At 70.1% G+C, this 56,933-nt stretch carries 51 protein-coding genes (2 of these 51 running past the window's edge); 14 read left to right on the forward strand and 37 right to left on the reverse strand.

The features are described 5' to 3' along the window. Window positions 1-49, forward strand: partial view of a serine hydrolase gene (locus M1203_RS20035; protein ID WP_249951123.1) — the end only. The gene continues 632 nt to the left of window position 1, outside the view; only the last 49 of its 681 coding nucleotides appear in the window; its start codon lies off the left edge, out of view; the stop codon is at window positions 47-49. On the opposite strand, the gene mycP is transcribed toward M1203_RS20035, so the two are convergent. Further along, window positions 24-1,280, reverse strand: a complete 1,257-nt coding sequence (gene mycP, locus M1203_RS20040) for a type VII secretion-associated serine protease mycosin (RefSeq protein WP_249951124.1) — start codon at window positions 1,278-1,280, stop codon at window positions 24-26. The genes M1203_RS20035 and mycP overlap by 26 nt on opposite strands. 41 nt (window positions 1,281-1,321) lie before the next feature. Then, window positions 1,322-2,353, reverse strand: a complete 1,032-nt coding sequence (locus M1203_RS20045; RefSeq protein ID WP_374403464.1) for a hypothetical protein — start codon at window positions 2,351-2,353, stop codon at window positions 1,322-1,324. Between the two features lie 702 nt (window positions 2,354-3,055). On the opposite strand from M1203_RS20045, the gene M1203_RS20055 reads away from it, so the two are divergent. Next, window positions 3,056-4,258: an amino acid deaminase/aldolase gene (locus M1203_RS20055; RefSeq protein WP_249951125.1), complete on the forward strand. Its 1,203-nt coding sequence runs from the start codon at window positions 3,056-3,058 to the stop codon at window positions 4,256-4,258. 136 nt (window positions 4,259-4,394) lie between these two features. Here M1203_RS20055 and M1203_RS20060 read toward each other — a convergent pair whose 3' ends face one another. The 3 genes from M1203_RS20060 to M1203_RS20070 are packed head-to-tail and all read right to left on the reverse strand — an operon-like array spanning window position 4,395 to window position 7,942. Then, the gene (locus M1203_RS20060) at window positions 4,395-5,186 is read right to left on the reverse strand and encodes a 3-oxoacyl-ACP reductase (protein WP_249951126.1); all 792 of its coding nucleotides are present in this window, start codon (window positions 5,184-5,186) and stop codon (window positions 4,395-4,397) included. A 6-nt stretch (window positions 5,187-5,192) separates the two neighbouring features. After that, complete coding sequence (locus M1203_RS20065) at window positions 5,193-6,569, reverse strand: aldehyde dehydrogenase family protein (RefSeq protein ID WP_249951127.1); 1,377 nt, start codon at window positions 6,567-6,569, stop codon at window positions 5,193-5,195. A gap of 8 nt (window positions 6,570-6,577) precedes the next feature. Then, entirely contained in the window at window positions 6,578-7,942 is a 1,365-nt protein-coding gene (locus M1203_RS20070) for a glutamine synthetase family protein (protein WP_249951128.1), read from the reverse strand. 78 nt (window positions 7,943-8,020) lie between these two features. On the opposite strand from M1203_RS20070, the gene M1203_RS20075 reads away from it, so the two are divergent. The 3 genes from M1203_RS20075 to M1203_RS20085 all read left to right on the forward strand — a co-directional run bounded on the left by M1203_RS20075 (window position 8,021) and on the right by M1203_RS20085 (window position 11,227). After that, window positions 8,021-8,773: an FCD domain-containing protein gene (locus M1203_RS20075; RefSeq protein ID WP_249951129.1), complete on the forward strand. Its 753-nt coding sequence runs from the start codon at window positions 8,021-8,023 to the stop codon at window positions 8,771-8,773. 153 nt (window positions 8,774-8,926) lie between these two features. Further along, a complete protein-coding gene (eat, locus tag M1203_RS20080; RefSeq protein ID WP_249951130.1) occupies window positions 8,927-10,408 on the forward strand; it encodes an ethanolamine permease in 1,482 nt (493 codons plus the stop codon). A 102-nt stretch (window positions 10,409-10,510) separates the two neighbouring features. Then, window positions 10,511-11,227 carry a gamma-glutamyl-gamma-aminobutyrate hydrolase family protein gene (locus M1203_RS20085; RefSeq protein WP_249951131.1) on the forward strand — a complete coding sequence of 239 codons (717 nt, stop codon included), beginning with the start codon at window positions 10,511-10,513 and terminating at the stop codon, window positions 11,225-11,227. A gap of 67 nt (window positions 11,228-11,294) precedes the next feature. Here the strand turns inward: M1203_RS20085 and M1203_RS20090 are convergent, their stop codons facing one another. Then, complete coding sequence (locus M1203_RS20090) at window positions 11,295-12,320, reverse strand: LysR family transcriptional regulator (protein ID WP_249951132.1); 1,026 nt, start codon at window positions 12,318-12,320, stop codon at window positions 11,295-11,297. A gap of 71 nt (window positions 12,321-12,391) precedes the next feature. On the opposite strand from M1203_RS20090, the gene M1203_RS20095 reads away from it, so the two are divergent. Next, entirely contained in the window at window positions 12,392-13,543 is a 1,152-nt protein-coding gene (locus tag M1203_RS20095; RefSeq protein ID WP_249951133.1) for a TDT family transporter, read from the forward strand. On the opposite strand, the gene M1203_RS20100 is transcribed toward M1203_RS20095, so the two are convergent. The 4 genes from M1203_RS20100 to M1203_RS20115 all read right to left on the reverse strand — a co-directional run bounded on the left by M1203_RS20100 (window position 13,482) and on the right by M1203_RS20115 (window position 18,827). Further along, a complete protein-coding gene (locus M1203_RS20100) occupies window positions 13,482-14,216 on the reverse strand; it encodes a helical backbone metal receptor (RefSeq protein WP_249951134.1) in 735 nt (244 codons plus the stop codon). The genes M1203_RS20095 and M1203_RS20100 overlap by 62 nt on opposite strands. 11 nt (window positions 14,217-14,227) lie before the next feature. Further along, window positions 14,228-14,773 carry a helix-turn-helix domain-containing protein gene (locus M1203_RS20105; RefSeq protein WP_249951135.1) on the reverse strand — a complete coding sequence of 182 codons (546 nt, stop codon included), beginning with the start codon at window positions 14,771-14,773 and terminating at the stop codon, window positions 14,228-14,230. Between the two features lie 234 nt (window positions 14,774-15,007). Then, window positions 15,008-17,644 (reverse strand): ABC transporter permease/substrate binding protein, encoded by a 2,637-nt coding sequence (locus M1203_RS20110; protein WP_249951136.1) that lies wholly within the window; start codon window positions 17,642-17,644, stop codon window positions 15,008-15,010. Further along, entirely contained in the window at window positions 17,637-18,827 is a 1,191-nt protein-coding gene (locus tag M1203_RS20115) for a glycine betaine/L-proline ABC transporter ATP-binding protein (protein WP_249951137.1), read from the reverse strand. Before M1203_RS20115 ends, M1203_RS20110 begins: the two co-directional genes overlap by 8 nt. 330 nt (window positions 18,828-19,157) lie before the next feature. Here M1203_RS20115 and M1203_RS20120 point away from each other — a divergent pair, with 330 nt between their 5' ends. After that, window positions 19,158-20,063: a 5'-3' exonuclease gene (locus M1203_RS20120; protein WP_249951314.1), complete on the forward strand. Its 906-nt coding sequence runs from the start codon at window positions 19,158-19,160 to the stop codon at window positions 20,061-20,063. A gap of 48 nt (window positions 20,064-20,111) precedes the next feature. Further along, window positions 20,112-20,957 carry a siderophore-interacting protein gene (locus M1203_RS20125; RefSeq protein ID WP_249951138.1) on the forward strand — a complete coding sequence of 282 codons (846 nt, stop codon included), beginning with the start codon at window positions 20,112-20,114 and terminating at the stop codon, window positions 20,955-20,957. A 135-nt stretch (window positions 20,958-21,092) separates the two neighbouring features. Here the strand turns inward: M1203_RS20125 and M1203_RS20130 are convergent, their stop codons facing one another. From M1203_RS20130 to M1203_RS20140, 3 genes are all read right to left on the reverse strand, one after another. Further along, window positions 21,093-21,872, reverse strand: coding sequence for an ABC transporter permease (locus M1203_RS20130; RefSeq protein WP_249951139.1), 780 nt, complete (start codon window positions 21,870-21,872; stop codon window positions 21,093-21,095). Next, window positions 21,869-22,975, reverse strand: coding sequence for an ATP-binding cassette domain-containing protein (locus tag M1203_RS20135; protein WP_249951140.1), 1,107 nt, complete (start codon window positions 22,973-22,975; stop codon window positions 21,869-21,871). Before M1203_RS20135 ends, M1203_RS20130 begins: the two co-directional genes overlap by 4 nt. Window positions 22,976-23,202: 227 nt before the next feature. Then, entirely contained in the window at window positions 23,203-23,967 is a 765-nt protein-coding gene (locus M1203_RS20140) for a PadR family transcriptional regulator (RefSeq protein WP_308404883.1), read from the reverse strand. A gap of 167 nt (window positions 23,968-24,134) precedes the next feature. Between M1203_RS20140 and M1203_RS20145 the strand changes: the two genes are divergently transcribed. Next, window positions 24,135-25,496, forward strand: coding sequence for a deoxyribodipyrimidine photo-lyase (locus tag M1203_RS20145; protein ID WP_249951141.1), 1,362 nt, complete (start codon window positions 24,135-24,137; stop codon window positions 25,494-25,496). Window positions 25,497-25,509: 13 nt separating this feature from the next. Here M1203_RS20145 and M1203_RS20150 read toward each other — a convergent pair whose 3' ends face one another. Both M1203_RS20150 and M1203_RS20155 read right to left on the reverse strand, forming a co-directional pair. Further along, window positions 25,510-26,010 carry a DinB family protein gene (locus tag M1203_RS20150; RefSeq protein ID WP_249951142.1) on the reverse strand — a complete coding sequence of 167 codons (501 nt, stop codon included), beginning with the start codon at window positions 26,008-26,010 and terminating at the stop codon, window positions 25,510-25,512. Window positions 26,011-26,119: 109 nt separating this feature from the next. Further along, window positions 26,120-26,746 (reverse strand): bifunctional 2-polyprenyl-6-hydroxyphenol methylase/3-demethylubiquinol 3-O-methyltransferase UbiG, encoded by a 627-nt coding sequence (locus M1203_RS20155; RefSeq protein WP_249951143.1) that lies wholly within the window; start codon window positions 26,744-26,746, stop codon window positions 26,120-26,122. A 93-nt stretch (window positions 26,747-26,839) separates the two neighbouring features. Between M1203_RS20155 and M1203_RS20160 the strand changes: the two genes are divergently transcribed. Then, entirely contained in the window at window positions 26,840-27,421 is a 582-nt protein-coding gene (locus M1203_RS20160) for an XRE family transcriptional regulator (protein WP_249951144.1), read from the forward strand. 152 nt (window positions 27,422-27,573) lie between these two features. On the opposite strand, the gene M1203_RS20165 is transcribed toward M1203_RS20160, so the two are convergent. The 11 genes from M1203_RS20165 to M1203_RS20215 form a co-directional block, all read right to left on the reverse strand. Continuing rightward, a complete protein-coding gene (locus tag M1203_RS20165; protein WP_249951145.1) occupies window positions 27,574-30,402 on the reverse strand; it encodes an RNA helicase in 2,829 nt (942 codons plus the stop codon). A 138-nt stretch (window positions 30,403-30,540) separates the two neighbouring features. Further along, on the reverse strand, window positions 30,541-31,494 hold the full coding sequence (gene tatC, locus M1203_RS20170; protein ID WP_249951146.1) for a twin-arginine translocase subunit TatC: 954 nt from the start codon (window positions 31,492-31,494) through the stop codon (window positions 30,541-30,543). Window positions 31,495-31,556: 62 nt separating this feature from the next. Beyond that, a complete protein-coding gene (gene tatA, locus M1203_RS20175; protein WP_129772623.1) occupies window positions 31,557-31,850 on the reverse strand; it encodes a Sec-independent protein translocase subunit TatA in 294 nt (97 codons plus the stop codon). A gap of 209 nt (window positions 31,851-32,059) precedes the next feature. Beyond that, window positions 32,060-32,257, reverse strand: a complete 198-nt coding sequence (locus tag M1203_RS20180) for a hypothetical protein (protein WP_249951147.1) — start codon at window positions 32,255-32,257, stop codon at window positions 32,060-32,062. Between the two features lie 85 nt (window positions 32,258-32,342). Then, window positions 32,343-32,603, reverse strand: a complete 261-nt coding sequence (locus tag M1203_RS20185) for a hypothetical protein (protein WP_249951148.1) — start codon at window positions 32,601-32,603, stop codon at window positions 32,343-32,345. Between the two features lie 35 nt (window positions 32,604-32,638). Beyond that, window positions 32,639-33,595, reverse strand: coding sequence for a YafY family protein (locus tag M1203_RS20190; RefSeq protein ID WP_249951149.1), 957 nt, complete (start codon window positions 33,593-33,595; stop codon window positions 32,639-32,641). A 17-nt stretch (window positions 33,596-33,612) separates the two neighbouring features. Further along, the gene (locus M1203_RS20195) at window positions 33,613-34,569 is read right to left on the reverse strand and encodes a YafY family protein (RefSeq protein ID WP_249951150.1); all 957 of its coding nucleotides are present in this window, start codon (window positions 34,567-34,569) and stop codon (window positions 33,613-33,615) included. Between the two features lie 121 nt (window positions 34,570-34,690). Continuing rightward, window positions 34,691-35,065: an FKBP-type peptidyl-prolyl cis-trans isomerase gene (locus M1203_RS20200; RefSeq protein WP_249951151.1), complete on the reverse strand. Its 375-nt coding sequence runs from the start codon at window positions 35,063-35,065 to the stop codon at window positions 34,691-34,693. Between the two features lie 43 nt (window positions 35,066-35,108). Then, window positions 35,109-36,044 carry an FKBP-type peptidyl-prolyl cis-trans isomerase gene (locus M1203_RS20205; protein WP_249951152.1) on the reverse strand — a complete coding sequence of 312 codons (936 nt, stop codon included), beginning with the start codon at window positions 36,042-36,044 and terminating at the stop codon, window positions 35,109-35,111. 121 nt (window positions 36,045-36,165) lie between these two features. Next, on the reverse strand, window positions 36,166-37,527 hold the full coding sequence (pafA, locus tag M1203_RS20210; RefSeq protein WP_030354603.1) for a Pup--protein ligase: 1,362 nt from the start codon (window positions 37,525-37,527) through the stop codon (window positions 36,166-36,168). Window positions 37,528-37,536: 9 nt separating this feature from the next. Continuing rightward, window positions 37,537-38,796 carry an MFS transporter gene (locus M1203_RS20215; protein ID WP_249951153.1) on the reverse strand — a complete coding sequence of 420 codons (1,260 nt, stop codon included), beginning with the start codon at window positions 38,794-38,796 and terminating at the stop codon, window positions 37,537-37,539. A 149-nt stretch (window positions 38,797-38,945) separates the two neighbouring features. Between M1203_RS20215 and M1203_RS20220 the strand changes: the two genes are divergently transcribed. Beyond that, entirely contained in the window at window positions 38,946-39,983 is a 1,038-nt protein-coding gene (locus tag M1203_RS20220; protein WP_249951154.1) for a LacI family DNA-binding transcriptional regulator, read from the forward strand. 93 nt (window positions 39,984-40,076) lie between these two features. Here M1203_RS20220 and prcA read toward each other — a convergent pair whose 3' ends face one another. The 5 genes from prcA to arc form a co-directional block, all read right to left on the reverse strand. Further along, on the reverse strand, window positions 40,077-40,949 hold the full coding sequence (gene prcA / locus M1203_RS20225; protein WP_249951155.1) for a proteasome subunit alpha: 873 nt from the start codon (window positions 40,947-40,949) through the stop codon (window positions 40,077-40,079). Between the two features lie 52 nt (window positions 40,950-41,001). Further along, window positions 41,002-41,847, reverse strand: a complete 846-nt coding sequence (gene prcB, locus M1203_RS20230; RefSeq protein ID WP_374403479.1) for a proteasome subunit beta — start codon at window positions 41,845-41,847, stop codon at window positions 41,002-41,004. 143 nt (window positions 41,848-41,990) lie between these two features. Further along, window positions 41,991-42,209, reverse strand: a complete 219-nt coding sequence (locus M1203_RS20240) for a ubiquitin-like protein Pup (protein ID WP_030754525.1) — start codon at window positions 42,207-42,209, stop codon at window positions 41,991-41,993. A 134-nt stretch (window positions 42,210-42,343) separates the two neighbouring features. After that, window positions 42,344-43,855 (reverse strand): depupylase/deamidase Dop, encoded by a 1,512-nt coding sequence (gene dop / locus M1203_RS20245; RefSeq protein WP_365908887.1) that lies wholly within the window; start codon window positions 43,853-43,855, stop codon window positions 42,344-42,346. 242 nt (window positions 43,856-44,097) lie between these two features. Next, complete coding sequence (gene arc, locus M1203_RS20250; RefSeq protein ID WP_249951156.1) at window positions 44,098-45,864, reverse strand: proteasome ATPase; 1,767 nt, start codon at window positions 45,862-45,864, stop codon at window positions 44,098-44,100. Between the two features lie 253 nt (window positions 45,865-46,117). Here arc and M1203_RS20255 point away from each other — a divergent pair, with 253 nt between their 5' ends. Beyond that, a complete protein-coding gene (locus M1203_RS20255) occupies window positions 46,118-46,438 on the forward strand; it encodes a ferredoxin (RefSeq protein WP_249951157.1) in 321 nt (106 codons plus the stop codon). A 44-nt stretch (window positions 46,439-46,482) separates the two neighbouring features. Here the strand turns inward: M1203_RS20255 and M1203_RS20260 are convergent, their stop codons facing one another. The 3 genes from M1203_RS20260 to M1203_RS20270 form a co-directional block, all read right to left on the reverse strand. Beyond that, on the reverse strand, window positions 46,483-47,076 hold the full coding sequence (locus M1203_RS20260; protein ID WP_249951158.1) for a hypothetical protein: 594 nt from the start codon (window positions 47,074-47,076) through the stop codon (window positions 46,483-46,485). A 180-nt stretch (window positions 47,077-47,256) separates the two neighbouring features. Further along, window positions 47,257-48,165: a tRNA (adenine-N1)-methyltransferase gene (locus M1203_RS20265; protein ID WP_249951159.1), complete on the reverse strand. Its 909-nt coding sequence runs from the start codon at window positions 48,163-48,165 to the stop codon at window positions 47,257-47,259. Between the two features lie 62 nt (window positions 48,166-48,227). Then, the gene (locus M1203_RS20270) at window positions 48,228-49,475 is read right to left on the reverse strand and encodes a site-2 protease family protein (protein WP_249951160.1); all 1,248 of its coding nucleotides are present in this window, start codon (window positions 49,473-49,475) and stop codon (window positions 48,228-48,230) included. Window positions 49,476-49,581: 106 nt separating this feature from the next. Here M1203_RS20270 and M1203_RS20275 point away from each other — a divergent pair, with 106 nt between their 5' ends. Both M1203_RS20275 and M1203_RS20280 read left to right on the forward strand, forming a co-directional pair. Beyond that, window positions 49,582-50,457 (forward strand): PD-(D/E)XK nuclease family protein, encoded by an 876-nt coding sequence (locus tag M1203_RS20275; RefSeq protein ID WP_249951161.1) that lies wholly within the window; start codon window positions 49,582-49,584, stop codon window positions 50,455-50,457. Between the two features lie 62 nt (window positions 50,458-50,519). Then, the gene (locus tag M1203_RS20280; protein WP_046498782.1) at window positions 50,520-51,191 is read left to right on the forward strand and encodes a response regulator transcription factor; all 672 of its coding nucleotides are present in this window, start codon (window positions 50,520-50,522) and stop codon (window positions 51,189-51,191) included. A gap of 146 nt (window positions 51,192-51,337) precedes the next feature. Here M1203_RS20280 and M1203_RS20285 read toward each other — a convergent pair whose 3' ends face one another. From M1203_RS20285 to metH, 3 genes are all read right to left on the reverse strand, one after another. Then, window positions 51,338-52,942 (reverse strand): ABC transporter substrate-binding protein, encoded by a 1,605-nt coding sequence (locus M1203_RS20285; RefSeq protein WP_249951162.1) that lies wholly within the window; start codon window positions 52,940-52,942, stop codon window positions 51,338-51,340. A 507-nt stretch (window positions 52,943-53,449) separates the two neighbouring features. Next, a complete protein-coding gene (locus tag M1203_RS20290) occupies window positions 53,450-54,151 on the reverse strand; it encodes an HAD family phosphatase (RefSeq protein WP_249951163.1) in 702 nt (233 codons plus the stop codon). Between the two features lie 184 nt (window positions 54,152-54,335). Beyond that, window positions 54,336-56,933, reverse strand: the 3' portion of a protein-coding gene (gene metH / locus M1203_RS20295; RefSeq protein WP_249951164.1) for a methionine synthase. It continues 912 nt past the right edge of the window; the window shows 2,598 of its 3,510 coding nt (coding positions 913-3,510); its start codon lies off the right edge, out of view; its stop codon occupies window positions 54,336-54,338.

Genomic DNA, 56,933 nt, shown 5'->3' on the forward strand with positions numbered 1-56,933 from the left:
CGCGCGGGTCGAGGAGGCGGCCGTCAGCGCCGTACGCCGGTTCGTCTGAGACCGCCGCGCCAGAGCAGGACCGCGCAGGCCAGCAGCAGGGCGCCGGCGCCGCCCACCGCGGGGGCGAGCCAGGCGGCGGGTTCCGAGTCCGCGCGCGGGGCGTCGGGGCCGGGGCCGAAGTACTGCTTGTCGTATCCGCCGGCGCCCGCGGCCTCGCGCTTCAGATCCGTACGGGACAGTTTCGCCCCGGCCTTGATCGCGGCGGCGGGATCGACGAGGCCGTGCCCGCGGGCGTCGTCATGGCCGTCCTTCGGCGCGTTGCGCGCGGTGTCCGAGAGGAGCTTCTTGATCTGCGCCGGGGTGAGATCGGGGTAGGCGGAGCGTACGAGCGCGACGGCACCGGAGACGAACGCGGCGGCGGCGCTGGTGCCCCAGCCCTCGTAGTAGCGGCGGTCCGGGTCGGCGATGACCACATTGACGCCCGGCGCGCTGATGGTGGCGTACCAGCGGCGGGTGGAGAACGCGGCGCGCGTCCCGTACTCGTCGACGGCCGTCACCGCGATCACCCCCGGATAGGCCGCGGGGTACGAGACATGGTCGCCCTTCTCGCCGCCGTTGCCGGCCGAGGCGACCACGACGGAGCCCTTGGCCAGGGCGTACTGGACTGCCGCGTCCTCGCCCGGTTCCGGGTGGGCGGACTCGCTGTCGTCGCCGAGGGAGAGGTTGATGACGTCGGCGCCCTGGTCGGCGGCCCAGCGGATGCCCTCGGCGAGGGCGCCGCCCTTGGAGGAACGGGCCTTGGCGCGGGCGGGGTCGGTGCCTTCGAGGATGACGCGGACCGGGAGGATCTTCGCCTCGGGCGCGATCCCGAGGACCCCGTCCCCGCGGTTGGGGCCATGGCCGTGTCCGGCGATGATGCCGGCCATGGCGGTGCCGTGCCGGGCCCAGGCGCGATCGCCGTCGCGTGCCCCGAAGCCGATCAGATCCCGGCCGGGCAGCACCTGGCCCTCCAGGTCGGGGTGGCTGCCGTCGACGCCGGTGTCCAGGACGGCGACGGTGATGCCCCTGCCCTGAGCGGTGCGCCACGCCTCCTCGGTGTGCAGGGCGTCGAGGGCCCACTGCTGCGCCCGGATCGCGTCGGCGTGCGCCGGAGGGGCGGGGACGAGCAGCAGGACGGACGCGGCGGCGAGGACGGCGGCGAAACGGTGGCGGCGCGCCGGCCGACCGGAGGGCACGGGGGGCGTCGGTGTGCCCGGAGTCATGAGGGAGCCGGGAGGCGTGGAGCGCATGGGGGGCATGGGAGGCATCGGTGCGCCGGGAGGGTTCGGGGTCATTGAGGGGTCGCCGTTCGGGCGCTGACGGTCTTGCGCAGGCCTCGTTCTATCCGGTCCGCGATGCCCTTGGCCTCGTGGCCGAGACCGGACTGCGCGGGCGCGGTCGTGGCGCCCTTGGCCATGGCCTTGTCGACGGGCTGGGGAGCGGTGACCTTCCGTCCGTCGGCGAAGCCGGAGACGGCGAACACGACAACGGGTGTCTCGGTGAGCACATTCACCGTCCAGCTCGCGCGCTGGGCGTCACCGAACCCACCCGCGACCGTGCCCTTGACGGGGAAGGTGCGGGGCATCAGATCGGCGCGTTCAGCCAGGTTCTCGTCACGGAACCGGTTGCGCAGGGTCTCCATCGCGAGGGCGTCGGCCTGGGTGAAGACCAGCCCGACGGTGGTGACGCTGGTCGACGTGGCATCGACGTAGGTGGCGCGCAGCACGCGCACGCAGCCGACCGGGCGCAGCGTGCCGAGCAGCAGCGGATCGAGGGTGCCGGCACAGCCGCTGTCCGGTGCGACGCCGATCCTCGTCCACTCGCGGTCCGCTCCGCCGGGCCCGGCGCCGTCCCCGGAGAGGGTGCGGGGGAAGAGGGTGTCGACGGGCACGTTGTGCCAGAGGCCGCGCGCGGTGGCGAAGGTGTCACGGGCGGCGGGTTCCGCGGCCGAGTCCCCGGTCAGCCAACTGCCGGTGGCGGCGCCGCCGATGAGCCCGAGCCCGAGCACGACGCAGGCCAGGGCGGAGGCGACCCGGAGTGGCTGGTGCCGTGAGGCCACGGGACGCAGCCTGGTGGTGGTCTCCTGGGGTGTCTCGGGACGCTGCCAGGACCAGGGGTACGGCGACGGCGGCGCCGACGGGAACCCGGGCGGGCTCTGGGGCGGCCTGGGGGGCAGGGGCGGCGCCGCCGGTGGCGCGGCAGGCGGGCGCGGCACGCGCGGCACCGCTCCGGCGGGGGCCGGGGGCACCGGCCGCAGGCGGGTGGTGATCTCTGCGGACGCCGGGGCCGCGGGCACCGGCCGCAGGCGCGTGGTGATCTCCACGGGCGCCGGGGCCGGGCCGACGGGCGGAACCGGTTTCGTCGGCGCCGGGGCTGTCGCCGGTGATGAGGCTTTCGCCGGGGCCGGGGCCGGGGCCGGGGCCGTCGTCGGAGCCGGGACCTGGGCTGTCGCCGGTGATGAGGCTTTCGCCGGGGCCGGGGCTGTCGTGGACACCGGAGCTGTCGCCGCGGTCGGGGCCGGGGCCGTCGTCGGCACCGGGGCCGGGGCCGTCGTCGGGGCCGGCGGGACGGCCGTGCGCGGGGCCGGATTCGCTGCCGGGGGAAGGGACTTGGCAGCGGTCGCCGCCGGAGGTCCGGACGGCGGTGGTGGTATCCGTACCGGCTCGGGCGGGGGCAGCAGCGCGTCCGAGATGCGTGATCTCGGCGGGCGCGGAGTGTCGGCCGACGTGTCCTCCCCGGACTTGGACGCCTCGGACTCCGCGCCGGGTGGTGGCGCCGCCGGGCGGGGCGGTACAGGAGCGCGTCGCGCTTCGGTACTCATCCGTCCCCCTGTGCCACCTGTGCCACCTGTGCAGACCGGTCCCACCGCATACCGACTCGCCGTACGGAACAGGCCCGTTCGACGCGGCGTGTGCGTCACTCTACGGGGTGGAACGGGCCCGGCGGGAACGACCGCGAAGGCACGTGGTGATCTGCCCAGATCATCCCCCTACCGTGCGGTAATCCCGTCTGGCAAGCTCGCTCCATGACTCCGCGCGCCACTGACAGGGCACGGTACGACCGCGCCACCGCTCATCTCGACGCTCCGCTCGCCCTCGTCGATCTCGAAGCGTTCGACGCCAACGCGGACGATCTCGTGCGGCGGGCGGAAGGCAAGCCGATCCGGGTGGCGAGCAAGTCGGTTCGCTGTCGCGCGCTGCTGGAACGTGTGCTGGGGCGCGACGGTTTCGCGGGGGTCATGTCCTTCACGCTGGCCGAGTCCCTGTGGCTGGCGCGGGCCGGGTTCGAGGACGTACTGCTCGCCTATCCGTCGGCGGACCGCGCCGCCTACGGGGAGCTGGCCGCCGATCCCAAGCTCGCCGCCGCCGTCACCGTGATGATCGACGACCCGGCCCAGCTGGACCTCATCGACGCGGCGCGGGAGGGCGGACGTGAGGAGTTCCGGATCTGTCTTGAACTGGACACGGCCTTGCGGCTGTTCGGCGGGCGGGTCAGGATTGGTGCACTGCGCTCCCCGCTGCGCGAGCCGGCCCAACTGGCCGAGCTCGCCAGATCGATAGCCCGACGCCCCGGATTCCGGCTGGTCGGGCTCATGGCATACGAGGGACATGTGGCCGGGGTAGGGGACGCCCTGGCAGGACGGCCGCTGCGATCGCGTGCGATCCGGCTGATGCAGTCCGCCGCCCGCAAGGAACTGGCGGAGCGGCGCGCGGCGGCGGTGCGCGCGGTGCGGGCCGTCGCTCCGGAGCTGGAATTCGTCAATGGCGGCGGCACGGGAAGCGTCCAGCACACGGCGGCCGAGGAGGCGGTGACGGAGATCGCCGCGGGCTCGGGGCTCTATGTTCCACGGCTCTTTGACAACTACACATCGTTCACGGGACGTCCGGCGGCGTTCTTCGCCCAGCCCGTGGTGCGCAGGCCGGGTGTCGGAGTGGTGACCGTGCTCGGCGGCGGCTATCCGGCGTCGGGGGCGCCGGGGGCGGACCGGCTGCCCGTGCCGTATCTGCCCGAAGGGCTGCGCTACGACGGGCAGGAGGGGGCCGGCGAGGTGCAGACCCCGCTGCTCGGACCGGCCGCCGACGATCTGCTGATCGGCGACAAGGTGTGGTTCCGGCATGCCAAGGCGGGTGAACTGTGCGAGCGCTTCGACACCTTGCATCTGATCGAGGGTGACCGAGTGGTGGCGGCCGTGCCGACGTACCGGGGTGAGGGCCGCACGTTCCTCTGAGGGTGTCGCGGGCCCGGTCCACGCGGCCCCGTCCCACCGGCGTCCGGTGGTAGGAGCACGCCTGGACCGGGATACCGGCCCGGCGGGGTCGTCATGCTCAGGCGCCCGCCCTGGAGGTGACCCGCCCTGGGGGTGATTAGACGGGCGTCACATACGCCCCCGAGATACCACCGTCGACCAGGAAGTCCGTGGCGTTCACGAACGAGGAGTCGTCACTGGCGAGGAAGGCGACCGCCGCCGCGATCTCGTCGGCCTCGGCGAACCGGCCGACCGGAATGTGCACGAGCCGGCGCGCGGCGCGCTCGGGGTCCTTGGCGAACAGCTCCTGCAACAGAGGCGTGTTGACGGGCCCCGGGCACAGCGCGTTCACCCGGATCCCCTCGCGGGCGAACTGCACGCCCAGCTCACGGGACATCGCGAGCACCCCTCCCTTGGACGCGGTGTAGGAGATCTGGGAGGTCGCCGCGCCCATACGCGCCACGAAGGAAGCGGTGTTGATGATCGAGCCCCGGCCCTGCCGCCGCATATAGGGGATGGCCGCCTTGCAGCACAGATACACGGAGGTGAGGTTGACCTCCTGGACCTTGCGCCAGGCGTCCAGGCCGGTGGTGAGGATCGAGTCGTCCTCGGGGGGCGAGATGCCCGCGTTGTTGAAGGCGATGTCGACGCTGCCGTAGGTCTCGTGGGCGATCCTGAAGAGGGCGTCGACCTCGTCGGCGTTGGTGACATCGACACGTACGAAGGTGCCGTCGACCTGTTCGGCCGCGGCCTTGCCCGCGGTCTCGTCGATATCGCCGCAGACGACATGCGCGCCCTCGGCGGCGAGTCGGCGTGCGGTGGCCAGGCCGATGCCGCTGCCGGCTCCGGTGATCACGGCGGTACGGCCGACCAGTCGGCGGCAGATGGCGTCGTTGGTGGGGGCGGTCATGATGGGTCAGGCCTCCGTGCTGATGAAGACGTTCTTGGTTTCGGTGAAGGCGGCCAGGGCGTCGGGCCCCAGTTCTCGGCCGAGTCCGGACTGCTTGTAGCCGCCGAACGGTGTGCCGTATCGGACGGCGCTGTGCGAATTGACGGAGAGATTGCCCGCGGCGACGGCGCGCGAGACCCGCAGGGCGCGGCCCACGTCGCGGGTCCAGATCGACCCGGCGAGCCCGTAGTCGGTGGCGTTGGCGAGCCGGACGGCGTCTTCCTCGTCCTCGAAGGGCACGACGACCGCGACCGGGCCGAAGACCTCCTCGGTGGCGACCGGGGAGTCGGCGGCGGCATCGGTGAGGACGGTCGGCGGGAACCAGAACCCGGGGCCGTCCGGCGCGGTGCCGCGGATGCCCTTCGCGCCGTCGGGGACGTACGACCGTACGCGCTCCAGTTGGACCGCCGAGATCAGCGGGCCCATCTGGGTCTTCTCGTCGGACGGGTCGCCGACGACGACCGACTCGATCGCGGGGGCGAGCAGTTCCAGGAACCGGTCGTGGACCTCGCGCTGGACGAGGATGCGGGTGCGGGCGCAGCAGTCCTGTCCGGAGTTGTCGAGGAAGGCCATCGGGGCGGTCGCGGCGGCCCGCTCCAGATCGGAGTCGGCGAAGACGAGATTGGGGCTCTTGCCGCCGAGTTCGAGGGTCACGCGCTTCAGCAGCGCGCTGCCCTTCGCCATGATCTGTTTACCGACGCGGGTGGATCCGGTGAAGACGATCTTGGCGACGCCCGGGTGCTCGACCAGCGCGTTGCCCGCGACGTCACCCGCTCCGGGCAGGACCTGGAAGAGATGCTCGGGAAGCCCTGCTTCCAGGGCGAGTTCGGCCAGTCGCAGTGCGGTGAGCGGGGTGGTCTCGGCGGGTTTGAGGAGCACCGCGTTGCCCGCCGCGAGCGCGGGGGCGGTGCCCCAGGCGGCGATCGGCATGGGGAAGTTCCACGGGGCGATCACGCCGACGACGCCGAGCGGTTCCAGGAGGGTGATGTCGAGTCCGCCGGCGACCGGGATCTGCCGGCCGGCCAGCCGCTCCACTCCCCCGGCGCTGTAGTCCAGGAGATCGCGGACATTGGCCGCCTCCCAGCGTGCGTTGCCGAGGGTGTGCCCCGCCTCGCGGACCTCCAGCCGGGCCAGTTCCTCGTTGTGTTCGTCGACGACGACGGCGAAGCGGCGCAGCAGCCGTGCGCGGTCGGCGGGGGCGGTCGCCGCCCAGCCGCGTTGGGCCGCCGCGGCCCGGCGTACCGCCGTGTCGACCTCCGCCGCGGTCGTCGCGGCGACCGTGGCGATGGTCTCGCCGGTGGCGGGGTTGAGGATCTGATGTCCGGCGGCGTGGTGTTCGTGCACGTCGTTCCTCACAGACGTTCGAAGGAGCGGCGAAGCTCCCAGTCGGTCACCGCGGCGTCGAAGGCCTCGACCTCGACGCGCGCCATGTTGCGGTAGTGCGCCACGACCTCGTCGCCGAAGGCCGCACGGGCGATGGGGCTGTTCTCCCAGAGCTCGGCGGCTTCGCGCAGGGTGGTCGGGACCTGTTCGTAGGTGGATGTGTAGGCGTTGCCCGCGCAGGGTTCGGGGAGTTCGAGCTCGTTCTCGATGCCGTACAGACCGGCGGCGACCAGGCCCGCGACGGCGAGGTGCGGATTGACGTCGCCGCCGGGGAGCCGGTTCTCGAAGCGCAAGGACCGGCCGTGGCCGACCACCCGTAGCGAGCAAGTGCGGTTGTCATAGCCCCAGGCGACGGCGGTGGGGGCGAAGGAGCCCGGCTGGAAGCGCTTGTAGGCGTTGATGGTGGGCGCGTACAGCAGGGAGAAGTCACGGAGCGCGGCGAGCTGGCCCGCCAGGAAGTGACGCATCACGGGCGACATCCCGCCTGGTCCGTCCCCGGCCATGACATGGGTGCCGTGCTCGTCCTGGAGCGAGAGATGGATATGGCAGGAGTTGCCCTCGCGCTCGTTGTACTTGGCCATGAAGGTGAGCGAGACGCCCTCCTGGGAGGCGATCTCCTTGGCGCCGTTCTTGTAGATGGCGTGCTGGTCGCAGGTGACGAGGGCTTCGTCGTACTTGAAGGTGATCTCGTGCTGGCCGGGGTTGCACTCCCCCTTGGCGGATTCGACGGTGAGCCCGGCCTCGGCCATTTCCTTGCGGATCCGGCGCAGCAGCGGTTCGACACGGCCGGTGCCGAGGATGGAGTAGTCGACGTTGTACTGGTTGACAGGGGTCAGTCCGCGGTAGTGGCTGTCCCAGGCCTGCTCGTAGGTGTCCTTGAAGACGATGAACTCCAGCTCGGTACCGGCGTACGCGGTGTAGCCGTGTCCGGCGAGGCGCTCCAGCTGGCGGCGGAGGATCTGGCGGGGCGAGGCGACGACGGGTGTGCCGTCGTTCCACGTGAGGTCGGCGATGACCATGGCCGTGCCGTCGTTCCAGGGGACGCGGCGCAGGGTGGAGAGGTCGGGGCGCATCGCGAAGTCGCCGTAGCCGCGGTCCCAGGAGGACATCGCGTATCCGTCGACGGTGTTCATCTCCGTGTCGACGGCGAGGAGATAGTTGCAGCCCTCGGTGCCGTGTTCCAGGACGTCGTCAAGGAAGAACCGTGCGGCGAACCGCTTTCCCTGGAGTCTGCCCTGCATATCGGGGAAGGCCAGGACGACCGTGTCGATCTCGCCGCCCTCCACGAGGACGCGCAGCTCCTCGACGCGGAGCGGGGGTGTGCGGTCTGCCACGGGATTACTCCTCCTTCGGTCAGCCGGAAGCCATAAGGTATTCCTGAAGACCTTTGGTTGGGAAGGGGAAACGGCCACGTGGCGAAGACGAACGAGCCGGTGGACCCGCCGGACGCGGACCCGCTGACGCCGGTGCTGCGGCCCGTGCGGGCGGGAAACGGTTTCGAGGAGGCGTTGGAGCAGATCCTCCAGGTGGTGCGGCTCGGTCTGGTGGCGGGCGGTGAACGGCTGCCCGCCGAGCGGGAGCTGGCGGAGCGGCTGCGGATCAGCCGGGTCACGCTGCGCGACGTCCTCAAGGTCCTCCAGGACCAGGGGCTGCTGGAGAGCCGGCGCGGCAGATACGGCGGCACGTTCGTACGGCCACGGCCCGACACGCCCGCCCGGGGGGCGGAGGAGGAGCTGCGGCGCCGGGTGGCGGGCGTCGACATCGAGGACGTCCTGCGCTTCCGCGAGGTGCTTGAGGTCGGCGCGGCGGAGCTGTGCGCGGGACACCCGCTCACCGGCGAGCAGCGGGAGCGGCTGCGCTCGGCGCTGGCGGCCACACAGGACGCGCCGCTGACGGAGTACCGCAGGCTGGACACGATGCTGCATCTCACGCTCGCCGAGTTGTCCGGCTCGGCGACGCTGACCGCGCAGTACGCCGCCGTGCGGGCGACGGTGAACGATCTGCTGGACTGCATCCCGCTGCTGGTGCGGAATCTGGAGCACTCGCAGCGGCAGCACTCGGCGTTGGCCGAGGCGGTGCTCGACGGCGACGTGGACGGGGCGCGCGAGATCGCGCGCGAGCACTGCGGCGGCACGGCGGCGCTCCTGCGCGGCTTCCTGGCCTGAGCCGGGGGCCGGAGAGCCCGAACCGGCGGCCGGCCGGGCGGAGCCGGGAGCTTTCCCGATCCGTAACAGCCGATTAACGCATGGGGCTTGCGCCGGGCCGCTCATGCGGCAATGGTGTGGCCCCACACCATTACTCCGAGGCAGGAGCGGATCATGTCCGAAGGCACGGACTCGCGCGTCCCACCGGCCGCCACGGCCGACGGCGCCGAGCGGGACACGCCCCAGGGGGACGCCGAGTATCTGCGACGGCGCACACTGCGCCGGGGCAGCGCGGGCTGGCTGCTGCTCACCGGCCTCGGGGTCGCCTATGTCGTCTCCGGGGACTTCTCGGGATGGAACATCGGTCTCTCCGAGGGGGGCTTCGGCGGTCTCGCGATCGCCACGCTGCTGATGGGGGTGATGTACGCCTGTCTGGTCTTCTCCCTCGCCGAACTGTCCGCCATCCTGCCCACCGCGGGCGGCGGTTATGGCTTCGCCCGGCGCGCGCTCGGCACGTGGGGCGGCTTTCTGACCGGTACGGCCATCCTCATCGAGTACATCCTCGCGCCGGCCGCCATCTCCATCTTCATCGGCGAATATGTCGAGTCCCTCAATCTCTTCGGCCTGACGGCGGGCTGGCCCGTCTATCTCGCGTGCTTCGTGATCTTCATCGGGATCCATCTCTGGGGTGTGGGCGAGGCCCTGCGCTTCAGCCTGGTGGTGACCGCGATCGCGGTGGCCGCGCTGCTGATCTTCGCGGTCGGGGCCTTCACCGAGTTCGACGCCAGTGGTCTCAATGACATCCCCGTGGACCAGGATGCGTTCGGCTCCGGCTCCTGGCTGCCGTACGGAGTCCTGGGCATCTGGGCGGCCTTCCCCTTCGGTATGTGGTTCTTCCTGGGGGTGGAGGGCGTACCCCTGGCCGCCGAGGAGGCCAAGGACCCCGTCAGGTCGATGCCGAAGGCGCTGTCGATCGCCATGGGAGTGCTCGTACTGCTCGCGCTGATCACCTTCTTCGCGGCGACGGGGGCGCGCGGTTCGGCCGCTGTCCAGGACGCGGGCAATCCGCTGGTGGTCGCGCTCCAGGGGGACGGGGAGCCGACCGCGCTGAGCCGGTTCGTGAACTACGCGGGTCTCGCGGGTCTCATCGCCTCCTTCTTCTCCCTCATCTATGCCGGGTCCCGGCAGTTGTTCGCGCTCTCCCGCGCGGGCTATCTGCCCCGGTTCCTGTCCCTCACGAGCGGCCGCAAAGCCCCCTATCTGGGTCTGCTGATCCCGGGCGCGATCGGTTTCGCCCTCGCGGCGGGCACCGGCGACGGCGGCCGGATGCTCAATGTCGCGGTGTTCGGCGCGACGATCTCGTACGCGCTGATGGCGCTGTCGCATCTCGTGCTGCGCCGCCGCGAGCCGGAGCTGCCCCGCCCCTATCGCACGCCCGGCGGCATGCTCACCTCCGGCGTCGCGTTCGTACTCGCGCTGTCGGCGCTGGTCGCGACGTTCCTGGTGGACAAGGACGCGGCGTTCATCGCGCTGGGCGTCTATGTCGTCGCCCTCGCCTACTTCACCTTCTACAGTCGGCACCGGCTGGTCGCCGCGGCCCCGGAAGAGGAGTTCGCGGCGCTGGCCGCGGCCGAGGCCGAGCTCGAACGCGGCTGACGCGGGCACCTACGCGAACGCCACCGCGCAGGCGCACAGGCACACGCACACGCACGGGAACGACAAACGACATACGACGAACGAACGACGGAGGCCCGGTCCATGAAGCCGCTCATCGGCGTCAGCACCTATCTGGAGGAGTCCGCCGCGTGGGGCGTCTGGAACCTGCCCGCGGCGCTGCTGCCGGCCGGTTATCCCCGGCTCGTCCAGCGCGCGGGCGGGCTGGCCGCGATGCTGCCGCCGGACGATCCGTCGGCCGCTTCCCGGATGGTGGCGCGGCTCGACGGGGTGGTGATCGCGGGCGGTCCTGATGTGGAGCCCGTACGGTACGGGGCCGAGCGGGACCCCCGTACCGGACCGCCCGCACCGGAGCGGGATGTCTGGGAACTGGCACTGATCGAGGCGGCGCTGGACTCCGGCACCCCTCTGCTGGGCATCTGCCGGGGGATGCAGCTGCTCAATGTGGCGCTCGGCGGGACGCTCCGTCAGCACGTGGACGGCCATACCTCACCGGTCACCGGCACCTTCGGGGAGCATCCGGTGACACCGGTGGCGGGCACCCGCTACGGGTCTCTGGTACCGGAGGAGTTCGCCGTACCGACCCACCATCACCAGACGGTGGACCGGCTCGGAGAGGGGCTGACCGTCTCGGCGGTCGCGGCGGACGGCACGGTCGAGGCGGTCGAACTGCCCGGTCCCCGCTGGGTCCTGGGCGTTCAGTGGCATCCCGAGATGGCCGAGGACACCCGCGTCATGACCGCGCTGGTCAAGGCGGCGAGTGCCTTCAGGGCGGCCTCCAGAGCGGCCTCCAGGCCCTGACGGGACATCCGGACCCGGCCGGTCCACCCGGACCGACCGGCTGGTCGGCCCTGGACCGGCCGGCCGGTCAGTCCAGGGCTCCGCGCGTCAGGGACAGCAGGTCCCGGGCCGGGCCCGCGGGGCGGTTGCCGACCGGCCAGACCGCGCGCAGGTCGCGGCGGAGCCGGATGCCCTCGACCGGCACCCTGACGAGCCGGCGGGCCGCCAGTTCCTCGCCGACCGCGAGCTCACTCAGCACACAGGGACCCGCCCCGCTCACGGCGGCGGCCTTCAGCGCGGTGGTGGAGGCGAGTTCGAGCAGCGGCTCGGCGAGGCCGCCGTACGCGCTGAGCCCGGCATCCAGCACCTGACGGGTGCCGGAGCCGGGTTCGCGCAGGATCAGCGGGGTCGCGGCCAGCTCCCCCGGGTCGAGCGGGGTACGGCGCCGGGCCCAGGGATGGCCGGGGGCCGCGACCACCAGCAGCCGGTCATGGCCGATGACGGCGGAGTCGAGCCCCTCCGGCGCGGCCACGCCCTCGACGAAACCGAGGTCCGCCTCATGGCTGAGCAGCCGCTCGGCGACCGCGGCGGAGTTGCCCGCGTGCAGGGAGACGGCGGTGTCCGGCCGGGCCCGGCGGAGCGCTATCAGCCAGCCGGGCAGCAGATACTCGGCGATGGTCATGGAGGCGGCGACACGCAGCCGTGAGTCCCGGCGGTCGCGCAGCGCCTGCGCGCCCGCGTCGAAGACCTCGGCGGCTTCCACCACGCGCCGGGCCCAGTCGGTGACGAGGGTGCCGGCGTCGGTGAGCCGCGAGCCGCGCGGCGAGCGGTCGACCAGCGCGACCCCGAGCAGCCGCTCCATGGCCCGGATCCGGCTGCTGGCGGCGGGCTGGGAGATCCCCATCTCGCGGGCGGCCCGGCCCAGACTGCCGAGCCTGGCGACCGCGAGCAGCAGTTCCAGCGCACCGAGATCGGGCACCCGGTGCGCGAGCTGGCCGGCGGGCTGGGCTGCGGCGGACTCGGCGGCAGGCCGAGCGGCGGGCGGACCCGCGGGGGACGGACCCGCGGGGGACGGTCCGGCGGAGGAGGCGGCGGCGGGCGGTACATCGGCCATAAGCCCAGGTTATGACCTCATAGGGAGAACGGGTCTGGTGGGGTCCGGGCGCTCGCGCGAGGGTGGGAGCCATGACCACCTTCGCGCACATCACCGCCCCCGCCTCGCGCTCCACCGCGCGGGTGCGGCTGCCGGCGCTCCGGTATCTCGGGCCGAATTGGTACGCGACGGTGATGGGCACCGCGATCGTGGCGAGCGCGGGTGCCGGCCTGCCGCTGGAGATACCGGGGCTGCGGGCCGCCTGTGTCGTGGTGTGGGCGCTGTCGGCGCTGCTGCTCGTCGTCGTCCTGGCCGCCCGCGCCGGGCACTGGCTGTACCACCGCGACCGGGCACGCGCCGATCTGCTCGATCCGGCCATGGCGCCGTTCTACGGCTGCGCGGCCATGGCGCTGCTGGCCGTCGGCGGAGCCACGCTGCTGGTGGGGCGGGACGTGCTGGGCGAGCGGGCGGCGCTCGCCGTGGACGCGGTGCTGTTCGGCGCGGGGACGCTGCTCGGTCTCGTCGTCGCCGTGGCGATCCCGTATCTGATGGTCGTACGCCATCGCGTCGAGCCCGCCGACGCGTCGCCCGTCTGGCTGCTGCCGGTGGTGTCCCCCATGGTCTCGGCGGCGGTCGGCCCGCTGCTGGTGCCGCATCTGGCGGCGGGCCAGGGGCGGGCCGCGCTGCTGCTCGGCTGCTACGCGCTGTTCGGGGTGAGCCTGCTCGCCACGCTGATGATGCTGCCGCTGATCTTCGGCCGGCTGGTGGCGCGCGGTCCGCTCCCGCTCGCGCTGACCCCGCTGCTCTTTCTGGTGCTCGGCCCGCTGGGGCAGTCGACCACCGCGGTCAACCAGCTGGCCGATGTGGCGCCCGGGGCGATCGGTGCTCCGTACGCGGCCGCGCTGGGCGGCTTCGCCGTGGTGTACGGCGTGCCGGTGATGGGGTTCGCCCTGCTGTGGCTGGCGCTGTCGGCGGCGCTGGTGGTACGGGCCGTCCGGCGTGGGATGCGGTTCACGATGACGTGGTGGGCCTTCACCTTCCCGCTCGGTACGTGTGTGACGGGCGCGGCCGGGCTGGGCCGGCACACCGGCCTGGTGGCCCTGGACTGGCTGGCGGTCGGGCTGTTCGCGCTGCTGGTCGCGGCCTGGTCGGCGGCCGGGTGGTGCACGCTGCGCCGGGTGTTCAGCGGAGCGCTGCCCGCAGCGCCGCCGGTGCCCCTGCCAGCGACGGCCCGTACCAGGTGAGGAAGCGCCCGTCGACGAGTGCGGCGGGCAGCCCCGGAAAGGACTCGGGCCCGTCGGTCGCGGTGAAGCGGTACGGCTCGTCGGGCAGCACCACCAGATCGGCTCCGGCGGCCCGCAGCTCGTCGAGCGGGATGCGCGGATAGCGCTCGGGGTGGTTCGCGTACACATTGACCACACCCAGCCGGGCCAGCAGATCCCCGGCGAAGGTGTCACGGCCGAGGACCATCCAGGGGCGGCGCCAGATCGGTACGACGGCCCCGCGTGGCCCGTACGACGAGGGCGGGGGCGCTTCCCAGGCGGCCCGCGCGTCGGCCAGCCAGCGCGGCGCCCGTACTCCGCACCCCGCCACGAGCACCCGTTCCAGCTCGGTGAGGGCCTGGTCCAGGGTTCTGACCTCGGTGACCAGTACATCGAGCCCGGCGTTCCGCAGCGCCGCCAGGTCCGGGGCGCGGTTCTCCTCCTCGTTCGCGACGACCAGATCGGGCCGGAGCGCGGCGATCGCCGTCACATCGGGGTTCTTCGTACCGCCGACGCGTACGACATCGAGACCGGCCGGACGGACGCACCAGTCGGTGGCCCCCACCAGCAGACCCGGCGCGCTGACGGCGATCGCTTCGGTGAGCGAGGGGACGAGTGAGACGACGCGCGGCCCCCGCGTGGGCGCACCGGGCATGGGGCGCTCCCTCAGCGCGGCGGGTCGATGGTGGCGTCGATGTTCTCGGCGACGGCCACGACGAGGATGCGGGTACCGGGCTCGGTGGCACGCCAGCGGTGCCGTACGCCACCGGAGAGATACAGCGTGTCACCGCGCTCCAGCCGGTAGGCCCGGCCCTCGGCCTCGACCTCCGCGGCGCCGTCGGCGATGTACATCACCTCGTCGTTGCGGTGCTGGTACTCCCTGCCGGTGTCCTGCTCACCGGTGAATTCCTTGGCGTTCAGCTGGTGACCGCCGCGCACCACGCGGCGGACCCCGGGCCCGGGGGCGGCTCGTACGACATCGACGGTACGGGCCGAGTCGGCGGCGGCGTGCAGCTGGGCGGGGGTCGTCTCCAGGGCGTCCGCCACCCGCTCCAATGAGCGGGTGCTCGGCCTGGCGCGCTCGTTCTCGATCTGGCTGAGGAACGGCACGGACAGTCCGCTACGGCCGGCGACCGCCGCCAGCGTCAGGCCCAGAGACCTGCGCCTCCTGCGGACGGCCGCGCCCACCCTGAGCGCTTCCTTGTCGTCCATGACTGGCTCCCTCCCGCCCGGATCGTCATCCTCTCAGAGTTGACGCCCGGACAAGAGCTGTCCTGCCTCACCCGGTGCCGGACCCGGCGAATCCGCCGTCCGTACGCACACACGAGCGAAAAGGGACGTGTGGCCCCCTGGAACAATCATGCGCGCGAGTGGGCAGAACCGGAATGCGGGAGGGGTGGGCGTCGCGCCTGGCGATGCCCACCCCTCCTCTCTGCCGCGCCCCCGCTACACCGGTGCCATGGTGTCCGCGATGCCCGGATTTTCAGCCATCCAGGCCTTGACAGCCTCTTCCTCGTGTCCCGTGCCGCGCTTCTGGATCTCGTTCTCCAGGCCGGCGAGCTGCTGCTCGGTCAGCTTGAAGTCCTTGAACCACTCGGTCAGCCGCGGGTAGTTCGCGGGAAAATCCTTGTTGGTGACGGTGGTGAGCTCGTCGCCCTCGCCGAAGGCCTTCTTCGGGTCCTTCAGCTTGGTCAGTTCGTACTCGTTGTAGGCCCAGTGCGGGGTCCAGAGCATGACCGCGACCGGCTCCTTCTTCGCGTACGCCCGCTTCAGCTCCGCCAGCATGCTGGGCGTGGAGCTGTCGACGACCTGGTAGGACTTGTCGAGCCCGTACTCCGGCAGGACCTTGTCCTTGAGGATGTTCATGGTCTCCGTGCCGGCCTCGATCCCGACGATACGGCCCTTGAACTCGTCCTCGCGGCCCTTGAGGTCGGCCAGGGAATCGACGCCCTTCACATATGAGGGGACGGCGATCTCCAGCGAGGTCGGGCCGTACCAGGAACCGAGGTTGTGCAGACTCTCGTGGTACTTGTCCCAGTATCTCTTCTGCGTATTGGGCAGCCAGCCGTCGAACTGGACATCGATCTGGCCGCGGGCCATCGCGGCGTACATCGGACCGACCTCGAACTGCTTGAGGTTCATCGTGTACCCGCGCTCCTCCAGGACCGCCTTCCACAGATATGTGGCGGCGATGTCCTCCTCCCACGGGAACCACGCGACCTGCAACGGCCGGTCGCGTTCGTCCTTGCCGCTCGCGGCCGTGACCGCCTTCCCCGCCTGGGCGACAGGGGTCCACTTGTCGGCGACGCCGGGGTTCTCCTTGAGCCAGGCGCGGACGGCCTCCTGCTCCTTGCCCTTGCCGGTCACCTGGATCTTGGCCTCAAGGCTGGTGAGCTGCTTCTCGGTCATCGAGAAGTCCTTCAGCCACGTGGCCACCTGCGGGTTGTCGTCCGAGAAGCCCTTGCGGGCCAGGGTGTGGACGCCGTCGCTCTCCGCGCCGAAGGCCTTCTTCGGGTCCGCCAGCTTGGTCAGTTCGTAGTCGTTGTACGCCCAGTGCGGGGACCAGAGCACGACCGCGATCGGCTCCTTCTTCGCGTACGCGCGCTTCAGCTCCGCCAGCATGCCGGAGGTGGAGCCGTCGATGAGCTGGTACTCGGTGTCGAGGCCGTACGCCTTGAGGACCTTGTCCTTGAGCAGGCCCATCTCGCCCGCGCTGGGCTCGATGCCGACGATCCGGCCCTTGAAGGTGGAGGACTTGCCCTTGAGGTCGGCCAGGGAGTTGATGCCCGTGACGTACGAGGGCACGGAGATCTCCAGGGACGTCTTGTCGTACCAGGCCCCCATGTCCTCCAGCTTGTCCTTGTACTTGGCCCAGTAGGTGGCATGAGTGACCGGCAGCCAGGAGTCGGTCTGGATGTCGATCTGACCGGCGGCCTGGCCGGTGTAGAGCGAGCCGGCCTCGTACTGCCGGGCGTCGACCTCGTAGCCGCGCTGCTCCAGCAGTTCCTTCCAGAGGAAGGTGGAGGCGATGCCCTCGTCCCAGGGGATGTACCCCATGCTGATCTTCTTGCCCTGGCCGACGTTCTTGGCATCGGCGGTGGTGGTGCCGGACGAGGAGCCGCCGAACAGGCCGATGCCGCCCGCGACGAGCGCGAGGACGACCACACCGGCGATCGCGACAACGGGCTGGGGGCGGTGGTTCCAGATCTTCGATCCGCCGGTCAGTTCCTTCGCCTTGGCCAGCACGCGGCGGCCGACCGGGGAGACCTGGAGGGAGAGCGAGCCGGTGATCCGGTCCAGGTACACGGCCAGGATGACGACGGAGAGACCCGCCTCGAAGCCGAGACCGATGTCGATGTTGCCGAGCGCGCGGTAGACCGCGCCACCGAGGCCACCGCCACCGACCATGCCCGCGATGACCACCATGGACAGGCCCAGCATGATGACCTGGTTGATACCCGCCATGATCGTCTGGAGGGCCAGTGGCAGCTGGACCCTCAGCAGGGTGTTGCGGGGGCTGGTGCCGAACGCCTCCGCGGCCTCGACCAGTTCCCCGTCGACCTGCCGGATACCCAGCTCGGTCATCCGGACGCCGGGCGGCAGGGCGAAGATGATCGTGGCGATGATGCCGGGCACCACGCCGATCCCGAAGAAGACGACACCCGGGATCAGATAGACCATGGCGGGCATGGTCTGCATCAGGTCGAGCACCGGCCGGACGATGGAGCTGACCGTCTTGGCACGCGCGGCCCAGATGCCCAGCGGTATCGAGATGACCAGCACCACGATGGTCGCCACGAGCACCAGCGAGAGAGTCTCCATCGACTCGTCCCACAGCTCGATCGAGTCGATCAGCGCGAAGCCGGCGAAGGTGAGGACACCCGCGACCAGGCTGCGCAGCCACCAGGCCAGCACGGCCAGGATGCCCGCGAGGAGCAGCGGCTCAGGGGCGGAGAGCACCGCGTTGATGCCGTCGTACATGCCCGAGACGACCGAACCGATCGCGTCGAACAGCCAGGAGAGGTGATTCTGGAGAAAGTCGACCGTGCTATCGACCCAGTCTCCGAGAGGGAGCCTAGGCACTGGCCACCGCCTTGTCGGTGTTGGCCTTGTCGGTGTTGGCCTTGTCGGTGTTGGCCTTGTCGGTGTTGGCCTTGGGGGCCGTGATCCCGGCGGGCGCGCCGACGGGCACGGTGGGCGTCATCGGCTCGCCGAGGACGGCGAGCAGCCGCGCGCGCGGTACGACGCCGATGAGGGCGCCCGCGTCATCGACGACGGCGACGGCGACCCCGCTCGTCGAGCACGGCGTGAACAGGTCGATGATCGGGGTGGACTCGGTGACGGAGGCGGGCGCGGCGGCGAGGACGTCCCGCGCGTCGCGCAGCTCCTTGCCACCGTCCGTGACGGTGCCGAAGGCGGTCTCCGGGTCGGCCATGATGGCGCCCGCGGTGAGCACCCGGGACCGGTCGACGTCCTGGGTGAAGGAGGCGACATAGTCGTTGGCCGGGGTGACGAGGATGTCCTCGGCGCTGCCGAGCTGGACGATCTCCCCGTCGCGCATCACCGCGATCCGGTCACCGAGGCGCATGGCCTCGTTGAGGTCGTGGGTGATGAAGACGATGGTCTTCTTGAGCCGCTTCTGGAGCTGGAGCAGCTGATCCTGCATATCGCGCCGGATCAGCGGGTCGAGCGCGCTGAAGGACTCGTCCATCAGCAGCAGATCGGCGTCGGTGGCGAGTGCGCGGGCGAGGCCGACGCGCTGCTGCATACCGCCGGAGAGCTCATCGGGCCAGGACGCCTCCCAGCCGCCCAGGCCGGTGAGTTCCAGCGCCTCGGCGGCGCGCTTGGTGCGCTCGGCCCGGGGCACGCCCTGCACTTCGAGCCCGTACCCGGCGTTCTCCAGAACGCTGCGGTGCGGGAAGAGCGCGAAGTGCTGGAAGACCATACTGATCTTGGTGGAGCGGACATGGCGCAGCTCCTGCGGGCTCAGGGCGGTCAGGTCCTGGCCGTCGAAGAGCACCCGTCCCGAGGTGGGTTCCAGCAGCCCGTTGAGCATGCGCAGCAGCGTGGACTTGCCGGAGCCCGACAGACCCATCACAACGAATATCTGGCCGGGCTCGACCGAGAACGAGGCGTCGATCACCGCTGCGGTCGTACCGTCGGAGCGCAGCTCATCACGGTCCGTACCGTTCTCAAGCTTCGTCACGGCTTCGTCTGGTCGTCTGCCGAATACTTTGTACAAGTGTTCGGCTTGCAGCCTGGACACATACACCTCACGCGTTGAACGGAAAACGGCCCGTCACCCCCGCGGGCGGGCCGTGGAGCGGGCGGATTCTGTCCGCGTACCGGACGCGGTGTGTGAAATCGCGGCCTGGTTCGCTCCAGTCGCGCGCCTGCCCGCGCTTACACCGACCAAACAAAAAGGTGTCCCGGGTCACTCCCCTGAGGGAACACTTCGGCGCGAAAGGCCCTTTCCGAGACCGCTCGATCACCGTCGGTCACCATGCGCCGGTCCGGTCCTGTGGCCTCCGCCGGGGTGCGGTACGCGGGCGTTGTCAGTGGGCTGGGGCATCATCGGGGTGTGACGCGACGCCTGATGCTCCTCGACACCGCCTCCCTCTACTACCGGGCCTACTTCGGGGTTCCCGACTCCGTACGGGCCCCCGACGGCACCCCGGTCAACGCGGTGCGCGGACTGCTGGACTTCATCGGCCGGCTGGTCCAGGACCACCGCCCGGACGAGTTGGTGGCGTGCATGGACGCGGACTGGCGGCCCGCGTGGCGGGTGGAGCTGATCCCCACGTACAAGGCCCACCGCGTGGCACGCACCCATGAGGAGGGGCCCGACGAGGAGGACACCCCGGACACACTGGCGCCGCAGGTCCCGATCATCGAGGCGGTGCTCGACGCGCTGGGCATCGCCAGGGTCGGCGTCGCGGGATACGAGGCGGACGATGTGATCGGCACGCTCGCCGGCCGGGCGACGGGCCCGGTGGACATCGTCACCGGCGACCGCGATCTCTATCAGCTGATCGACGACAAGCGCGGTGTGCGGGTGCTCTACCCCCTCAAGGGGGTGGGCTCGCTGCATCTCACCGACGAGGCGGCGCTGCGCGAGAAGTACGGCGTGGACGGTCCCGGCTATGTCGATCTGGCCCTGCTGCGCGGGGACCCGAGCGACGGGCTGCCCGGGGTGCCGGGGATCGGCGAGAAGACCGCGGCCAAGCTGCTCGACGCCTTCGGCGATCTGGCCGGGATCATGGCGGCGGTCGACGACCCGCGTTCGAAGCTCACCCCGTCCCAGCGCAAGCGGCTGGACGAGGCCCGGGAGTATGTGGCGGTCGCGCCCACGGTGGTGCGGGTGGCGGGGGACGTACCGCTGCCGGACTTCGACCCGACGCTGCCCGCCGGGCCGCGCGATCCGGCCATGGTCGACGCGCTCGCCACCCGGTGGGGGCTGGGCGGCGCGCTGCGACGGCTGCTCGCCACCCTCCAGCCGTGAGTGTTAGCTTAGGTAAACCTAAGCAGCGCAACCGTCAGGGAGACCGCCGTGGCAGAAAAGCCGGCCCGCACGTCACCGAAGGCCCACGAGGGGCAGGTCGTACGCACCGAGTGGCTCACCCCGCACATGGTGCGTGTGGTCCTGGGCGGTGAAGGGCTGGCCGCGGTGGAGTGCGGCGAGTTCAGCGATCACTACGTCAAGGTGCTGTTCGCCCCCGAAGGGGTCAGCTACCCCGAGCCGTTCGACATGGAGCGCGTCCGCGCGGAGTTCCCGCGCGACCAGTGGCCCACCACCCGCACGTACACGGTGCGTGGTTGGGACCCGGCGGCGCGGGAGATGGCCATCGACTTCGTCGTGCACGGCGACGAGGGGCTGGCGGGGCCGTGGGCCGCGCGCGTACAGCCGGGCGAGACGGTGCGGTTCCTCGGCCCCGGCGGTCTCTACGCACCGGACCCGGCGGCGGACTGGCATCTGCTGGTGGGGGACGAGAGCGCCCTGCCCGCGATCGCCGCGTCACTGGAGCGGGTACCGGCCGGCGCTCTCGTCCATGCCTTCGTCGAGGTCTCGGGCGCCGAGGAGGAGCAGAAGATCACGACACCCGACGGCACCGGGATCACCTGGCTGCACCGCGGCGGGCGTCCGGTGGGCGAAGCCCTGATCAGCGCCGTCCGCGGACTCGATTTCCCCGCCGGGGACGTCCACGCTTTCGTGCACGGCGAGGCGGGCTTCGTGAAGGAGCTGCGCCGCCATCTGCGGCTGGAGCGGAATGTCCCGCGCGAGCGGCTGTCCGTCTCGGGGTACTGGCGGCTCGGCCAGACCGACGAGGCCTGGCGCAGCGTCAAGCGGGAGTGGAACGAGCAGGTGGAGCGCGAGCAGGAGGCCCCTGCCGCCTGAGCCCGGAGCCTGCCCCCCGGCCCCCTGTCCCGAGCCCTCGGCCCGTGCCCGCGCTTGCGCTTGCGCTCGCGAGCCGGGTCCGAGTGCTCGGGGCCCGCCCTGGGGAGCGGGAGCCGGGGGGACGCGCCCTAGGGCCTAGACGGACTTCTGGTACGAGCGGAACGTACGGGTCGACAGCCAGACCGCCGCCACCGCCAGGATCAGCAGCGCGCCGCCCCTGGTGAGGACATCGCCCCAGTCGGGCTCCGCCGCCAGCGCTGAACGCCCCGCGACCATCGCCCAGTTGACCGGGTTGAAGTCCGCGATCGAGGCCATCCAGGACGGCATCTGGGCGGGCGCCATGAAGGCGGAGGAGAGAAACGTCAGCGGCAGCAGCAGAAACGTGTTGATGCCGATGATCGACTCGCGCTCGCGCACCAGCATGCCCAGCGCGTTGGAGAGCGCCCCGAAGACCGTACCGAGCAGGATCGAGGCGACGACCAGCACGATCAGTCCGCCCACCCCGCCCGGGTAGCGTGCCCCGCCGAGCAGACCGAGCAGCACGATGATCACGGACTGGCCGGCCGTGCTGATGCCGTTCTGTACGACATTGGCGTTCATGAGGGCGCTGCGGCTGACCGGGGTGGTCAGGAACCGGTTGAGCGTGCCGCGTTCGATCTCCTCCAGCGTCCCCATCCCGGCCCACATGCTGGAGCCGAGCGCGCTCATCACCACGATGCCCGGGACCAGATAGTCCAGATAGGTGGTCGTGCCGAAGCCGCCCAGCTCGACCACTCTCTTGAAGAGATTGCCGAAGAGGAACAGCCAGATCACCGGCTGGATCAGCGAGATCAGCAGAAAGACGGGCTGGCGCACGATCGCCATCAGCTGACGTTGCGTCATGTACCAGGTGTGGGCGAGGGTTTCGGTACTCATCGGGCACCTCCGGCGGTGGCCTGAACGGGAGCGTCGTGAGCGTCGGGGGTGCTGGGGGTGTTGGGGGTGTGGGGAGCGCCGTGAGTGCCGGCTCCCTCGGTGTCCGCCTGCGCCTCGGCCTCGGAGAACCGACGCCCCGCGTACCGCAGATAGACATCGTCCAGGGAGGGACGCGCCACGGTGGCGGCGGCCACGGCCGCTCCGGCGCGCTCCAGCGCGGCGAGCAGGACGGGCACGGCGGCGGCGCCGTCGTCGGCCCGGACGCTGACCCGGCGGCCGTCGACCGCCAGGTCGTGCAGCCCGTCCAGCCCGGTGAGTACGTCGGTGAGGGCCGCCCGGTCACCGTCGGCGCGCAGCTCCAGATGGACGGCGTCGCCGCGCAGTTCACCCTTGAGCGCGTCGGGGGTGCCCTCGACCACGATCCGGCCGCGGTCGACGATCGCGATGCGCTCGGCGAGCCGGTCGGCCTCCTCCAGATAGTGCGTGGTGAGCAGGATCGTCAGGCCCTCGTCGCCGGCGAGGCGGGTGATCTCGTCCCACATGGCGGCACGTGCCTCCGGGTCGAGCCCGGTCGTCGGCTCGTCCAGGAAGAGCACTTCGGGCCGGTGGACCAGCCCGAGCGCCACATCGAGCCTGCGCCGCATACCGCCGGAGTACCCCTTGACCAGCCGCCGCGCGGCGTCGGTGAGGGCGAACCGCGCCAGCAACTCATCGACGCGCCGGTTCAGTTCCGCGCCCCGCAGACCGTACAGCCTGCCCTGGAGGACAAGGTTCTCCCGGCCGGTGGCGGCGGGATCGGCGCCGGACTTCTGGGCGACGACGCCGATCGCGCGGCGTACCCGCCCGGGATGGCGCAGCACATCGTGTCCGGCGACCGTGGCCGTACCGCTGTCGGGGCGGGCGAGGGTGGTGAGGATCTTGACGGTGGTGGACTTGCCCGCGCCGTTGGGGCCGAGCAGTCCGAGGACGGTGCCCGCCTCGACGGTGAGGCCCAGGCCGTTCAGGGCGGTGACTCCGCCGGGATAGGTCTTGACCAGATCGTCCGCCCGTACGACGGGCGTTCCGGTACTCGTGGATCTTGTACGCGTGGTTCCGCTACTCATGGTTGAGCTCTCCTGTGGTGAGCGGGTTGCTCGGGTTGGCCGAGCCGGTCCACGTGAAGAGCGCCGGGCTATCCTTGGGCGTGCCGCGCCTCGATCGCCCGGGCGCCCTCACGGTGGCCCGGTCCGGGGTGGGAGACCCCGGCGGGCGCTGCTGCAACAGCGATCGCCGGGGTTGTTTCCGTGAAGGGCCCGAGGTCCTGTCCGGACAGGCCCTAGTCGGCCGGGGGTCAGGGTTTCCGGGAGTGGTCCCCCTCCCCCGCGGTGTCCGACCCCGTGATGTCCGACCCCGCGGTGCCGGGATCCATCGCAGTGCCGGGATCTCCCGGAGTGTCGGGCTCCCCCTCGGTGTCCAACGGCCGCTCCTGCCCCAGCTCCTCCCACTCCGGCGGCGGCCTGCCGGTCTCGTGCAGGGTCCGCCAGCCGTCGAGACCGGAGAGCGATCCCTCGCCGATCTCCTTGACGAACCCATGGATCCAGGCCTCCTCGGCCTCGATCATGCGCAGCCGGAACTCGGTCTCTATGACGAAGAGCCGCGGCAGCGTCTCGTACAGCGCCTCCAGCACACCCCGCATGCCCGCCGCCTGGACGCGCAGCGCCGACATCCGCTCCTCCAGCAGCGAGGTCACCTCGTCCGGCGGCAGGACACCCATCAGCGAGAGGGCGGTCTCGAACAGCGGGAACTCATGGGTGGGGACGGCCAGCAGATCCGCCATCCACTCCAGCATCTCCTCATGCCCGGCGGGGGTGAGGCCGTACAGCGTCCGCTCGGGCCTGTTGCCCTGCCGCTGCACCTCGGCCACCTCCACGAAGCCGTGCTTCTCCAGGTTCTGGACGACGGTGTAGAGCGAGCCGAAGTTGATCTTGACGCTGCTCTCCTTGCCGCGCTGCCGCAGCGTCTGCGCGATCTGGTACGGGTGCATCGGTCGCTCCGAGAGCAGCGCCATCACCGCGAGCGCCAGCGGATTGCTCAGCTTGCGTCGCTTCGCCCCCATCGCGACCACCCCGCCCTTCCGTTACTCCATCCCAAATACTCGGCAGCGAACATATCGCGAAACCTCCATGAGCGTCAATCGCGATACATCGTAAATCTCGGACGAGCGATGAGGGAGAGGTAAAGGTAGAGATTGAGTTTGAGGCAGAAGCAGCGAGGGGCTGGGACATGAGCGTTGCGGTGGTGCTCTTCACCTCCGATCTACGGGTGCACGACCAGCCGGTGCTGCGCGCCGCCCTGGACGGCGCGGAGCAGGTGGTTCCGCTCTTCGTCCGCGATCCGGGCATCGCGGCGGCGGGCTTCGACGCCCCCAACCGCCGCGCCTTCCTGGCCGACTGCCTGGCCTCACTGGACACCGCCCTGCGTGAGCGCGGCGGTCGGCTGGTCATTCGTTCGGGTGATCCCGTCGAGCAGGTCTGCCGGGTGGTACGCGAGAGCGGCGCCGAACAGGTCCATGTGGCGGGCGGGGTGAGCCGGTACGCGGGGCGCCGGGAGGAGCGGCTGCGTACGGAGCTGACGGCCGCCGGAGCCGCCCTGACCGTGCACGACGCGGTGATCACGGCGGCGGCGCCGGGGCAGATCGCCCCGGCCGGCAAGGACCATTTCGCGGTCTTCACCCCGTACTTCCGCCGCTGGGAGGAGACGGGCCCGCGTGCGGTGACGGCCGCGCCCAGGAGCGTACGGGTGCCGCGGATCGGCGGTGAACCGCTGCCCGCGCGCGATGCCGTCGAGGGGGTCTCGCCCGGTCTGGCCGAGGGCGGCGAGGAGGTGGCACGCAAGCGGCTGGCGGCCTGGCTGGCCGGCGGGATCGAGTCGTACGAGGACCGCCACGACGACCTGGCGGGCGACGCGACCTCCCGGCTCTCGCCGTACCTCCATTTCGGCTGCCTCTCCCCGGCGGAGCTGGTGCACCGGGCGCGGCGCCGGCGCGATGCGGGGGCGGCGGCGTTCGTACGGCAGTTGGCCTGGCGGGACTTCCACCACCAGGTACTGGCGGCGCGCCCCGCGTCCGCGTGGTCGGACTACCGGTCGCGCGGGGATCACTGGCGTACGGACGAGAAGGAGATCAGCGCATGGCGGGAGGGGCGCACCGGCTTCCCGGTCGTCGACGCCGCCATGCGCCAGCTGTCGTACGAGGGCTGGATGCACAACCGCGGGCGGCTGCTGGTGGCGAGCTTCCTGACCAAGACGCTGTACGCGGACTGGCGCGTCGGCGCGCGGCACTTCCTGGATCTGCTGGTGGACGGCGACCTCGCCAACAACCAGCTCAACTGGCAGTGGTCGGCGGGCACCGGCACGGACACCCGCCCCAACCGGGTCCTCAACCCGCTCACCCAGGCCCGGCGGTTCGATCCGCGCGGCGACTATGTACGGCTCTGGGTGCCGGAGCTGGCGGGGGTGGCGGGGGCCGCCGTCCATCAACCGTGGCTGCTGGACGGCCGGGAGCGGGCCCGGCTCGATTATCCGGACCCGATCGTGGATCTCGCGGAGGGCCGGGACCGCTTCCTCCGGGCCCGGGATCCCGACTGAGGGGAACGTGGAGTCAGCGCCCGGTCGCGCCGTCGATCAGTTCGCGGAGGACGTCCGCGTGCCCGGCATGGCGGCCGGTCTCCTCGATCATGTGCGTGAGTGCCCAGCGGACGCTGGGAGCGGGACTTCCCGGGCGTGGCCGGGGAACGGGTGCGCCGAGATCGGTGCACCCGTCGAGAACGTCGTTCGCGCGCTCGACCGTCTCCCGGTACCGGGCGACGACGTCGGCCACGCCGTCCGCCGGTGCGGCCCGGAACGTCGCCTGCCAGTCGGTGACTCGGTCCCCGAGGAACGTCGCGCGCTCGACGAACGTGAGGTGATTGAGCAGGCCGAGCAGGTTCGTTCCCGAGGGCACCCCGGCTGTACGGACCTGTGGTTCGGGAGCGCCGTCGACCTTCGCGGCGACCGACATCCGTAGATAGTCGAGGAATCCGCGCAGGACCTCGGTCTCGCTGCTTCCGGTGCGGGGTGGCGGGGTGTCGCCGCGCCGATTGCGGCGGGAGGTGGTGGGCATAGGTGGTTCCTTCATGAGGGAGAGCGGTACGTCGCGCCGGATCAGGCGTGAGTCCGGGTCAGGCCGTACGGCGGGGCAGGCGTGGCGCCGGGTTAGGCCGTACGGCGGGTCAGGCGGTACGGCGGACGAGCAGGACGTGGTCCGTGACCTCGGCGGTCCGCCCGTCCGGTCCGGTCGCGATCCGGCGGGGCGCGTCCGCTCGCTCCACGGTCCACGTCGCCGGGTCCAGATCGATACCCGCGGCGACTTCCCTCGGCGTCGCGTAATGGACGTCGGGATCCTGGTTCCACGACCATGGCGCGGTCGAGCCGTGGTCGACGACCAGCAGCCGCCCGCCCACCCGCAGCGCGTGCGCGGCCCTGCGCAGGACGGTCGCCCGGTCCAGGTCATAGGGGGTTTGCAGGTAGTGGGCGCAGATCAGGTCGAACTCGCCGCGCGGGAAGGACTCTTGAAGGTCATGCCGCTCGGCTACGACCCGGTCGGCCAGGCCGCGTGAGCGGGCGAGGCCGGTGAGCCGCTCGACCGCCACGGCCGAGATGTCGACGGCCGTGACCTGCCACCCCTGGCGGACGAGCCACAGCGCGTCGCCGCCGTCGCCGCAGCCGAGGTCCAGCGCGTCACCGGGCGGGGGGCCCGTCACCGTCTCCACGAGTCGGTCGTTCGGCCGCGGGTCGGTGGCCGCCGGTCGGGCCGCGTAGACGTCTTCCCAGAACCTGACCGCATCGGTGGTGCTCATCGGGGCTCCTTCTGTCGGGTGTCGGGATGCGCTCAGTCTCGGCGGGCACACACGGCCTGGCACGAAAACTTGCGGTTCTGGCAAGATGGGCCCGTGGACCGTGGAACGGAGGACGTGCTCGGCGCGGTGGGACCCCGGTTGCGTGCGCTGCGTCGCGACCGCGGCATCACTCTCGCCGACCTCGCCGCGATGACCGGGGTGTCGGAGAGCACCCTGTCCCGGCTGGAGAGCGGGCAGCGCCGGGCGACCCTGGAGTTGCTGCTGCCGCTGGCCCGTACGTACGACGTGCCGCTGGACGACCTCGTCGGTGCCCCGCGTACAGGCGACCCCCGGATCCATCTGAAGCCGATCAAGCGGCACGGGATGATCTTCGTACCGTTGTCCCGACGGCCGGGCGGAATGCACGCCTTCAAAATGATCATCCCGGCCCGGCCGCATCCGCTCGAACCGACCCCGCAGACCCACGAAGGCTTCGAATGGCTGTATGTGCTCAGCGGTCGCCTGCGGCTGGTGCTCGGCGAACGCGACGTGACATTGCCGCCCGGTGAGGCAGCCGAGTTCGACACGTCCGTGCCGCACTGGCTGGGCAGCGCGGACGGCGGCGTGGTCGAGCTTCTTATCCTGTTCGGCCTGCAAGGGATGCGTGCGCATGTGCGCGTCGGCCCCGATCGGTAGCGAGCCCGCGGCCGTGGAGGGCGACTTCCACGACTTCCACGCCTGCTGCGCCCATTGCGCTTTCGACGCGCTCGACATCCCGCCCCGAACGCGCGGGCGCCCCGCCGGAACCCACCCGACGGGGCCTCACACCCACGGCTCTCAGTACACGGTCAGCCGACCGAGCTGTACGCCACCACCCCGCGCAGCACCGCCTCGACCGCCTTGCGGGCGTTCTTCGCGACCGTACTGTTCTCGCGCGGTGCGGCGGCGGCGATCTGGCCGAGCACATCGATGACCTGCTTGCACCAGCGCACGAAGTCACCGGCCGGCATCTCGGCCTCGCGCAGCACCTCGTCCAGCCCCTTGCCCGAGGCCCACATATAGACCGCCCAGGCGAAGCCGAGATCGGGCTCGCGCTGTCCGACGCCCTCCGCCTGACTGATCTTCAGGTCCTCCTCCAGGGCGTCCAGCCGGCCCCAGATACGGACCATCTCGCCCAGCGCGTCCTTCGCCGCGCCCGACGGGACCTTGGGCGCCACCGCGTCGTCCGACTGCCTCGCCTCGTACACGAGCGCCGAGACGCAGGCGGCCAGCTCGGCCGGGGAGAGCCCTTCCCACACCCGGTCCCGCAGGCACTCGCTCGCCAGGAGGTCCAACTCGCCGTAGAGCCTGGCCAGCCGCCGTCCGTGCTCCGTGACCTCGTCCCCGCGCAGATAGTCCAGCTCGGTGAGGAGCGCGACGATCCGGTCGAAGGTCCGGGCGATGGTGTTCGTACGCCCCTCGATCCTGCGCTCCAGCTGCCGGGTGTCCCGCTGGAGCCGGTGGTAGCGCTCGGCCCAGCGGGCGTGGTCCTCCCGCTCGTCGCAGCCGTGGCACGGGTGGGCGCGCAGCTCCGTACGGAGCCGGACGATCTCCCGGTCGTCCGCCGCGGCGGCACGCTGCTTGCGGTGCCGCTCGGGCACGATGTGCCCAGCCTTCGTACGCAGCGCGGACGCCAGATCACGGCGCGACTGCGGGGAACGCGCGTTGAACGACTTGGGGATGCGCATCCGCTCCAGCGCCTCCACCGGCACCGGGAAGTCCATCGAGGCCAGCCGCTTGACCTGGCGCTCGGCGGTCAGCACAAGCGGCCGTGGCCCGTCCTGGTACTCCAGCCCCCGGTGGCCATTGGCGCGGCCGGCCGGCAGCCCGGGGTCGAGCACCAGCGCCAGACCGGAGAACTTCCCGGTCGGCACATGAATGACATCGCCCGGCTTGAGCTTCTCCAGCGACGAGGCCGCGGCGGCCCGCCGCTGCGCCGCGCCCTGTTTGGCCAGCTCGGTCTCGCGGTCCTTGAGCTCGCGGCGCATGCGCGCGTACTCCCCGAAGTCCCCCAGATGGCAGGTCATGCCCTCCCGGTAGCCGTCGAGACCCTCCTCGTTGCGCTGGACCTGCCGGGAGATCCCGACGACCGACTTGTCGGCCTGGAACTGGGCGAAGGAGGTCTCCAGCAGCTCGCGCGAGCGGTGCCGGCCGAACTGCTGCACGAGATTGACGGCCATGTTGTACGAGGGCCGGAAGCTGGAGCGCAGCGGATAGGTCCGCGTCCCCGCGAGCCCGGCGAGCGCGCCCGGGTCCATACCGCGCTGCCAGAGCACCACGGCGTGGCCCTCGACGTCGATACCGCGCCGCCCGGCCCGCCCGGTCAGCTGCGTGTACTCACCGGGGGTGATGTCGGCGTGCTGCTCGCCGTTCCACTTGACGAGCTTCTCCAGGACCACGGACCTGGCGGGCATATTGATGCCGAGCGCCAGGGTCTCGGTCGCGAAGACCGCCTTGACCAGGCCGCGGACGAACAGCTCCTCCACGACCTCCTTGAAGGTCGGCAGCATTCCGGCGTGGTGCGCGGCGATGCCGCGCTCCAGGCCCTCCAGCCACTCGTAGTAGCCGAGGACATGAAGGTCCTCGCCGGGGATGGAGGCCGTGCGCTCCTCGACGATCTCGCGGACCCGGCGGCGCGCCTCGTCGTTGTTGAGCCGCAGCCCCGCGTACATGCACTGCTGTACGGCGGCCTCGCAGCCGGCCCGGCTGAAGATGAACGTGATCGCGGGCAGCAGTCCCTCGGCGTCGAGGCGCTCGATGACCTCGGGCCTGCCGGGCGTCCAGATCCGGGAGCGCTGGCGGCGCTCGCGCTCGCGGTCCGCCTCGCGGATCATCTTCCCGCGCCGACGCTCGCGCGGGTTGTACGTGCGCTGGTTCTCCATCCGGGCCAGCCGGACGAGATCCGGACTGACCTCGCGCTTGCCGGCCCCGCGCCCGCCGTGGTCGGTTTCCTCCTCGAAGAGGTCGTACATCCGGCGCCCGGCCATCACATGCTGCCAGAGCGGCACGGGCCGGTGCTCGGAGACGATCACTTCGGTGTCACCACGGACGGTGTCCAGCCAGTCACCGAACTCCTCGGCATTGGAGACCGTCGCCGAGAGTGAGACGAGCGTGACCGACTCGGGGAGATGGATGATCACCTCTTCCCAGACGGCGCCCCGGAAGCGGTCGGAGAGGTAGTGCACCTCGTCCATCACCACATAGCCGAGCCCGCTGAGCGCCTGGGAGCCCGCGTAGAGCATGTTGCGCAGCACCTCGGTGGTCATGACGACCACCGGAGCGTCCGCGTTGACGCTGTTGTCCCCGGTCAGCAGGCCGACCTTGGCGGCGCCGTAGCGCTTGGCCAGATCGGCGTACTTCTGGTTGGAGAGCGCCTTGATGGGCGTGGTGTAGAAGCACTTGCGGCCCTCGGCCAGGGCCAGGTGCACGGCGAACTCGCCGACGATCGTCTTGCCCGAGCCGGTGGGCGCGGCGACCAGCACGCCCTTCCCCGCCTCCAGGGCCTGGCATGCCTCGATCTGGAAGGGGTCCAGGCCGAATTCGTACATCTCGCGGAAGGGAGCGAGCGCCGTGGCCTGCTCGACGGCGCGGATCCGGGAAGCGGCGTAGCGCTCGGCTGGTGAGAGGTCCTCTGTCATCTTGAAGTCGAGCCTACCCGCCACCTCTGACAGTCAGCCCGATCTTTAATCGCCCTTGGAAAGCCCCACTACGGGCACCCGGAGAGGCATGGACGAGCGTGGTGCGGTCCCGCCGGTCTCCCGGCGGGACCACCACGGTCAGGTGACGTCGTCGTAACCGTTCAGTCGCTTCGTACCGCCGCTGTCCGACCGCTCGGAAAGAGCGGGCGGCGCCGAGACGGGTTCGATCTCCCCGACGGCCTCCGGGGTCAGATCCAGGTCCGAGGCCTCGTCGTCGCCGGGTCCCATGGCCTCGCGCCGTCCCTTGCGGCGGTCGTTCAGGAGCGAGATCGCCGTGGCGACGAAGTACAGCACCCAGATCGGCACCGCCAGGCCCATCATGGTGAGCGGGTCGGTGCTGGGCGTGGCCACCGCGGAGAACACGGTGATGCCCATGATCATGCCTCGCCACCAGCCGGCCATCCGCTTGCCGGTGATGACCCCGCCGAGATTGAGCATCACCAGCAGCAGCGGCAGCTCGAAGGCGAGACCGAAGACCACGACCATGCGGGTGATCAGATCGAGCAGATCATCCAGCGGAAGCTGGTTGTCCAGGTTGGCGGGCGAGAAGTCCAGCAGGACGACCGCCATCGTCGGCAGTGTCGTGTACGCGAAGAAGCCACCGGCCAGGAAGAGCGGGAAGCCCGCCGCCACGAAGGCGAGCGAGTACTTCTTCTCCGCCTTGTGCAGCCCCGGGGCGACAAAGGCCCACAGCTGGTAGAGCCAGATCGGTGAGGAGACCACGACACCGGCCGTCAGCGAGACCTTGAGCGCGAGGGTGAACGGAGTCAGCAGACCATTCAGGACAATGCGGGCACAGGGGCCGCCGTCCTGCTTGGCCAGTTCCGTGAAGCTCGCCTCACATCCGACCGACTTCAGGATGGGGTCGGTGAAGAACTCGATGATGTCCTTGTAGAAGAACGCGGAGACGAGCGTCACGACGACGATCGCCACCAGCGCCTTGGCGAGCCGGTTGCGCAGCTCACGCAGGTGCTCCACCAGGGGCATCCGCCCCTCGGGATCGGTCTCCTTTTTGCGGGCAGACTTAAGCAACCCACGTCCTCATCTCGTGCGGCGGGCGGCCGACGACAGCGGTACCCGCTTCGGCCCAGGTGTCAGCGCTTGGTGGTCGAGTCCGTCGGCTCGGTCACCGGACGCGCGCTGGTCACATCTCCGGGCGCGGCCTGGATCGTACGCGGCACGACGTGGTCCTGAGCGGTCTCGTCGCCCTTCGGCTCCGCCGGGGCCGTCTGCTGGCCCTCCGACTTCATCGCCTTGGCCTCGCTCTTGAGGATGCGGGCCGACTTGCCGAGCGAACGCGCCATGTCGGGAAGCTTCTTCGCGCCGAACAGCAGGACGATCACGACGAGGATGAGAATGATCTCGGTGGGACCGAGCCTTCCGAACATAACCTTTTACCTTCTCACCGAGGCGGCATGGGAGGGGCCTGCACAGATTCGGCCGGACTCTTGTCCGACGTGATTGCGCAGCGATCGTAACGCGCAGGGGTGAACACGGGGCAATCCCTGTGCGTACTTCCGTCGGCGGCCCGCGCCTCGCTCCCGGGGCCACGCTGTGCAGCGTACCCCGCGATATGGCCGGTGAGCAGGGGGCGTCGCTACCTCAACGTCTCGCCCGTGGCGGCCAGCCGGGTGGCCGCCCGCTCCAGGTCCTCGGCGGCCCGGTTGATCGTCTCGGTGGTGTCGGCGACCTGACGGCCGAGCCGCTGGGCTTCCACGAAGACGCGGACGGCCAGGACGCCGAGCACGGCGATACCACAGAAACCCAGGGCGATGGCGAGCATGGGCCAGAACATGGGCAGAGCCTAGACCGTTCCAGGAAGTGAGGATTCAGGACGTGTTTCCCGGACGTGTGTCCGGGTCGCGCTTCGGGGACGTCGTTCAGGGGGTGGAGTGGAGTCGGAGGGTACGCACCCCGCCGCCGGTGAGGAGTTCGACGATGCGTTCCCCCGCGGGCTTGCGCACCATGGCCTCGCACTCGGGACAGGTGAAGGAGTAGAAGGTGGTCTTGGCGCTGGCGCCGATCGCCAGGCGCAGGGCGCCCGCGGAGAGTTCGAAGCGGGCACGGCACTCGGGACAGGCCGCCTTGAAGAGCACCGGAGCGACGGTCGAAAGTCCGAAGGGCCCAGCTATGGTCGACATTGCGCGTGGTTCTCCTTGTCCTCGTCCTCGGCCGTTCACCGGTGGTCGTCGTAGGCCGCGAGCGCCTCGCCCGCCGCCAGCCGCGCGCTCTCCGCCAGCTCCGGCGGGGAGACGATGCGTCCGTCCCCGCCGAGCCGCAGGGCCAGCCGTCTGAGCGAGGCGGGCGCGGGGGTGCGCAGCGTGATCCGCAGCCCGCCGTCGGGGAGTTCGACCGCGCTGTCGTGCGGGTAGTACTCCGCCACCCACCGGCCGCCCGGCCCCACCTCGATCACCACCTCGGGGTCCTCTGCCGAGGGCTGCACCAGACCTTCCGACAGATCCCTCAGCTCCAGCTCCGGGGGCGCGGCCGGTGCGTCCAGCAGCCTGATCTCGGCGACCCGGTCGAGGCGGAACGTACGCCGCGCCTCGGAGAGCCGGCACCACGCCTCCATATAGGTGTGCCCCACGGCGAACAGCCGGATCGGGTCGACCTCACGCTCCGTCAGCTCGTCACGCGCCGGTGAGTAGTAGCGCAGCCACAACCGCCGGCGCTCCGAGATCGCGCGGTCGACCTCGGCGAACACCCCGCCCTCGGACTCGAAGGTCACCGAGAGCCGGGAGCTCGCGCCCGCGGCCTCCCCGGCGGCCGTCTCCAGCTTGGCGGTGGCGCGCAGCAGCGCCTGCCGGTCGCCCTCCCGCAGCCCCGGCAGGGTGGCGACGGCGCGGGCGGCGACGAGCAGCGCCGTGGCCTCGTCGGCCGCGAGCCGCAGCGGCTCGGCGACATCGTCGGGGTTGTGCCACCAGATGCGGTCGCCGTCGGTGTCGATGTCGAGCAGATCGCCGCCGCGGAAGCTGGTCCCGCACATGGGCAGCACATCGAGGTCGGAGATCAGCTCGTCCTCGGTGATGCCGAAGGCGCGGGCGACATCGCTGACATGAGCGCCGGGGCGCTCCCGCAGATAGGTCACCAGCGAGAGCATCCGCCGGGTCTGGTCGATGGCGTTGGCTGCCATGGTTGTACGAGTCCCCCTCAGCCCTTGGCCACGGCGCGCAGCCGGTCCAGGACATCGGCCCGCAGATCCGCGGGCTCCAGTACGACCGCGTCCGGGCCGAACTCCACCAGCCAGGCGTCCAGCCCATGTCCGTAAGGGACTTCCAGCTCGTCCCAGCCGTCGCCCAGCTCCCGTGACGACAGCGCCTTGGCCCGCAGCGGATAGCCGCACCCGGAGCGCAGCCTGATCAGCGCGGAGCGCGTCGCGGTCTCCCCCGCCCAGGTCTCCACGGTCTCCCGTACGGTGACGACATCGGGTACGGGCGCGCTGAAGACTCCCACGCGGGAGCGGACCCGGCCGGTGATCCGGGAGAGCCGGAAGACCCGCTCGGCGCCGCGGTCCCGGTCCCAGCCGGCCAGATACCAGTGGCCGCGCCAGCACTCCAGCGTCCAGGGCTCCACCTGGCGCTGCTCCGGGCGGGCGGCATTGGCCTTGCGGTAGTCGAAGGCGACGGGCCGCCGGTCGCGGCAGGCGAGCATCAGCGGTTCGAAGGCGGCCTCATGGACGGGGATACGGGGTTCGAGCGCGCCGTGGTGCGCCTCGTACGCGTCCTCCGCCTCCGGCATCCCGGCGGCGCGCAGCTTCTGCAGGGCGCCGCTCGCCGCGCCCGCCAGCCGCGCCTGCTGCCACACCTTGGCGGCGAGACCGAGGGCGGCGGCCTCCTCGGCGTCGAGGGTGATGGCGGGCAGCCGGTTGCTGTCGCGCCGGGCGAGATAGCCGGTGTCACCGTCGAGGTTCTCCACCGTCTCGATGACCAGTCCGAGTTCGCGCAGATCATCCTTGTCCCGCTCGAACATCCGGTTGAACGAGTCGTCGGTGCCGGCCTCCAGATAGGCCTCGATGGAGCCCCGCAGCTCACGCTTGCTGAGCGGACGCCGGGTCCCGAGCAGACACAGCGCCAGATTCATCAGCCGCTCGGCCTTGGCAATGGCCATCGACGCCTCGCACCCCTCTTGATCGTGCCGCGCTCCCCGCTGACCGTACCGCCCCGGGGTGTCGCCGTAAAAGCCGAGGGCCCATGCCGGACAGCATGGGCCCTCGGGTGTCCGGAAGTGATCAGACAGCGACCAGGTCACAGACGAAGATCAGCGCCTCACCGGGGGCGATCCGGCCGCCGCCGGCGCCGCGCTCGCCGTACGCCAGGTGCGAGGGGATGATCAGCTGGCGACGGCCGCCGACCTTCATGCCCTGCACGCCCTCGTCCCAGCCCTTGATGACCTGGCCGGCGCCGAGCTGGAACTGAAGCGGGGTACCGCGGTTCCACGAGGAGTCGAACTCCTCACCGGTGGAGAACGCCACGCCGACGTAGTGGACGGACACGGTGTCGCCCGCCTTGGCCTCCGGGCCGTCGCCGACGACGAGGTCCTTGATCTCCAGATCGGCCGGCGGCTCGCCACCCGGGAAGTCGACCTCGGGCTTGTCGATGCTCACTGAACTGCTCCTCTAAATGATGAACGGGGCAACCGGGACAGTCTTACACCTTCGCCAGGATGTCCACCGCGAAGACCAGCGTGGAGTTCTTCGGGATGCCCTGCTGCTCCTGGTTGCCGAAGGCCTGGTCCGGCGGGATCACGATGAGGACCCGGCTGCCCACCTTCTTGCCGACGATGCCCGTCTTGAGGCCCTTCAGCGTGAGCTGCGCCAGCGGGAAGGTCTGCGTGCGGCCGGTCTTGTACGTGCTGTCGAACTGCTTGCGGTCCTTCCAGATGTACGCGGCGTAGTTCAGCACGACGGTGTCCGAGTCCTTGACGGTCTCGCCGTCGCTCTCCAGCACATAGTTGGACACGAGCTTCTTGGGCGGGTCGCTCTTCGGGACGGTGACGGTCGGCTCCTTGCCGTCGTCGTTCGTCCCGACCTTGGGCAGGTCGATGTTGTCCTGCGCGACCGCGGTCCCCTTGGCCGAGGCCGGGACCTGGGTGGACTTCAGAATGTCGACGACGAAGATCAGCGTGGAGTTGGGCTTGATGTCGCCCTGGCCCTGGGCGCCGTAGCCGAGCTCCGGCGGGATGCCCAGCTCGACGCGGCTGCCGACCTTCTGGCCCTCCAGCCCCTGGTCCCAGCCCTTGATGACCATGCCGGCCCCGACGGTCAGATCGAACGGCTGCTTCCGGTCGAAACTGTTGTCGAAGGGCTTGTCGGAGTCCCAGCTCTGGCCCAGATAGTTGACCTGGATCGCATCGCCCTTTTTGACCGTCGCGCCGTCACCCTTGCTGAGGACATCGACCTTCAGCTCCTTGGGCGGCGTGCCCTCCCCCTTGTCGAGGGTCGGCTTCTGACCGAACTTGGCACCCGAGCTGATCGCGGGAAGCCCGTTCTTGGACGAGGTGGAGTCGGAGCCTCCATCGCTGCCACAGGCCGCTGTCGACAACAGCAGCAGGGGGACGACGATGAGGCCGGCAAGTCGGCGCACGTGTTCCTCAGATCTCAGACGGCACAGTAGTTGCCCGCCACTCTAAGGCGTGCCGAGGGCCCCGTACGCGATACGTACGGGGCCCTCCTCACATTCCACCAATGCGTGTGTCCCCGGCTGCTCACATACCGGCGATCAGTTTCTCCACCCGCTCGTCCACCGAACGGAACGGGTCTTTGCAGAGCACCGTGCGCTGTGCCTGGTCATTGAGCTTGAGATGCACCCAGTCGACGGTGAAGTCCCTGCGCTGCTCCTGGGCCCGGCGGATGAAGTCGCCGCGCAGCCGCGCCCTGGTGGTCTGCGGGGGCACCGACTTGCCCTCGAAGATCTTCATGTCGTTGCAGATACGGGCGGCCTGGCCCTTCTTCTCCAGCAGGTAGTACAGACCCCGGCGGCGGTGGATGTCGTGATAGGCGAGGTCTATCTGAGCGACCCTCGGATGCGACATCGTCATATTGTGCTTGGCTCGGTACCGCTCGATGAGCTGGTACTTCATGACCCAGTCGATCTCGGTGCCGATACGGTCGAGATCCTCGGCCTCGATCGCGTCGAGCGTTCGGCCCCAGAGCTCCAGGACCTGGTCGACGGTGCCGGTGCGGATGCCCCGGCGCTCCACGAAGTCGACGGCCTTCTCGTAGTACTCGCGCTGGACCTCCAGGGCGGAGGCCTCGCGGCCGCTCGCCAGGCGCACCTTGCGCTGGCCGGTGAGGTCATGGCTGACCTCGCGGATGGCCCGGATCGGGTTCTCCAGCGTGAGATCGCGCATCACCGTGCCCGCCTCGATCATGCGCAGGACGAGATCGGTGGCGCCGACCTTGAGCAGCATGGTCGTCTCGGACATGTTCGAGTCGCCGACGATGACATGGAGCCGGCGGTAGCGCTCCGCGTCCGCGTGGGGTTCGTCACGGGTGTTGATGATCGGACGGGAGCGGGTGGTGGCGGAGCTGACGCCTTCCCAGATGTGCTCCGCGCGCTGGCTGACGCAGTAGACCGCGCCCCGCGGGGTCTGGAGTACCTTGCCGGCGCCGCAGAGCAGCTGACGGGTGACGAGGAAGGGGATGAGGATGTCCGCGAGCCGGGAGAACTCCCCGTGCCGGGCGACGAGGTAGTTCTCGTGGCAGCCGTAGGAGTTTCCCGCAGAATCGGTGTTGTTCTTGAAGAGATAGACGTCGCCCGCGATTCCCTCCTCGTGCAGGCGGCGTTCGGCGTCGACGAGCAGCCCCTCCAGAATGCGCTCGCCCGCCTTGTCGTGCGTGACCAGCTCGGAGATGTTGTCGCATTCGGGAGTTGCGTATTCCGGATGCGAACCCACGTCGAGGTAGAGACGGGCGCCGTTCCGCAGGAAGACATTGCTGCTGCGGCCCCATGAGACAACACGGCGGAAGAGGTAGCGCGCCACTTCGTCAGGTGACAGTCGGCGCTGTCCCCTGAACGTGCACGTGACGCCGTACTCGTTCTCCAGCCCGAAAATGCGGCGGTCCATGTCTGAACATTACGCCTGATGACCAGAGCTGAAACCGGGTTGGGCCGCACCGCTTCGATCATTTTCCGTTCGGATGGTGGCATCCGAAGGGCCGGTGGGAGCCTTGAGGACCCGCTGGGTGACCAGCAGTACCAGCAGCGCGGCGAAACCGCCGGCCCCCGCCACGGCGAAGCTCGTGGAGGTGCCGCCGTGCTCGACGGCGGGGCCCGCGACACCGGTGCCGAGCGCGGCTCCGACACCGAACGTGGTGACGAGCCAGGAGAACGCCTCGGTGACCGTGCCGCGCGGGGCGTGCCGGTCGACGACGATGAAGGCGCAGGCCAGCGCGGGGGCGAGAAAGACCCCGGCGAGGGCGGACAGCACGGTCATGGCGACCACACCGGGGGTGAGCGTCAGTGGCAGGTAACAGAGGGCCAGCAGGGCCACAATGCCTCGCAGACGGCGCTCGGGAACCCCGGTCCACTGCCGCGATCCGTAGACCGTGCCGCCGAGCAGCGCGCCGAGACCGAGGGCGGCCATCAGCCAGCCGTACACGGACTTGTCGCCGTGGTCGTCGGCGTAGGCGACGCCCGCGACGGTGATGGAGCCGAGGGCCATGCCGATGAAGAGGAACGCGCCGAGGAGGGCGAGCAGCCCCGGCGAGCGCAGCGCGCCGAGCCAGTGCGCCTGACGGGGCGCGGAGCGCCAGGCCCGGGAGGGCTTGGACAGAACGACGGAGAGCGCGCCGAGTACGCCGATCACGTTGATGACGAGCAGCGCTGCGGCCGGGGACCAGAGCGCGACCAACAGGGTGACGAGGAGCGGGCCGAGCGTGAACATGACCTCCTGGGCCACGGCGTCCATCGCGTACGCCCGGTGCACCCGGTCCTCCCGGCCCAGCACGCTCGGCCACAACGCGCGCAGTCCGCCCTCCAGAGGCGGGGTGAACAGGCCCGCGAGCGCCACGGCCGGGTAGGCGAGGGCCGGCGTCCCCGTTCCGGCCGCCGCGAAGAGCACCATGCCGAAGGCCGAGACCAGCGCAGCGGGGAGCTGCACGCGGGGCTGTCCGAACAGGTCCACGGCCCTGCCGAGCAGCGGCTGGCCGATGGCCGTGGTGATGCCGTAGAGCGCCGTGAGCACCCCGGCCAGCGTGTAGCTGCCGCCCTCGGCGCGGACGAACAGGACGATCGCGATATGGCCCGTGGCGCTCGGCAGCCTGCCCACCAGCGTGCCGGTGAGCAGCCGTGCGGCGTGCGGCGCCTTGAGTATGTCCAGGTACCCCGTGGCCATGTCGCCCCCTTTGTTTCCGTCAGCTCGTCCCCGGGTCGCGCCCTTCGGCCCCGTCCGAGGTTTTACGTATAACGTTCAGCGCCATACGTACCATGTGCGCAGTCCGCGGGTCCACCGCGATTCGTACCGCGCGACGGAGAACGGCAGTCATGACAGAGCAGTCCGCCAGGCCCACCAGCAAGGACGTGGCGCGCGCCGCGGGCGTGTCCCAGGCCACGGTCTCGCTCGTCCTCGGCGACAAGTGGCGGGGCAGGGTCTCGGAGCGGACCGCCGCGCTGGTGCGGGAGGCGGCGCGCGCCCTGGGCTACCGGCCCAATCTCGCGGCCCGCAATCTGCGGCTCGGCACCACCAGAACGGCGCTCCTGGTCGTGCCCGCGCTCACCAACGAGTTCTTCGCCCGCGTGTACACGGGTGCGGCCGGGGTCGCCGCGGAGCATGGCTTCGGGGTCGTCCTCTACCCCTCACCGGCCGGGGTGGGCCCCGCCAAGGACCCCTTCGCCTCGGCGCGGGCCGCGCTGGACGGGGTGATCGCCTCCTCGATGGCGACCGGCGCGCTCGACGCGATCCGCGGCTCGGACGGCGCGGATCTGCCACTGGTGATGCTCGACAGCGATCCGGCGGCGCCCGGAGCCGCCGGACGGGTGAATCTGGACATCGCCGACGGCATGCGGCAGATCGCCGAACACCTGCTGGGTCTTGGCCACCGGCGGCTGCTCCATCTCTCCTCCGCCGTGGCCTCGTGGACCTTCGACGTACGGGCGGCGGCACTGGCCGAGACGGTACGGGGGGTGCCGGACGCGGTCGTGCGCACGGTCTCCGCGCCGCTGGAGGTGAAGGCCGGGCGGGAGGCGGTGGAGCGCGCCCTCAGCGCCCCCGGGCCCCGCCCGACGGCGCTGGTGTGCGACGACGACATCCTGGCCGCAGGCGCCTGCAAGGCCGTACGGCGGCTCGGGCTGCGGGTGCCGGAGGACATCTCGGTGAGCGGCTTCGACGATCTGGCGCTCGCGACAGCGGTCGAGCCGGAGCTGACGACGGTACGGCTGCCCGCCGAGCTGGTGGGCGAGCGCGGGATGTCGGCCCTGCTGGCGGTCCTGGACGGCCGTCGGCCTCAGACCGGCGACCTGCCGGTCTCGCTGGTGGTCCGGGACTCCACGGCGCCCCCGCCGCCCGCACGGCCCCTCCCCTGACGCGTCCGGCGACCGTCCGGTGACCCGGCCGGCGACATGACGATGCCCCGGCGCGTGAGCGCGCCGGGGCCTGCCGAGACGTTTCCGCCGGGGCTACTCGTCGGTTTCTTTTCCGTCCGGCTTGGCGCTGTCCTTGCCCTCGGACGCCTTGGGCTCGGGCTTCTCGGTGGTCCCCGGTGCCTCCGAGGGCGTCTTGCTCGGGGCGGGGGTGGCGCCGTCCGGCTCCTCGGTGTCCGAGGGCGCGTCCGTCGGCGTGGACGCCGCGCCGTCCGCCTCCAGCAGCCGGGAGAGCTGGCGGCCCACGATCCGCTTGAACTTGCGCTGCTGGGGTCGCGTACGGTCCAGGACCGCCACCTCAAGCCGCTCCGCGGGGATCTCCCGCTCGCCGCCGTTGGTGTCCCTGGAGAGCGCCTGGACGGCCAGCTTCAGGGCCTCGGCGAGCGACATGCCGTCGCGGTGCCGCTGGTCCAGATAGGAGCTGATCTGCTCCGAGCTGCCGCCGACCGCGACCGAGCCGTGCTCGTCGACGATCGAGCCGTCGTGGGGCAGCCGGTAGATCTGATCGCCGTCCGGTGTGGCGCCCACCTCGGCGACCACCAGCTCCACCTCGTACGGCTTCTCACCCGCGCTGGAGAAGATCGTGCCGAGCGTCTGGGCGTAGACATTGGCGAGACCGCGGGCGGTCACATCGTCGCGGTCGTAGGTGAATCCGCGCAGATCCGCGTAGCGCACCCCGCCGATGCGCAGATTCTCGTACTCGTTGTACTTACCGGCGGCAGCGAAGCCGATCCGGTCGTAGATCTCGCTGAACTTGTGAAGTGCTCGGGACGGGTTCTCGCCGACGAAGACAATGCCGTCGGCGTACTGCAGCACGACCAGGCTGCGGCCGCGGGCGATGCCCTTGCGGGCGTATTCCGCCCGGTCGGCCATGGCCTGCTGGGGTGAGACATAGAACGGCGTCGACACCGGCTATCCGTCCCTTTCTGTCAGAGGCATGTTTGTTCAGAAGAGAGCGGCATCAGAGCAGCGCGGCGCGCGGGCCATCGGGCTGCTCCAGCCGGCGCTCCAGGATCGAGCGGGCGGTCTCGGCGGATTCCGCGTCGGTCAGCTTCCGGAAGCCGCCGTCGGTGATGACGGTGACGATCGGATAGATCCGGCGGGCCACATCGGGGCCGCCCGTCGCCGAGTCGTCGTCCGCGGCGTCGTAGAGCGCCTGGACGACCAGGGTGATGGCCTGCTCTTCGGTCAGATCCTCGCGGTAGAGCTTCTTCATCGCGCCACGGGCGAAGATCGAGCCGGAGCCGGTGGACGCGAAGCCCACCTCCTCGGAACGGCCGCCCGTCACGTCGTACGAGAAGATGCGGCCCTTCGCGCGGTCGACGTCCCAGCCCGCGAAGAGAGGGACGACGGCCAGGCCCTGCATGGCCATGGCCAGATTGCTGCGGATCATCGTGGAGAGCCGGTTGGCCTTGCCCTCCAGGGAGAGCTGGGCTCCTTCGACCTTCTCGAAGTGCTCCAGCTCCAGCTGGAAGAGCTTGACCATCTCCACGGCGAGGCCCGCGGTGCCCGCGATGCCGACGGCCGAGTACTCGTCGGCCGGGAAGACCTTCTCGATGTCGCGCTGGGCGATCATGTTGCCCATCGTCGCGCGCCGGTCACCGGCGAGCACCACGCCCCCGGGGAAGCTGACCGCGACGATCGTCGTCCCGTGCGGCGCCTCGATGGCGCCCTGGAGCGGCGGGAGCGAGCGCTTGCCGGGCAGCAGGTCCGGCGAGTGGTGGGACAGGAAGTCCATGAACGAGGACGAGCCGGGCGTCAGGAAGGGTGCCGGCAGACGCCCGGTGCTACGAGGGTTGGCTTCCACACGTTTCCTTCCGGGTGGGCGGCGGCCCGCCGCTCGCGCCGGGCCGATCTTAAGAACTGTGCACGGACCTTACCCGCGCCGCCGCGTGTCATCCGTCCCGGTGCGACCGGCTTTCACCGGCGCACCGGAACGGACAACCGCTGCTACTGGCCGCCCTTTTGGACGAAGGAGCGCACGAAGTCCTCGGCGTTCTCCTCAAGGACGTCGTCGATCTCGTCCAGGACGGAGTCCACGTCGTCGGACAATTTCTCCTGGCGTTCCTTGAGGTCCTCGGATGCCTGCGCCTCCTGCGCCTGCTCCTCGGTCTCCTCGGTGGAACGCGTCGCCTTCTGCTGTCCGCCGCCGGTGTCCTTGGTCGCCATAACCCTCACCCCGCTCGGTTCGCCCCGCTCGATGTGACCTACATGATCAGACCCTACAAGGAGGGTCCGACATCGGCCCCGCACTTCTGACAACGTCCGGGTACCACCTCGATCATTCCCGGACCGGGACCATTTCAGCCTCCGGACAGCACCCGGACCAGCTCCTCCGCCGTACGGCACCGGTCGAGCAGCTCCTTGACGTGGTTGCGGGTGCCCCGCAGCGGCTCCAGAGTGGGCACACGCTGGAGCGAGTCACGGCCGGGCAGATCGAAGATGACCGAATCCCACGAGGCGGCCGCCACATCGTCCGCGTACTGCTCCAGGCACCGTCCCCGGAAATACGCCCTGGTGTCCTCCGGAGGCTTCGTCCTGGCCCGCTCGACGTCCTGGTCGTCCAGGAGCCGCCGCATCTTGCCGCGGGCCACCAGACGGTTGTAGAGGCCCTTGGCGGGGCGTACGTCGGCGTACTGGAGGTCCACGAGATGCAGCCGGGCCGCGTCCCAGTCCAGGTTGTCCCGGCGCCGGTAGCCCTCCAGGATCTCCCGCTTGGTGATCCAGTCGAGCTCGCCCGACAGACTCATCGGATCGTTCTCCAGCCGGTTGAGGGTGTCCTCCCAGCGGCCCAGGACGTCCTTGGTCTGCTCGTCGGCGTCGACGCCGTACCGCTCCTCCACATACTTTCTGGCCAGCTCGTAGTACTCCATCTGGAGCTGCACAGCGGTGAGTGTCCGTCCGCTGCGGAGCGTGACCAGCCGGCCGAGGTCGGGGTCGTGCGAGACCTGGTGCAGCGTGCGGACCGGCTGGTCGACCGCGAGATCGACGTTGATGAAGCCGTCCTCGATCATGGAGAGGACGAGCGAGGTCGTGCCGAGCTTGAGATAGGTCGAGATCTCCGACAGATTCGCGTCGCCGATGATCACATGCAGCCGGCGGTATTTCTCCGCGTCGGAATGCGGCTCGTCACGGGTATTGATGATGGGGCGCTTGAGCGTGGTCTCCAGGCCGACCTCTACCTCGAAATAGTCCGCGCGCTGGCTGATCTGGAAGCCGTGCTCATGCCCGTCCTGGCCGATACCGACCCGGCCCGCGCCGGTCACGACCTGCCGGGAGACGAAGAACGGCGTCAGATGGCGCACGATGTCCGAGAAGGGGGTTTCCCGCTTCATCAGATAGTTCTCGTGCGTGCCGTAGGACGCGCCCTTGTTGTCGGTGTTGTTCTTGTACAGATGGATCGGCTGGGCGCCCGGCAGCTGGGCCGCGCGTTCGGCGGCCTCGGCCATGATGCGCTCGCCCGCCTTGTCCCAGAGGACGGCGTCGCGGGGATTGGTGATCTCGGGAGAGCTGTATTCCGGGTGGGCGTGGTCGACGTACAGCCGCGCGCCATTCGTGAGAATCACATTCGCCAGGCCGATGTCCTCGTCGGTGAGCTGACTGGAATCGGCCGTCTCGCGGGCGAGGTCGAAGCCACGGGCATCCCGCAGCGGATTCTCTTCCTCGAAATCCCAGCGGGCACGTCGTGCCCGGTGCATCGCCGCCGCGTAGGCGTTGACGATCTGGGACGAGGTGAGCATGGCATTGGCGTTCGGGTGACCCGGAACGGAGATGCCGTACTCCGTCTCGATGCCCATTACTCGCCGTACGGTCATGCGGCCCTCCTTGCCCGGCGGCGCTCCCCTCCGGAAGCGCGGCTCAAGTACCGCTGTCTCTCCGTCGCGTGTGCGTGTGCGGTGCCCGACCCCGCACTGCGCGACGCGGCGGTAGGAAAGAGCCTAGAACGCCTCTGCGCCGGTGGGGAGATCATTTCCGTCATTGGCCTGGTGTGGTGGAAGGTACGTGGAAAGCAACCGGCTGCGGATGCCCTTCCGGACATCCGCAGCCGGTCCGCGCTCTACAGGTACTGACCGGTGTTCGCCACCGTGTCGATGGAGCGTCCGGTGTCCGCGCCCTGCTTTCCGGTCACCAGGGTACGGATGAAGACAATCCGCTCGCCCTTCTTACCGGAGATACGGGCCCAGTCGTCCGGGTTCGTGGTGTTCGGCAGGTCCTCGTTCTCCTTGAACTCATCCACGCAAGCCTGGAGGAGATGGGAGACCCTGAGGCCCTTCTGGTCATGGTCGAGGAATGCCTTGATGGCCATCTTCTTGGCCCGGTCGACAATGTTCTGGATCATCGCACCGGAGTTGAAGTCCTTGAAATACAGGACTTCCTTGTCGCCGTTCGCGTACGTGACCTCCAGGAAGCGGTTCTCCTCGGATTCCGCGTACATCTGCTCCACGACGGACTGGATCATCCCGTGAGCCGCGGACTCCTTGGAGCCGTTGTGCTCGGAGACGTCGTCCACATGCAGCGGCAGCGAGGGCGTCAGGTACTTCGCGAAGATGTCCTTCGCCGCCTCCGCGTCCGGACGCTCGATCTTGATCTTCACATCGAGCCGGCCGGGCCGCAGGATCGCGGGGTCGATCATGTCCTCGCGGTTGGAGGCGCCGATGACGATGACGTTCTCCAGGCCCTCCACACCGTCGATCTCGGCGAGCAGCTGGGGGACGATGGTGTTCTCCACGTCCGAGCTGACACCGGATCCGCGGGTGCGGAAGAGGGACTCCATCTCGTCGAAGAAGACGATGACGGGCGTGCCCTCGCTCGCCTTCTCCCGGGCACGCTGGAAGACCAGCCGGATATGGCGCTCGGTCTCACCGACGTACTTGTTGAGGAGCTCGGGACCCTTGATGTTGAGGAAGTAGCTCTTCCCCGCGGGCCGGCCGGTCACCTCGGCGACCTTCTTGGCGAGGGAGTTCGCGACGGCCTTGGCGATCAGGGTCTTGCCGCAGCCGGGCGGGCCGTAGAGCAGGATGCCCTTCGGCGGTCGCAGTTCGTGCTCCTTGAAGAGGTCCGGGTGGAGGTACGGAAGCTCGACCGCGTCGCGGATCATCTCGATCTGGCCGCCCAGACCGCCGATCTTGTCGTAATCGACGTCCGGAACCTCTTCGAGGACAAGCTCCTCGACCTCGCTCTTGGGAACCACTTCATAGACATAGCCGGAGCGCGGTTCGAGCAGGAGGGCGTCGCCGGGACGGACGGTGATGTCCAGCAGCGGCTCGGCGAGCCGCACCACCCGTTCCTCGTCGGTGTGCCCGATCACCAGGGCGCGCTCGCCGTCCTCAAGGATCTCCTTGAGGGTGACGATGTCCCCGGCACGCTCGAACTCCATGGCCTCGACCACATTGAGCGCCTCGTTGAGCATGACTTCCTGGCCGCGCCTGAGCTCGTCGAGCTCGACGCCGGGGCTGACATTCACCCGGAGCTTGCGGCCCCCGGTGAAGATATCGGCCGTGCCGTCCTCATTGGCCTGCAGAAAGACACCGAAGCCGGCCGGCGGCTGAGCGAGCCGGTCGACCTCCTCCTTGAGGGCCACGATCTGATCGCGGGCCTCACGCAGAGTATTGGCGAGCCGCTCGTTCTGTGCGGACACTCCGGCGAGATTCGTCTGCAACTCGACGATCCGCTCTTCGAGAATCCTCGTGTGCCGCGGAGAGTCGGCGAGCTTACGTCGCAGGACGGCGATTTCCTGCTCGAGATAGGCAACCTGGCCGGCTGGGTCTTCGGACCCCCGCCCGGGCCGGATGCCGCGGTTGATGTCGTCGTCGTGGGCTGCCACGGTCCTCACCTCCTCCAAGGGGAGCTGGACGCTTCCTGACCCTACCTGGGTGGGTGATGATTGAAACCCCTAGATCACAAAGACTGTCGGGGTAGGTCCGATCTTCACCCTTGCGCCCTCCCTCACGCCAGGGGAATACCCACCCAGGAACATCGGAAAGCTGTCGGTTGTATCGTCGAGGCGTTCAACACCCGTCAGGGCCGCCGCGACTTACTCCATAATGCGCTGCCCGCCGAGGTAAACGGCAGGAGAGATGACCGTGCAGCAGGAGGCTCCCACCGAAGGCGTCACCGACAACGGTGAGCCGCTGGAGGTCTGGATCGACCAGGACCTCTGCACCGGGGACGGGATCTGTGCGCAGTACGCCCCTGATGTGTTCGAGCTGGACATCGACGGCCTGGCCTATGTGAAGAGCCCGGACGACGAGCTGCTCCAGGACCCGGGCGCGACCACGCGCGTACCCCTGCCGCTGCTGCGCGACGTGGTGGACTCCGCCAAGGAGTGCCCCGGTGACTGCATTCATGTACGCCGGGTGACGGACCGGGTCGAGGTGTACGGCCCCGACGCGGCGTAACTCCCTGTCACGGCCCGTCTCATGGCGCCACCTGCGGTGATCTTTCACACACTCCGCGCGACGGGCCGCTCACCGCGTACGAAGGCGCCGTTCTGCCACCGCCAGGAGACGCGCTGTTCCTCGTCGGGACAGCAGCTGGGCACCGTGGGGCCCGAGTAGCCGAGCAGCGTCGCGATGATCTCCCCGTCGCGTACCGCGAAGTCGGGGCCGACGGTGAGCTTGTCCTTCGGGTCCACCAGCGTCGCCACGATCCTGGCCGGCTCGCCCCCGTCGCCGGTCCTGGTCAGTACGTACACGCCGTTGGGCGGGGAGCCGGAGCCGGCCGCGCAGTGCACGACCGCCACTGTCTCCGGGTTGCCGTCCCCGTCGAGATCGCCCGAGGCCTTCTTGGCGAGGGTCGTGCCCACGCCCCCGCACTCCAGCGGGAAGTCCACGCCGGAGGGGTCGGGGGCGGGCAGCGGGGCGCGGCCGGGGGCCGCGGTCTTCGGGGATCCCGAGCCCGACTGGGACGCCGTGGCGGCCCCGGGCTGGAGCAGACCGGCCAGGGCCACGACAGCGGCCATCGCGGTGGCCGTCGCGAGCCAGTGCACGGGGCGGGGCCGGGTGTGCGCGAGGTCCGGAACGTCGGAGAGCTGCACGCGGAGTGTCTCCTGTGAAGGCGGTACCGGCGGATAACCAACGGTGGGGGGAGGGAGACAGCATCGTGCCACACGTCACAACACGGCGGAACAGCGGGGTCCGTAAGGCCAACATAAAGAAAGCGCCGCCGAGTTCGTCCGTTCCGGACGGGAACTCGGCGGCGCAGCGGGCGTGTTCGGTCAGCCGCGCGAGCCTCCGCCGCTGCCGCTGCCTGGGCCGTCGTAGTCGTCGCCGTACGCGCCCTTGGCGGGACGGCGGCGGCGCAGCGGCGGCTCGACGCCGTCCGCGAGGCGACGGGCGGTCACCAGAAAGCCGGTGTGGCCGATCATCCGGTGGTCCGGGCGTACGGCCAGGCCCTCCACATGCCAGTTGCGGATCATCGACTCCCAGGCGGCCGGCTCGTTGAACGTGCCGAACTCCCTGATCGTCTCGACGGTGCGGGCGAGTTGTGTGGTCGTCGCGACATACGCGCAGAGGATGCCGCCGGGCACCAGCGCCTTGGAGACGGCCTCGACGCACTCCCAGGGGGCGAGCATGTCCAGGATCACGCGGTCGACGTCCGTGTCGGACAGATTGTCCTGAAGGTCACCGACCGTCAGCTGCCAGGCGGGGTGCGGCTCGCCGAAGTAGCGCTCCACGTTCTGCCGTGCGATGTCGGCGAAGTCCTGGCGGCGCTCGTAGGAGTGCAGCATGCCCTGGTCCCCGATGACGCGCAGCAGGAAGCTGCTGAGCGAGCCGGAACCCACGCCCGCCTCGACGACGCGTGCGCCGGGAAAGATGTCGGCGAAGGCCAGGATCTGGCCGGCGTCCTTCGGATAGACCACCGCGGCGCCGCGGGGCATGGACAGGACATAGTCGGGGAGCAGGGGGCGCAGCGCGAGATAGGCGACGTTTCCCGTGGTACGGACAACACTGCCCTCGGGAGCACCGATCAGCTCGTCGTGCGGGAAGGACCCTTTGTGGGTGTGGAAATTCTTCCCGGCTTCGAGCGTGAAGGTGTAGTGGCGTCCCTTGGGGTCGGTGAGCTGAACCTGGTCCCCGACCTTGAAGGGGCCGCGACGACGGGCGGCACCGGTCGGTTCGGACATGTTTGAAGCTTAGCCGCTTTTTCCGGGGTCCCGGTTCGCCCGGGTGAGCGGCCCGGTGGCCCTCACTTCCCCTGCGGGCGGGCCATCGCGGCGACAAAGGCGCGCTCGACATCGGCCGTCGACAGGACACCGTAGATCTCGCCCGTCTCCTCCAGCACCAGATACTCCGTCGCGGGGCTGGCCCTGAGCCGTTCGAGCAGGGCCTCCCCCGCCAGGTCCGCGGGTACCTTCATGCCGTCCGTGAGGTCCTGGGCGAGGCCGCTGACGGCGACCCAGGGCCGGCGGTGCTGGGGTACGCCGACGATCGCGGACTCCCGGACCAGGGCCGTCGGGTCGCCGTGGCCGTCGACGACGACCAGGGCGCGGGCGCCCGCCTCGTTGGCCCGGCGCAGCGCCTCGGAGAGCGGGGTGGAGGACTCGACCGGCACCGCGCGCCGGGTGAGGGCGCGGGCCTGGAGTTCGGGGAGGTGTTCGCGGAGCCTGGCCATCCGCAGACTGTTGCCCGCGCCGGTCCAGATGATCGCCGCGAGGATGGCGGCGAGCAGCGCGTCGGTGACGGTCTCCATACCGCCGGCGCTCCTGGCGGAGGTTCCCAGGGCGCCCGTACGGGTGAGGAGCGGCAGACCGATCAGCACGGCGACGGCGAGCGCCCGGCCGACCCAGGCGGCGGCGACGGTGCCGCTCATCGGCTTGCCGGTGATCTTCCAGACGACCGCGCGCAGCATCCGGCCGCCGTCCAGCGGAAGGCCGGGGAGCAGATTGAAGGCGGCGACGATCAGATTGGAGACCATCAGCCCCGCGAGCAGGACACCGGGGACCGTACCGGGCTCGACGGCCAGCAGGCCGAGGTAGAAGATCCCCGAGAGCACCAGCGAGAGCAGCGGCCCGACGAAGGCCAGGATGAATTCGCGGCCCGGGGTCTCGGACTCCTTCTCGATCTCGGAGACACCGCCGAAGAACTGGAGCTGGATCCGGCGCACCGGCAGCTTGAAGCGCAGCGCGGCGACCGTATGGGCCAGTTCATGGACGAGTACGGAGGCGTAGAAGGCGACGGCGAAGAAGAGCGCCAGCAGATAGCGCAGACCGCCCAGCTGCGGGAGGATCCGTTCGAGCTGGCCGCCGAAGATCCAGGTGATGAGCGCGGCCACCACGAACCAGCTCGGGGCGACGTACACCGGCACGCCGAAGGGGCGGCCCATGAGAATGCCACCGCCCGGGTCCTCACGGCGGGGTGGCTTGTCGTCGGGGCCCGTATCCCCCTTGCCGGGCTGCGACGGCCTGCTCTCGTCGCGCTCGTCGTCCTCTTTCACGGGTTCCCTTCGTCAGCAGCGTCGCTCGCTCGATCATGCGGTGCGAGTGGCTCTGTAGTCGATGGTATTCGGATCGCTGTCGGTGTCGGGTCATAGGGTCTGCGTCATGAGTACGAGCCTGCCGCCCACTTCGCCCAGCACGCCGCCCACTTCGCCGCCCGGCCGGGCGCCGATGTCGCTGTCGCCGTCGCGTGCGAGCGACTTCATGCAGTGCCCGCTGCTGTACCGCTTCCGCGTGATCGACAAGCTGCCGGAGAAGCCGAGCGAGGCGGCGACCCGTGGCACGCTCGTCCACGCCGTGCTGGAGCGGCTCTTCGACGCGCCGGCCGTGGAGCGCACGGCGCCCCGGGCGAAGGCGCTGATCCCCGGCCAGTGGGACCGGTTGCTGGAGTCCCGGCCCGAGCTCGCCGAGCTGTTCGCGGAGGATTCGGAGGGCGAGCGGCTGGCGGGCTGGCTGGCGGAGGCGGAGCGGCTGGTCGAGCGGTGGTTCTCGCTGGAGGACCCGACCCGGCTGGAGCCGGCCGAGCGTGAGCTGTTCGTGGAGACGGAGCTGGAGTCGGGGCTGCGGCTGCGCGGGGTGATCGACCGCGTCGATGTGGCGCCCACGGGCGAGGTACGGATCGTCGACTACAAGACGGGCAAGGCCCCTCGTCCGGAGTACGCGGACGGGGCACGGTTCCAGATGTCGTTCTACGCGCTGGTGATCTGGCGGCTGAAGCGGGTGGTGCCGCGCCGGCTCCAGCTGGTGTATCTGGGCAGCGGGGAGGTCGTCACGTACGACCCGGTGGAGGCCGATCTGGAGCGGGTGGAGCGCAAGCTGCTCGCGCTCTGGGAGGCGATCAGGCTGGCCACCGAGACGGGTGACTGGCGCCCGCGTCCCACGAAGCTGTGCGGCTGGTGCGACCACCAGGCGGTCTGTCCGGAATTCGGTGGTACGCCTCCCGTCTATCCGCTGACGGTCGGCGTGCCGGGGTCCGCGTAGCCGTGTGAAGGCGTCCCTGGCCGCCAGGGCAGAATGGGGCCGGTCTAGTGAAGGAGTTCCCTGTGACTGTCCGCGTCCTACTGGTCGATGACCAGCCGCTGCTGCGCACCGGCTTCCGGATGATCCTGGAGGCCGAGCAGGACATCGCGGTCGTCGGCGAGGCCGGGGACGGCCTCCAGGCCATCGACCAGGTCCGCGCGCTGCAGCCCGATGTGGTGCTGATGGACATCCGGATGCCCAGGATGGACGGGGTGGAGGCGACCCGCCAGATCACCGGCCCCGGCCGGGACGGTCCGGCGAAGGTGCTGGTCCTGACGACCTTCGATCTCGACGAGTACGTGGTGGAGGCGCTGCGCGCGGGGGCCAGCGGCTTTCTGCTCAAGGACGCGCCGGCCAATGAGCTGGTCCAGGCGATCCGGGTGGTCGCGGCGGGTGAGGCGATGCTGGCGCCCAGCATCACGCGCCGGCTGCTCGACAAGTACGCGGATCATCTGCCGTCCGGCGAGGAGCCGGTGCCCGACACGCTCCACACGCTGACCGAGCGCGAGGTCGAGGTGCTCAAGCTGGTCGCCAGGGGGCTGTCCAACGCGGAGATCGCCGCGGATCTCTTCGTCAGTGAGACCACGGTCAAGACGCATGTGGGTCATGTGCTGACCAAGCTGGGGCTGCGCGACCGCGTGCAGGCCGCGGTGTACGCGTACGAGAGCGGGCTGGTGCGCCCCGGCGCCCAGTGACGGCGGCGGCCCTCGGCCGATGACCGCCGCCGCCTCTGACCGCGGCCTTCTGAACAGCGGACCGGCCGCGTGGGTCTCGCCCACGCGGCCGGTCTGTTGTTCAGGACGTTCCCGAAGTCTCCCCGGGGCTCCCGCTCCCGGGAGGGTCAGGACGCGCCGGGGCCGCGGCGAAGCTCCCAGAGGAGCAGTTCCGCCGAGGAGTTGACCGCCCACTCCACACCCGCGATGTCGTCGCGCGCGGCGACGTACTGCTTGCCCTGCCAGAGCGGCAGCACCGGTACGTCGTCGGCGACGATGTCCTGGATCTGGCTGAAGGTCTGCGTCGCGGCGCTGCGGTCGGCCTCGCGGCGCGACTGCGGGATCAGCTCACCGCGCAGTCTGCTGTTGTTGTAGGGCGTGTTGAGGAAGTTGTCCTTGTCCAGGAAGGGCGCGATATAGCTGTCCGGGTCCGGGAAGTCGGGGAACCAGCCCATGCCGTAGACGGAGTAGTCACCCTTGATCTGGTTCGGACGGAAGACGCTCCACTCCGTGCCCTTGATGGAGACATCGAAGAGCTTGCTGCTGTTGAGCTGCTCCTTGAGGGTCTCGAACTCCTTCGCCGTCGCCTCGCCGTAGTGGTCGGTGGTGTAGTTCAGCGAGAGCTTCACGGGGGTCTGGATCCCGGCGTCCTCCAGCATGGCGGCGGCCTTGGCCAGATCGCGGTCGCCGTACTTGTTGAAGAACGAGTTGGTGTGCGTGGCGATGCTCGACGGGATGAGCGAGTACAGCGGCTCGGCCGTCGCGCCGTACACCTTGGTGACCAGGTCGCCGCGGTCGATGGTGTACGCCATGGCCTGGCGTACGGCCTTCTCCTTGACGGTCGGGGCGTCGGTGTCGAAGCCGAGGTAGCGGATCTCCAGCCCCGGCATCTCGGTGAGCTGGATGGTGTCCTTGGGCTTCTCGACCATCGCCTGGACCTGCTCGGGCGTCATCGCGCGGGTCATCACGTCGATGTCGCCCGCGTCGAGCGCCTTGCCCATGTCGTCCGCGTCCTTGAAGGGCTGGAGCTCGACCTTGTCGTTCTGGATGTTCAGGTCGCCCTTGTAGTCGGCGTTCTTGGTGAAGGTCGCCTTGGTGACGGTGTCGCCCTTGATCTCCGGCTTGAAGTTGTACGGGCCGGAGCCGGACACGTCGAAGCCCTTGCGCAGCTTCGTCGGCTCGTAGTCCCTCTGGCTGACGATGCCGGCCGGGGGCGTGGAGAGCTTGTACGGGAAGGTCGCGTCGGGCGTCTTGAGATGGAAGACGATCTCGCGGGCGCCGTCGCTCTCCATCGTGTCGATGTTGGTCAGCAGACCGGCCACACCGCTGGGGTCGTTGATCTTCAGGACCCGCTCGATGGAGTACTTCACATCATCGGCCGTGATGGGGTCGCCGCCGGCGAACTTCAGCCCCTCACGCAGGGTGCAGCGGAAGCTCTCGTTCGCGCGGTCCGTGAACCCGCAGTTGGAGGCCGCTTCCGGGACCGGCTTGCCGCCACCGCGCGGGACGTGCATCAGCGTCTGGATGGTCTGGCGAAGGACGTTCCAGGAACCGGTGTCGTAGGCGGCGGCCGGGTCCAGCGGGGCTATGGCCTCTTCCGTCGCGACGTACTGGTCCGTGGTACCCACGACAATGGCCTCGCCGCCGGAGCCACCGTCCGAGCCACCGCAACCGGCGAGCACGGGCGCAAGCAGGCCGATCACGGCCGACAGCGCCAAAGTCTTGCGGTTCATCCTGGACGTACTCCCTCATCCGGCACTGAGATACAGCGGTGCAAATGGGAGACTCCGCCGCGCCCACCCGTTCGGGGCAGATGCGATCGGGCCGGGATACAGGGCGATCGGTCCTGTGTGCGTGGCGACTTGGTGAGTCGTCGGGACACGTCGTTGAAGCGGCGAAGTGCTCGCGACGAGATTAGTCGGAGGCTCCGGGAATGCCGGAACGGGCCCGATCTGAAACGTAATCACACAGTGATCGGAAATAGCGGCGCGTGGATATCCGGGCTGCGGAATGATACGCGCACCTGTCAGTAAACCGGGACACAAGGGCACAGGGAACCCCGCCTCGGACCGGCGCGGATCAGCCCCGCCCTCCCCTGTCGACGCCCGAGCGCGTGACAAAGGTCACTTCCACGGTGTTTGGAACCGGCTCGGATTGTGGTCGCGGAAGGTAACGGAAAATATCCGCGCCAATGCCGAGAGTTTCCGTTCGGCATTCCGTCGCGACGCTCGGTACGCGGTTCAGCGCCCGTGTGTCATCAAACCGCGCAGGAATACCAGATCGACCTCTTCGAGCGAGCCGACGACCGTGCGGCCGGCCGCCGGGGCGATCGGTGCGACGGAGGGCACGGCGACCACCCGGCACCCGGCGGCCTCGGCGGCGGCCACCCCGGTGGCCGTGTCCTCGATGACGGCGCAGCGCGCCGGATCGGCGCCCAGGCCCCGCGCCGCGAGCAGATACGGGTCGGGGTGCGGCTTGGTACGGGGCACCTCGTCGCCCGCCACGGTGAGCGCGAAGTTCTGGGGCCCGAGCGAGGCGAGCACCCGGTCGATGATGCGCCGGTGCGAGGCGGAGACCAGGGCGGTGGGCACCTCATGGGCGGCCAGTTCGGTGAGCAGCCGGTTCGCGCCGGGCATGAGGGGCAGATCGCGCCCGATCCGGTCCTCGAAGCTGTCATTGAGCAGCACGGTCAGCTCGGCGAGGGTGATGGCGGCGCCGGTGGCCTCGATGAGGAAGCTCGCGCTGCGGGTCATGGGCCCGCCGACCACCACTTCGCGCCAGGTCTCGTCGAGGACGTGCCCGAGGGCCTTGAAGACCTCCACCTCGGCTTCCCACCAGAATCCCTCGGTGTCGACCAGGGTGCCGTCCATGTCGAGAAGGACAGCCTGAAGCGCGGAGCCTTCGGCCGTTCGGGTCAGGGACGCGGGGACCGTACTGGTCATCCGGCACACCTCCATGAGGGACGAGAAGGCCGGTCACCTTGCCCGCGGGGTTGCCCCTCCGGGACAGGCGACCGGCCTGCACTGGACCGATAAGTGTACGACTCGTCCGCCGCTCGCGCCGGTCGGGTCCTCCGTGGAGGGGTTCCGAGGGCCCGGCGCGAGCGGACAGGGCGTGGGGAAGGCGTCAGCGCGCGTTGAAGTACTTCGCCTCGGGGTGGTGGATCACGATGGCGTCGGTGGACTGCTCGGGGTGGAGCTGGAACTCCTCCGAGAGCTCGACCCCGATGCGCTCCGGCTCCAGCAGCTCCGCGATCTTCGCGCGGTCCTCCAGATCGGGGCACGCGCCGTAGCCGAGCGAGAAACGGGCTCCCCGGTACTTCAGGGCGAACATGTCCTCGACCTCGGCCGGGTCCTCACCGGCGAAGCCCAGCTCGGAGCGGACCCGGGCGTGCCAGTACTCGGCCAGCGCCTCGGCGAGCTGGACGGAGAGCCCGTGCAGCTCCAGATAGTCGCGGTAGGCGTTGGCCTCGAACAGCTCGGCGGTCGCCGCGCCGATCTTCGAGCCGACGGTGACGACCTGGAGGCCGACCACATCCGTCTCACCGGACTCCTCCGGGCGGAAGAAGTCCGCCAGGCAGAGGCGCCGTCCGCGGCGCTGGCGCGGGAAGGTGAAGCGGGTGCGCTCGGAACCGTCGTCGTTCAGCAGGATCAGATCGTCGCCCTTGGACACGCAGGGGAAGTAGCCGTACACGACGGCGGCTTCCAGCATGTTCTGGGTGTGCATCTGCTCCAGCCAGCCGCGCAGATGGGGCCGGCCCTCGCTCTCCACCAGCTCCTCGTAGCTGGGGCCGCCCTTGCGGGCCTCCTTCAGCCCCCACTGGCCCTTGAAGAGCGCGCCCTCGTCCAGCCAGGACGCGTACTCCTTGAGCTGGATGCCCTTGACGACGCGGGTGCCCCAGAACGGGGGCGTCGGGACCGGATTGTCGACGGCGACGTCCGAGCGGACCGCGCCCTCCTCCGGCCGCTCCTCGACCTCCGTGGCCGGCCTGGCCTTGACCCGGCGCTGCTTCAGCTCGGGCAGGACGGCGCCGGGGACACCGCGCTTGACGGCGATCAGCGCGTCCATCAGCCGCAGGCCCTCGAAGGCGTCGCGCGCGTAGCGGACCTCGCCCTCGTAGATCTCGTGCAGATCCTGCTCGACATAGGCCCGGGTGAGCGCCGCGCCACCGAGGATCACCGGGTAGTCGGCGGCCATCTGACGCTGATTGAGCTCTTCCAGGTTCTCCTTCATGATCACGGTCGACTTCACCAGCAGACCGGACATGCCGATGACATCCGCCCGGTGCTCCTCGGCGGCCTCCAGGATCGCGGCGACGGGCTGCTTGATGCCCAGATTCACCACGTTGTAGCCGTTGTTGGAGAGGATGATGTCGACGAGGTTCTTGCCGATGTCATGGACGTCGCCGCGGACGGTGGCGAGCACGATGGTGCCCTTGCCCTCGTCATCGCTCTTCTCCATGTGCGGTTCCAGATGGGCGACCGCGGTCTTCATGACCTCGGCGGACTGGAGCACGAACGGCAGCTGCATCTGGCCGGAGCCGAACAGCTCACCGACGACCTTCATGCCCTCGAGCAGGGTGTCATTGACGATGTCCAGCGCGGGCCGGGTCTCCAGGGCCTCGTCCAGATCGGCCTCCAGGCCGTTCTTCTCGCCGTCGATGATGCGGCGCTGAAGGCGCTCGTCCAGCGGCAGGGCGAGCAGTTCCTCGGCCCGGCCGTCCTTCATCGACTTGGCGTTGACGCCCTCGAACAGCTCCATGAGCTTCTGGAGCGGGTCGTAGCCCTCGCTTCGCCGGTCGTAGATCAGGTCGTGCGCGGCCTTGACCTGCTCCTCGTCCAGACGCGCGATCGGCAGGATCTTGGAGGCGTGCACGATCGCCGAGTCCAGTCCGGCCTTGACGCACTCGTCGAGGAAGACCGAGTTCAGGACGATACGGGCGGCCGGGTTGAGGCCGAAGGAGATATTGGAGAGGCCCAGCGTGGTCCCCACCTCGGGGTGGCGGCGCTTGAGCTCGCGGATCGCCTCGATCGTGGCGATGCCGTCGCCCCGCGACTCCTCCTGGCCCGTGCAGATGGTGAAGGTCAGACAGTCGACGAGGATGTCCGACTCGTGGATGCCCCAGTTCGTGGTGAGGTCGGTGATCAGCCGTTCGGCGATGGCGACCTTGTGCTCGACGGTACGGGCCTGGCCCTCCTCGTCGATGGTCAGCGCGATGAGCGCCGCGCCGTGCTCCTTCGCCAGCTCGGTGACCTTCGTGAAGCGGGACTCGGGGCCGTCGCCGTCCTCGTAGTTGACAGAGTTGATCACGGCCCGGCCGCCCAGCTTCTCCAGGCCGGCCCGCAGCACGGGCAGCTCGGTGGAGTCCAGCACGATCGGCAGCGTGGAGGCGGTGGCGAACCGGCCCGCCAGCTCGGCCATGTCGGCGACGCCGTCCCGGCCGACATAGTCGACACAGAGGTCCAGCAGATGGGCGCCCTCGCGGATCTGGTCGCGGGCCATCTCCACACAGTCGTCCCAGCGGCCCTCCAGCATGGCCTCGCGGAACTTCTTCGAGCCGTTCGCGTTCGTCCGCTCGCCGATCGCCAGATACGAGGCGTCCTGGCGGAACGGCACCGTCTGGTAGAGGGAGGCCGCGCCCGGCTCGGGGTGGGGCTCGCGCTCGGTGAGCTCCTTCCCGCGCACCCGCTCGACCACCTGGCGCAGATGCTCGGGCGTCGTACC

The sequence above is a fragment of the Streptomyces sp. 35G-GA-8 genome, from assembly GCF_023534745.1.
In the GTDB taxonomy this organism is placed as follows: domain Bacteria; phylum Actinomycetota; class Actinomycetes; order Streptomycetales; family Streptomycetaceae; genus Streptomyces.

Excerpts from the sequence above, each read along its gene's own strand:
- pafA (WP_030354603.1), bottom strand. The coding sequence starts at position 37,527 with ATGGACCGCCGCATTTTCGGGCTGGAGAACGAGTACGGCGTCACGTGC.
- M1203_RS20155 (WP_249951143.1), bottom strand. The coding sequence starts at position 26,746 with ATGAGCACCACCGATGCGGTCAGGTTCTGGGAAGACGTCTACGCGGCC.
- M1203_RS20100 (WP_249951134.1), bottom strand. The coding sequence starts at position 14,216 with ATGCCCGGTGCGCCCACGCGGGGGCCGCGCGTCGTCTCACTCGTCCCC.
- M1203_RS20140 (WP_308404883.1), bottom strand. The coding sequence starts at position 23,967 with ATGGGGGCGAAGCGACGCAAGCTGAGCAATCCGCTGGCGCTCGCGGTG.
- M1203_RS20120 (WP_249951314.1), top strand. The coding sequence starts at position 19,158 with ATGCTCCTCGACACCGCCTCCCTCTACTACCGGGCCTACTTCGGGGTT.
- M1203_RS20190 (WP_249951149.1), bottom strand. The coding sequence starts at position 33,595 with ATGGCAGCCAACGCCATCGACCAGACCCGGCGGATGCTCTCGCTGGTG.
- M1203_RS20095 (WP_249951133.1), top strand. The coding sequence starts at position 12,392 with ATGACCACCTTCGCGCACATCACCGCCCCCGCCTCGCGCTCCACCGCG.
- M1203_RS20055 (WP_249951125.1), top strand. The coding sequence starts at position 3,056 with ATGACTCCGCGCGCCACTGACAGGGCACGGTACGACCGCGCCACCGCT.
- dop (WP_365908887.1), bottom strand. The coding sequence starts at position 43,855 with ATGACCGTACGGCGAGTAATGGGCATCGAGACGGAGTACGGCATCTCC.
- M1203_RS20185 (WP_249951148.1), bottom strand. The coding sequence starts at position 32,603 with ATGTCGACCATAGCTGGGCCCTTCGGACTTTCGACCGTCGCTCCGGTG.
- M1203_RS20060 (WP_249951126.1), bottom strand. The coding sequence starts at position 5,186 with ATGACCGCCCCCACCAACGACGCCATCTGCCGCCGACTGGTCGGCCGT.
- M1203_RS20240 (WP_030754525.1), bottom strand. The coding sequence starts at position 42,209 with ATGGCGACCAAGGACACCGGCGGCGGACAGCAGAAGGCGACGCGTTCC.
- M1203_RS20105 (WP_249951135.1), bottom strand. The coding sequence starts at position 14,773 with ATGGACGACAAGGAAGCGCTCAGGGTGGGCGCGGCCGTCCGCAGGAGG.
- M1203_RS20215 (WP_249951153.1), bottom strand. The coding sequence starts at position 38,796 with ATGGCCACGGGGTACCTGGACATACTCAAGGCGCCGCACGCCGCACGG.
- M1203_RS20285 (WP_249951162.1), bottom strand. The coding sequence starts at position 52,942 with ATGAACCGCAAGACTTTGGCGCTGTCGGCCGTGATCGGCCTGCTTGCG.
- tatA (WP_129772623.1), bottom strand. The coding sequence starts at position 31,850 with ATGTTCGGAAGGCTCGGTCCCACCGAGATCATTCTCATCCTCGTCGTG.
- M1203_RS20090 (WP_249951132.1), bottom strand. The coding sequence starts at position 12,320 with ATGGCCGATGTACCGCCCGCCGCCGCCTCCTCCGCCGGACCGTCCCCC.
- M1203_RS20145 (WP_249951141.1), top strand. The coding sequence starts at position 24,135 with ATGAGCGTTGCGGTGGTGCTCTTCACCTCCGATCTACGGGTGCACGAC.
- M1203_RS20195 (WP_249951150.1), bottom strand. The coding sequence starts at position 34,569 with ATGGCCATTGCCAAGGCCGAGCGGCTGATGAATCTGGCGCTGTGTCTG.
- M1203_RS20150 (WP_249951142.1), bottom strand. The coding sequence starts at position 26,010 with ATGCCCACCACCTCCCGCCGCAATCGGCGCGGCGACACCCCGCCACCC.
- mycP (WP_249951124.1), bottom strand. The coding sequence starts at position 1,280 with ATGCGCTCCACGCCTCCCGGCTCCCTCATGACTCCGGGCACACCGACG.
- M1203_RS20255 (WP_249951157.1), top strand. The coding sequence starts at position 46,118 with ATGACCGTGCAGCAGGAGGCTCCCACCGAAGGCGTCACCGACAACGGT.
- M1203_RS20165 (WP_249951145.1), bottom strand. The coding sequence starts at position 30,402 with ATGACAGAGGACCTCTCACCAGCCGAGCGCTACGCCGCTTCCCGGATC.
- M1203_RS20130 (WP_249951139.1), bottom strand. The coding sequence starts at position 21,872 with ATGAGTACCGAAACCCTCGCCCACACCTGGTACATGACGCAACGTCAG.
- M1203_RS20275 (WP_249951161.1), top strand. The coding sequence starts at position 49,582 with ATGAGTACGAGCCTGCCGCCCACTTCGCCCAGCACGCCGCCCACTTCG.
- M1203_RS20220 (WP_249951154.1), top strand. The coding sequence starts at position 38,946 with ATGACAGAGCAGTCCGCCAGGCCCACCAGCAAGGACGTGGCGCGCGCC.
- eat (WP_249951130.1), top strand. The coding sequence starts at position 8,927 with ATGTCCGAAGGCACGGACTCGCGCGTCCCACCGGCCGCCACGGCCGAC.
- M1203_RS20290 (WP_249951163.1), bottom strand. The coding sequence starts at position 54,151 with ATGACCAGTACGGTCCCCGCGTCCCTGACCCGAACGGCCGAAGGCTCC.
- M1203_RS20085 (WP_249951131.1), top strand. The coding sequence starts at position 10,511 with ATGAAGCCGCTCATCGGCGTCAGCACCTATCTGGAGGAGTCCGCCGCG.
- M1203_RS20180 (WP_249951147.1), bottom strand. The coding sequence starts at position 32,257 with ATGTTCTGGCCCATGCTCGCCATCGCCCTGGGTTTCTGTGGTATCGCC.
- M1203_RS20135 (WP_249951140.1), bottom strand. The coding sequence starts at position 22,975 with ATGAGTAGCGGAACCACGCGTACAAGATCCACGAGTACCGGAACGCCC.
- M1203_RS20265 (WP_249951159.1), bottom strand. The coding sequence starts at position 48,165 with ATGTCCGAACCGACCGGTGCCGCCCGTCGTCGCGGCCCCTTCAAGGTC.